Origin of the sequence: Exiguobacterium sp. s157, assembly GCF_018618205.1 — a bacterium.
Classification (GTDB): domain Bacteria; phylum Bacillota; class Bacilli; order Exiguobacteriales; family Exiguobacteriaceae; genus Exiguobacterium; species Exiguobacterium chiriqhucha.
In genome coordinates, this window is record NZ_JACSLQ010000005.1 from 170896 (window position 1) to 227519 (window position 56624).

General features: G+C 52.5%; 61 protein-coding genes, 1 pseudogene and 2 riboswitches (2 of these 64 only partly in view). Of the genes and pseudogenes, 37 read left to right on the forward strand and 25 right to left on the reverse strand.

The genetic code is table 11. The features are described from left to right. Window positions 1–2 carry a 2-nt sliver of an AI-2E family transporter gene (locus tag KNP67_RS11055; protein WP_021067485.1) on the reverse strand. The gene continues 1099 nt to the left of window position 1, outside the view, so a 2-nt sliver of its 1101-nt coding sequence is all that appears in the window; only part of the start codon is in view: it crosses the left edge, with 2 bases visible at window positions 1–2; the stop codon falls past the left edge of the window. A gap of 173 nt (window positions 3–175) precedes the next feature. Further along, a riboswitch (SAM riboswitch) is annotated at window positions 176–276 on the forward strand. A gap of 77 nt (window positions 277–353) precedes the next feature. Here KNP67_RS11055 and KNP67_RS11060 point away from each other — a divergent pair. From KNP67_RS11060 to KNP67_RS11080, 5 genes are all read left to right on the forward strand, one after another. Beyond that, window positions 354–1529 (forward strand): aminotransferase class I/II-fold pyridoxal phosphate-dependent enzyme, encoded by a 1176-nt coding sequence (locus KNP67_RS11060; RefSeq protein WP_021067484.1) that lies wholly within the window; start codon window positions 354–356, stop codon window positions 1527–1529. Continuing rightward, a complete protein-coding gene (locus KNP67_RS11065; RefSeq protein WP_214756595.1) occupies window positions 1526–2542 on the forward strand; it encodes an iron-containing alcohol dehydrogenase family protein in 1017 nt (338 codons plus the stop codon). The genes KNP67_RS11060 and KNP67_RS11065 overlap by 4 nt, the downstream gene beginning before the upstream one ends. A 40-nt stretch (window positions 2543–2582) precedes the next feature. After that, a riboswitch (SAM riboswitch) is annotated at window positions 2583–2687 on the forward strand. A 72-nt stretch (window positions 2688–2759) separates the two neighbouring features. Then, window positions 2760–3581 carry a MetQ/NlpA family ABC transporter substrate-binding protein gene (locus tag KNP67_RS11070; RefSeq protein ID WP_021067482.1) on the forward strand — a complete coding sequence of 274 codons (822 nt, stop codon included), beginning with the start codon at window positions 2760–2762 and terminating at the stop codon, window positions 3579–3581. Between the two features lie 9 nt (window positions 3582–3590). Next, on the forward strand, window positions 3591–4625 hold the full coding sequence (locus KNP67_RS11075) for a methionine ABC transporter ATP-binding protein (protein WP_131472632.1): 1035 nt from the start codon (window positions 3591–3593) through the stop codon (window positions 4623–4625). Further along, window positions 4597–5259 (forward strand): methionine ABC transporter permease, encoded by a 663-nt coding sequence (locus tag KNP67_RS11080; RefSeq protein WP_034777647.1) that lies wholly within the window; start codon window positions 4597–4599, stop codon window positions 5257–5259. Before KNP67_RS11075 ends, KNP67_RS11080 begins: the two co-directional genes overlap by 29 nt. Before the next feature lie 27 nt (window positions 5260–5286). Here the strand turns inward: KNP67_RS11080 and KNP67_RS11085 are convergent, their stop codons facing one another. After that, window positions 5287–5682 (reverse strand): Spx/MgsR family RNA polymerase-binding regulatory protein, encoded by a 396-nt coding sequence (locus KNP67_RS11085; RefSeq protein WP_131472634.1) that lies wholly within the window; start codon window positions 5680–5682, stop codon window positions 5287–5289. A gap of 172 nt (window positions 5683–5854) precedes the next feature. Between KNP67_RS11085 and KNP67_RS11090 the strand changes: the two genes are divergently transcribed. The 6 genes and pseudogenes from KNP67_RS11090 to KNP67_RS15400 all read left to right on the forward strand — a co-directional run bounded on the left by KNP67_RS11090 (window position 5855) and on the right by KNP67_RS15400 (window position 10219). Next, the gene (locus KNP67_RS11090; protein ID WP_131472636.1) at window positions 5855–6238 is read left to right on the forward strand and encodes a DUF302 domain-containing protein; all 384 of its coding nucleotides are present in this window, start codon (window positions 5855–5857) and stop codon (window positions 6236–6238) included. A gap of 104 nt (window positions 6239–6342) precedes the next feature. Beyond that, on the forward strand, window positions 6343–7635 hold the full coding sequence (locus KNP67_RS11095; RefSeq protein ID WP_131472638.1) for a hypothetical protein: 1293 nt from the start codon (window positions 6343–6345) through the stop codon (window positions 7633–7635). Window positions 7636–7646: 11 nt separating this feature from the next. Continuing rightward, window positions 7647–8903 (forward strand): hypothetical protein, encoded by a 1257-nt coding sequence (locus KNP67_RS11100; protein ID WP_131472640.1) that lies wholly within the window; start codon window positions 7647–7649, stop codon window positions 8901–8903. A 34-nt stretch (window positions 8904–8937) separates the two neighbouring features. Further along, window positions 8938–9342: a hypothetical protein gene (locus KNP67_RS11105; RefSeq protein ID WP_131472642.1), complete on the forward strand. Its 405-nt coding sequence runs from the start codon at window positions 8938–8940 to the stop codon at window positions 9340–9342. A 272-nt stretch (window positions 9343–9614) separates the two neighbouring features. Next, window positions 9615–9833: pseudogene (locus KNP67_RS15395) on the forward strand (methyl-accepting chemotaxis protein); the annotation flags it as partial. A gap of 83 nt (window positions 9834–9916) precedes the next feature. Continuing rightward, window positions 9917–10219 (forward strand): methyl-accepting chemotaxis protein, encoded by a 303-nt coding sequence (locus KNP67_RS15400; RefSeq protein ID WP_285800922.1) that lies wholly within the window; start codon window positions 9917–9919, stop codon window positions 10217–10219. 37 nt (window positions 10220–10256) lie between these two features. On the opposite strand, the gene KNP67_RS11115 is transcribed toward KNP67_RS15400, so the two are convergent. Next, window positions 10257–10913: a M48 family metallopeptidase gene (locus tag KNP67_RS11115; RefSeq protein WP_131472646.1), complete on the reverse strand. Its 657-nt coding sequence runs from the start codon at window positions 10911–10913 to the stop codon at window positions 10257–10259. Window positions 10914–11029: 116 nt separating this feature from the next. Here KNP67_RS11115 and KNP67_RS11120 point away from each other — a divergent pair, with 116 nt between their 5' ends. The 3 genes from KNP67_RS11120 (at window position 11030) to KNP67_RS11130 (ending at window position 14623) form a co-directional block, all read left to right on the forward strand. Then, the gene (locus tag KNP67_RS11120) at window positions 11030–12202 is read left to right on the forward strand and encodes a MalY/PatB family protein (RefSeq protein ID WP_131472648.1); all 1173 of its coding nucleotides are present in this window, start codon (window positions 11030–11032) and stop codon (window positions 12200–12202) included. Window positions 12203–12272: 70 nt separating this feature from the next. Continuing rightward, entirely contained in the window at window positions 12273–13484 is a 1212-nt protein-coding gene (locus KNP67_RS11125; protein ID WP_131472650.1) for a hypothetical protein, read from the forward strand. Then, window positions 13481–14623 carry a hypothetical protein gene (locus KNP67_RS11130; protein WP_131472653.1) on the forward strand — a complete coding sequence of 381 codons (1143 nt, stop codon included), beginning with the start codon at window positions 13481–13483 and terminating at the stop codon, window positions 14621–14623. Before KNP67_RS11125 ends, KNP67_RS11130 begins: the two co-directional genes overlap by 4 nt. Before the next feature lie 63 nt (window positions 14624–14686). Here KNP67_RS11130 and KNP67_RS11135 read toward each other — a convergent pair whose 3' ends face one another. Together KNP67_RS11135 and KNP67_RS15575 are read right to left on the reverse strand one after the other, a co-directional pair. Further along, window positions 14687–15697 (reverse strand): tyrosine-type recombinase/integrase, encoded by a 1011-nt coding sequence (locus KNP67_RS11135; protein WP_131472655.1) that lies wholly within the window; start codon window positions 15695–15697, stop codon window positions 14687–14689. Between the two features lie 15 nt (window positions 15698–15712). After that, complete coding sequence (locus KNP67_RS15575) at window positions 15713–16768, reverse strand: GGDEF domain-containing protein (protein WP_214756596.1); 1056 nt, start codon at window positions 16766–16768, stop codon at window positions 15713–15715. A gap of 353 nt (window positions 16769–17121) precedes the next feature. On the opposite strand from KNP67_RS15575, the gene KNP67_RS11145 reads away from it, so the two are divergent. The 3 genes from KNP67_RS11145 (at window position 17122) to parC (ending at window position 22031) form a co-directional block, all read left to right on the forward strand. Then, window positions 17122–17526: a CoA-binding protein gene (locus KNP67_RS11145; RefSeq protein ID WP_214756597.1), complete on the forward strand. Its 405-nt coding sequence runs from the start codon at window positions 17122–17124 to the stop codon at window positions 17524–17526. A 129-nt stretch (window positions 17527–17655) separates the two neighbouring features. Then, window positions 17656–19623 (forward strand): DNA topoisomerase IV subunit B, encoded by a 1968-nt coding sequence (parE, locus tag KNP67_RS11150; RefSeq protein WP_031200243.1) that lies wholly within the window; start codon window positions 17656–17658, stop codon window positions 19621–19623. 2 nt (window positions 19624–19625) lie between these two features. Next, window positions 19626–22031, forward strand: coding sequence for a DNA topoisomerase IV subunit A (gene parC, locus KNP67_RS11155; RefSeq protein ID WP_214756598.1), 2406 nt, complete (start codon window positions 19626–19628; stop codon window positions 22029–22031). A 65-nt stretch (window positions 22032–22096) separates the two neighbouring features. Here the strand turns inward: parC and KNP67_RS11160 are convergent, their stop codons facing one another. Next, complete coding sequence (locus KNP67_RS11160) at window positions 22097–22603, reverse strand: DinB family protein (protein ID WP_214756599.1); 507 nt, start codon at window positions 22601–22603, stop codon at window positions 22097–22099. A 141-nt stretch (window positions 22604–22744) separates the two neighbouring features. Here KNP67_RS11160 and KNP67_RS11165 point away from each other — a divergent pair, with 141 nt between their 5' ends. Genes KNP67_RS11165 through KNP67_RS11175 form a run of 3 tightly spaced genes read left to right on the forward strand, consistent with a single transcriptional unit; the run spans window position 22745 to window position 24554 of the window. Next, window positions 22745–23356, forward strand: a complete 612-nt coding sequence (locus tag KNP67_RS11165; RefSeq protein WP_214756600.1) for an NUDIX hydrolase — start codon at window positions 22745–22747, stop codon at window positions 23354–23356. Between the two features lie 14 nt (window positions 23357–23370). After that, a complete protein-coding gene (locus tag KNP67_RS11170; protein WP_131472667.1) occupies window positions 23371–24087 on the forward strand; it encodes an MBL fold metallo-hydrolase in 717 nt (238 codons plus the stop codon). A gap of 17 nt (window positions 24088–24104) precedes the next feature. Beyond that, window positions 24105–24554 carry a GNAT family N-acetyltransferase gene (locus tag KNP67_RS11175; RefSeq protein WP_021067461.1) on the forward strand — a complete coding sequence of 150 codons (450 nt, stop codon included), beginning with the start codon at window positions 24105–24107 and terminating at the stop codon, window positions 24552–24554. A gap of 156 nt (window positions 24555–24710) precedes the next feature. Here KNP67_RS11175 and KNP67_RS11180 read toward each other — a convergent pair whose 3' ends face one another. After that, window positions 24711–25253, reverse strand: coding sequence for a GNAT family N-acetyltransferase (locus KNP67_RS11180; RefSeq protein WP_029595446.1), 543 nt, complete (start codon window positions 25251–25253; stop codon window positions 24711–24713). Between the two features lie 81 nt (window positions 25254–25334). Next, window positions 25335–25730, reverse strand: coding sequence for a hypothetical protein (locus tag KNP67_RS11185; protein ID WP_131472671.1), 396 nt, complete (start codon window positions 25728–25730; stop codon window positions 25335–25337). A gap of 333 nt (window positions 25731–26063) precedes the next feature. Between KNP67_RS11185 and KNP67_RS11190 the strand changes: the two genes are divergently transcribed. The 6 genes from KNP67_RS11190 (at window position 26064) to KNP67_RS11215 (ending at window position 30920) form a co-directional block, all read left to right on the forward strand. After that, on the forward strand, window positions 26064–26912 hold the full coding sequence (locus KNP67_RS11190) for a transporter substrate-binding domain-containing protein (protein ID WP_214756601.1): 849 nt from the start codon (window positions 26064–26066) through the stop codon (window positions 26910–26912). 6 nt (window positions 26913–26918) lie between these two features. Continuing rightward, window positions 26919–27614, forward strand: coding sequence for an amino acid ABC transporter permease (locus KNP67_RS11195; RefSeq protein WP_021067457.1), 696 nt, complete (start codon window positions 26919–26921; stop codon window positions 27612–27614). A gap of 110 nt (window positions 27615–27724) precedes the next feature. Then, window positions 27725–27898 carry a hypothetical protein gene (locus tag KNP67_RS11200; protein WP_214719584.1) on the forward strand — a complete coding sequence of 58 codons (174 nt, stop codon included), beginning with the start codon at window positions 27725–27727 and terminating at the stop codon, window positions 27896–27898. 109 nt (window positions 27899–28007) lie between these two features. Then, window positions 28008–28916, forward strand: coding sequence for an AAA family ATPase (locus tag KNP67_RS11205; protein ID WP_029595449.1), 909 nt, complete (start codon window positions 28008–28010; stop codon window positions 28914–28916). 1 nt (window position 28917) lies between these two features. Further along, complete coding sequence (locus tag KNP67_RS11210) at window positions 28918–29946, forward strand: DUF58 domain-containing protein (RefSeq protein ID WP_021067454.1); 1029 nt, start codon at window positions 28918–28920, stop codon at window positions 29944–29946. Continuing rightward, window positions 29943–30920 carry a hypothetical protein gene (locus tag KNP67_RS11215; RefSeq protein ID WP_214756602.1) on the forward strand — a complete coding sequence of 326 codons (978 nt, stop codon included), beginning with the start codon at window positions 29943–29945 and terminating at the stop codon, window positions 30918–30920. The genes KNP67_RS11210 and KNP67_RS11215 overlap by 4 nt, the downstream gene beginning before the upstream one ends. A 49-nt stretch (window positions 30921–30969) precedes the next feature. On the opposite strand, the gene cls is transcribed toward KNP67_RS11215, so the two are convergent. Then, the gene (cls, locus tag KNP67_RS11220; protein WP_214756603.1) at window positions 30970–32436 is read right to left on the reverse strand and encodes a cardiolipin synthase; all 1467 of its coding nucleotides are present in this window, start codon (window positions 32434–32436) and stop codon (window positions 30970–30972) included. A 121-nt stretch (window positions 32437–32557) separates the two neighbouring features. Continuing rightward, window positions 32558–33340, reverse strand: a complete 783-nt coding sequence (locus tag KNP67_RS11225) for a LysM peptidoglycan-binding and 3D domain-containing protein (RefSeq protein WP_214719589.1) — start codon at window positions 33338–33340, stop codon at window positions 32558–32560. Between the two features lie 208 nt (window positions 33341–33548). Between KNP67_RS11225 and KNP67_RS11230 the strand changes: the two genes are divergently transcribed. Both KNP67_RS11230 and KNP67_RS11235 read left to right on the forward strand, forming a co-directional pair. Then, the gene (locus tag KNP67_RS11230) at window positions 33549–33809 is read left to right on the forward strand and encodes a DUF1294 domain-containing protein (RefSeq protein ID WP_251130851.1); all 261 of its coding nucleotides are present in this window, start codon (window positions 33549–33551) and stop codon (window positions 33807–33809) included. 140 nt (window positions 33810–33949) lie between these two features. Beyond that, entirely contained in the window at window positions 33950–34747 is a 798-nt protein-coding gene (locus KNP67_RS11235) for an AraC family transcriptional regulator (RefSeq protein ID WP_214716257.1), read from the forward strand. 33 nt (window positions 34748–34780) lie between these two features. Here KNP67_RS11235 and KNP67_RS11240 read toward each other — a convergent pair whose 3' ends face one another. After that, window positions 34781–35539, reverse strand: a complete 759-nt coding sequence (locus tag KNP67_RS11240) for a glucose 1-dehydrogenase (protein WP_214716255.1) — start codon at window positions 35537–35539, stop codon at window positions 34781–34783. 194 nt (window positions 35540–35733) lie between these two features. Between KNP67_RS11240 and KNP67_RS11245 the strand changes: the two genes are divergently transcribed. Together KNP67_RS11245 and KNP67_RS11250 are read left to right on the forward strand one after the other, a co-directional pair. After that, the gene (locus KNP67_RS11245) at window positions 35734–36594 is read left to right on the forward strand and encodes an alpha/beta fold hydrolase (protein ID WP_214756605.1); all 861 of its coding nucleotides are present in this window, start codon (window positions 35734–35736) and stop codon (window positions 36592–36594) included. A 161-nt stretch (window positions 36595–36755) separates the two neighbouring features. After that, entirely contained in the window at window positions 36756–37130 is a 375-nt protein-coding gene (locus KNP67_RS11250) for a hypothetical protein (RefSeq protein ID WP_214756606.1), read from the forward strand. A 33-nt stretch (window positions 37131–37163) separates the two neighbouring features. Here the strand turns inward: KNP67_RS11250 and KNP67_RS11255 are convergent, their stop codons facing one another. Continuing rightward, complete coding sequence (locus KNP67_RS11255) at window positions 37164–37427, reverse strand: excalibur calcium-binding domain-containing protein (RefSeq protein WP_029595456.1); 264 nt, start codon at window positions 37425–37427, stop codon at window positions 37164–37166. A gap of 111 nt (window positions 37428–37538) precedes the next feature. Here KNP67_RS11255 and KNP67_RS11260 point away from each other — a divergent pair, with 111 nt between their 5' ends. Both KNP67_RS11260 and KNP67_RS11265 read left to right on the forward strand, forming a co-directional pair. Then, window positions 37539–37754 carry a hypothetical protein gene (locus KNP67_RS11260; protein WP_214756607.1) on the forward strand — a complete coding sequence of 72 codons (216 nt, stop codon included), beginning with the start codon at window positions 37539–37541 and terminating at the stop codon, window positions 37752–37754. Between the two features lie 89 nt (window positions 37755–37843). Then, window positions 37844–38710, forward strand: a complete 867-nt coding sequence (locus KNP67_RS11265; protein ID WP_214756608.1) for an AraC family transcriptional regulator — start codon at window positions 37844–37846, stop codon at window positions 38708–38710. A gap of 50 nt (window positions 38711–38760) precedes the next feature. On the opposite strand, the gene bglA is transcribed toward KNP67_RS11265, so the two are convergent. Both bglA and KNP67_RS11275 read right to left on the reverse strand, forming a co-directional pair. Further along, window positions 38761–40215, reverse strand: coding sequence for a 6-phospho-beta-glucosidase (gene bglA, locus KNP67_RS11270; RefSeq protein ID WP_214756609.1), 1455 nt, complete (start codon window positions 40213–40215; stop codon window positions 38761–38763). Between the two features lie 12 nt (window positions 40216–40227). Then, a complete protein-coding gene (locus tag KNP67_RS11275; protein ID WP_131472695.1) occupies window positions 40228–42117 on the reverse strand; it encodes a beta-glucoside-specific PTS transporter subunit IIABC in 1890 nt (629 codons plus the stop codon). A 162-nt stretch (window positions 42118–42279) separates the two neighbouring features. Between KNP67_RS11275 and KNP67_RS11280 the strand changes: the two genes are divergently transcribed. Next, entirely contained in the window at window positions 42280–42990 is a 711-nt protein-coding gene (locus tag KNP67_RS11280; protein WP_034777602.1) for a GntR family transcriptional regulator, read from the forward strand. Window positions 42991–43082: 92 nt separating this feature from the next. Here KNP67_RS11280 and KNP67_RS11285 read toward each other — a convergent pair whose 3' ends face one another. The 9 genes from KNP67_RS11285 to KNP67_RS11325 form a co-directional block, all read right to left on the reverse strand. After that, window positions 43083–43784, reverse strand: coding sequence for a hypothetical protein (locus KNP67_RS11285; RefSeq protein WP_214756610.1), 702 nt, complete (start codon window positions 43782–43784; stop codon window positions 43083–43085). A 14-nt stretch (window positions 43785–43798) separates the two neighbouring features. Further along, window positions 43799–44860: a DUF58 domain-containing protein gene (locus tag KNP67_RS11290; RefSeq protein ID WP_251130852.1), complete on the reverse strand. Its 1062-nt coding sequence runs from the start codon at window positions 44858–44860 to the stop codon at window positions 43799–43801. Between the two features lie 2 nt (window positions 44861–44862). After that, window positions 44863–45786: an AAA family ATPase gene (locus KNP67_RS11295; protein WP_214756612.1), complete on the reverse strand. Its 924-nt coding sequence runs from the start codon at window positions 45784–45786 to the stop codon at window positions 44863–44865. Beyond that, the gene (locus tag KNP67_RS11300) at window positions 45783–46553 is read right to left on the reverse strand and encodes a hypothetical protein (RefSeq protein ID WP_251130853.1); all 771 of its coding nucleotides are present in this window, start codon (window positions 46551–46553) and stop codon (window positions 45783–45785) included. Before KNP67_RS11300 ends, KNP67_RS11295 begins: the two co-directional genes overlap by 4 nt. Before the next feature lie 659 nt (window positions 46554–47212). After that, window positions 47213–48184: a DUF2268 domain-containing putative Zn-dependent protease gene (locus tag KNP67_RS11305; protein ID WP_214756613.1), complete on the reverse strand. Its 972-nt coding sequence runs from the start codon at window positions 48182–48184 to the stop codon at window positions 47213–47215. 243 nt (window positions 48185–48427) lie between these two features. Further along, the gene (locus KNP67_RS11310; protein ID WP_214756614.1) at window positions 48428–48919 is read right to left on the reverse strand and encodes a DUF3916 domain-containing protein; all 492 of its coding nucleotides are present in this window, start codon (window positions 48917–48919) and stop codon (window positions 48428–48430) included. After that, a complete protein-coding gene (locus KNP67_RS11315; RefSeq protein ID WP_214756615.1) occupies window positions 48916–49404 on the reverse strand; it encodes a DinB family protein in 489 nt (162 codons plus the stop codon). Before KNP67_RS11315 ends, KNP67_RS11310 begins: the two co-directional genes overlap by 4 nt. Before the next feature lie 109 nt (window positions 49405–49513). After that, on the reverse strand, window positions 49514–50107 hold the full coding sequence (locus tag KNP67_RS11320; protein ID WP_214756616.1) for an Imm64 family immunity protein: 594 nt from the start codon (window positions 50105–50107) through the stop codon (window positions 49514–49516). 64 nt (window positions 50108–50171) lie between these two features. Beyond that, window positions 50172–51434 carry an NCS2 family permease gene (locus KNP67_RS11325; protein WP_029595471.1) on the reverse strand — a complete coding sequence of 421 codons (1263 nt, stop codon included), beginning with the start codon at window positions 51432–51434 and terminating at the stop codon, window positions 50172–50174. A gap of 286 nt (window positions 51435–51720) precedes the next feature. Here KNP67_RS11325 and KNP67_RS15495 point away from each other — a divergent pair, with 286 nt between their 5' ends. The 4 genes from KNP67_RS15495 (at window position 51721) to KNP67_RS11340 (ending at window position 54606) form a co-directional block, all read left to right on the forward strand. Next, window positions 51721–51843, forward strand: a complete 123-nt coding sequence (locus tag KNP67_RS15495; protein ID WP_255417482.1) for a hypothetical protein — start codon at window positions 51721–51723, stop codon at window positions 51841–51843. A gap of 369 nt (window positions 51844–52212) precedes the next feature. Further along, window positions 52213–52773 carry a VanZ family protein gene (locus KNP67_RS11330; protein WP_214756617.1) on the forward strand — a complete coding sequence of 187 codons (561 nt, stop codon included), beginning with the start codon at window positions 52213–52215 and terminating at the stop codon, window positions 52771–52773. Between the two features lie 20 nt (window positions 52774–52793). Beyond that, entirely contained in the window at window positions 52794–53474 is a 681-nt protein-coding gene (locus KNP67_RS11335) for a response regulator transcription factor (RefSeq protein WP_021067428.1), read from the forward strand. Next, window positions 53464–54606, forward strand: a complete 1143-nt coding sequence (locus KNP67_RS11340; RefSeq protein WP_251130854.1) for a sensor histidine kinase — start codon at window positions 53464–53466, stop codon at window positions 54604–54606. Before KNP67_RS11335 ends, KNP67_RS11340 begins: the two co-directional genes overlap by 11 nt. 142 nt (window positions 54607–54748) lie before the next feature. On the opposite strand, the gene KNP67_RS11345 is transcribed toward KNP67_RS11340, so the two are convergent. Then, window positions 54749–56254, reverse strand: a complete 1506-nt coding sequence (locus KNP67_RS11345) for a PH domain-containing protein (RefSeq protein WP_214756619.1) — start codon at window positions 56252–56254, stop codon at window positions 54749–54751. Then, window positions 56251–56624, reverse strand: the 3' portion of a protein-coding gene (locus KNP67_RS11350) for a PH domain-containing protein (RefSeq protein WP_214756621.1). 136 nt of this gene lie beyond the right edge of the window; 374 of the gene's 510 nt are visible here — the last part of the coding sequence; its start codon lies off the right edge, out of view; its stop codon occupies window positions 56251–56253. Before KNP67_RS11350 ends, KNP67_RS11345 begins: the two co-directional genes overlap by 4 nt.

Genomic DNA, 56624 nt, shown 5'->3' on the forward strand with positions numbered 1-56624 from the left:
AAAGGTCCATCCCCTCATGTTTTAAATTTTGTAGAATAACGTTCACTTTCACTATGAACGTTTTTTTATCGGGATTCAAGAGGACATGCTCATTTTCAAAAAAGGATTGACAAGATTGGTAACGTTTGGTTAACTAAGTGACATATTACAAAAAGACAAATCGCATATAAAACACTTTCTATCAAGAGAAGCGGAGGGACTGGCCCGATGAAGCTTCAGCAACAGATTGATTCAATACTGTGCTAATTCCAGCAAGGTGACCTTGAGAGATGGAAAGGTGGTTGTTTGAATACGTCCGTATCTCGACACCCCTTTCCGCGGAAAGGGGTGTTTTTTGCATAGGAGGACTATTCATGACTGACAGACGCTCACATCTACTTAAAACGTTACCACCTCAACATTTCGTCGGACTCGCGAACGAGGTGGCCGAACTCGAACAAGCCGGCCGCGACATCATCCGACTCGGACAAGGGACGCCTGACCTGCCTACGCCTGAGCCAATCTGTGACGCGCTTCAGACGGCGCTCCTCGACGCCTCGACCCATCAATACGGTCCGTTCCGCGGTCAGGCCCGCCTGAAGCAAGCAGTGGCGACGTTCTATTTGAATGAGTATGGAGTCGAACTTGATCCCGAGACAGAAGTAGCGATTCTCATCGGCTCAAAATCTGGTCTCATCACGTTGCCGCAATGCGTACTCGAACCTGGCGACGGAATTTTGCTACCGAATCCCGGCTATCCTGATTACATCTCGGGGGCACGCCTCGCCGGTGCCGTCGTCCGTGACCTCGTCCTCCGGGAAGAGAACGGCTTCTTGCCGGACTATGAGACGCTCGATACGCAAGATGCAAGACTCATGTATTTGAACTACCCGAGCAATCCGACCGGAGCCGTCGCCTCACCCGCTTTCTTTGACGATACCGTCCGTTTCGCCCGGGAGCGGGACTTGATGGTCGTCCACGATTTCGCATATGGCAGCATCGGATTCGATGGCCATGTCCCGCCTAGCTTTCTGCAGGCGGAAGGGGCGAAAGAAGTCGGCATCGAGGTATATACGATGTCGAAAGCGTTCAACATGTCCGGTTGGCGCGTCGCCTTCGCCGTCGGGAACGCGGACATCATCGAGGCGATCAACACGTATCAGGACCACGTCCACGTCAGCGTGTTCTCGGCCATCCAGGCGGCGGCTGTCGCTGCGCTCGAGGCGCCCCGTACCATTCGCGATGACTTGGCACGACTGTACGAGGCACGGCGTGATCGCCTGATCGACGGGTTGAACCGGGCCGGCTGGGCCGTCGAACCGCCGGAAGGCTCGTTCTTCGTCTGGGCGAAAGTGCCTGAGGGTGATGCCAAGTCGTTCTCGCGGAAACTGCTGCATGAAGCCGGTGTCGCCGTCACCCCGGGCTATTTCTTCGGTTCGGAAGGGAACGGATACGTCCGCTTCGGCCTCGTCTCACCGGAACCGAAGATTGACGAGGCCGTCGAACGAATCGAGCGGTTGTTTGCCGCCTATGAGGAGGTGCGCGCATGATTCGTCAGGCCGTCCTTGAATATGACCACGCCGATGACGCGCTCGACCGTCTTGATGACTTAGTCGACGGCCGCCGTGCCCACGTCCTGCACGGTCAGAAAGGGTATGACGTCGTCCGAGCCATCTTTCCGGCCATCGCGGACTATCCGGCAACAAGGTTCAGCGGGGAGTGCACGGACTCGGAAGTCAAACGGCTCAAACCGTTGGACGCCGACGTGTTAATCGCCGTCGGAGGTGGCAAGCTCGTCGATACGGCCAAACTCGTCGCCTATCAACGGAACGTCCCGCTCATCGTCGTCCCAACGCTCGCCTCGAACTGTGCGGCGTTCACACCGCTCAGCGTCGTCTATCAGGAGGACGGGAGCTACGACCGCTACGACATGTTCCGCGTCGTCATCGAACGGGTCATCGTTGACTCACGGGTCATCTCGCGCTCACCATATGAATACTTTCGGGCAGGTGTCATCGACACGGTCGCGAAGTTTTACGAGGCCCGTTATTTGAGTGGTGACAGCTCAGCTGACGCCGGCGTCAACACCGGACTCGTCTTGGCCGAGCAGTGCGGGCGTCTCGTCGAACTTGAATTGAGCGAGCACGCTTTTGAGTCGTATAGTGACGACGTCCGCTTCGCGGTCGATCACGTGCTCGCCATCGGCGGCGCCGTCGGTGGATTTGGTGACGCCGGGACACGCGTCGCCGTGGGCCATGCGGTCCATAATGCGCTCAGCCGCTTCGAGTCGACCCACTCATTCTTGCACGGAGACAAGGTCGGCTTCGGCCTGATCATCCAAGAGCGCTTGCGGCGCTCGGCCGATGCTCCGTATTTGGAAGCTTGGTTGAAACGGTTCGGTGCCCCGACGACGCTCGAGACGCTCGGGGTCGGATTTGAGCATATCCCGGTCCTCGTCGACTCCGTCATGACGGAGACCGAGCTGCAACAGTTGCCGGAACCGCTCGATAAAAATTTTCTGAAAATAATTTTTGAAAATTTACAATTATCTATTTACAATTAAAAGAATTAAAAGTAAGATGATAACAACTTAATAGACCGATTGCTTATCAAGAGTGGTGGAGGGACTGGCCCTGTGAAACCCGGCAACCAGATCGTAATGATCATGGTGCTAATTCCAACAGACGAAATCGTCTGGGAGATGAGCGTGTCCGACTTTGACTTGTCGTGCCCGCCACTCTGAATGAGTAGCGGGCTTTCATTTTGGAGGAGGAAAACAAATGAACATCAAACAGAAAACAGTACTTGCAGGAACATCACTACTCGCCGCCATCGCGCTCTCAGCATGCGGACAATCGGACGCGAGCGAGGCGCTCAGCACGGAGTCGCTCACGATCGGCGTCACGGGCGGGCCGCACCAACAGATCGCCGAGAAAGTGAAAGAACTCGCGGCCGAAGACGGCCTCGAACTCGATATCAAAGTGTTCAACGACTATAATACGCCGAACACGGCGCTCGCCGAGGGCAGCCTCGACGTGAACAGTTATCAGACGCTCTCATTCCTAGAACTGCAAAAGTCCGATAAAGGCTATAAAATCGACGACGTGTTCAAGACCGTCGCTTTCCCGATGGGTCTCTACTCAGAGAAATTGACCGACATCGAGGACTTGAAAGAAGGTGACAAGGTCGCCGTCCCGAACGACCCGGCGAACGAGCTACGCGCGCTCCGTCTCTATGAGACAGCGGGACTCATCACGCTCAAAGAAGGATTGACAGACAAGGCGACAAAACGTGACATCGCCGAGAACCCGCTCAACCTTGAATTCATCGAACTCGAGGCGTCGCAGCTCCCGACCCAGCTCCCGGAAGTCGCACTCGCTGCCATCAACACGAACTTCGCGATGGGTGCCGGCCTGTCGATCAACGAGGACGCCTTGTTCCATGAAGACACGGTCGACAACCCGTATCCGAACTACGTCGTCGTCCGTACCGACAACAAGGATGACGAAGTCGTCGCGACGCTCAAATCGTATTATCACTCGGACGAGGTCCGGACGTTCATCGAAGAGACGTTCGACGGCTCAATCGTCCCGGCGTTTTAAGGAGGGCCTATGATCGCACTTAAAGGAATCACGAAGACGTTCACGGTAAATAAAGGTGCTGTCACCGCACTCGACGACGTCTCGCTCACCATCGAGAAAGGCGAGATCTTCGGCATCATCGGCCGAAGCGGGGCAGGAAAGAGCACGCTCATCCGCATGATCAACCTGCTCGAACGCCCGACGTCGGGCCAGGTCGAAATCGAAGGACAGGACGTCACGAAGCTCGACAAACGAGGGCTCTCGAAGCTACGTCATCGCATCGGGATGATCTTCCAACATTACAACCTGCTCAAGACGGCGACCGTCGAAGAGAACGTCGCCATCCCGCTCCGTCTCGAAGGACTCGATAAGCGGATAATCCGCGAACGCGTCGACAAGTACCTCGACATCGTCGGATTGACGGATCATCGGAAACATTATCCGGAGCAACTTTCGGGCGGACAGAAGCAACGTGTCGCCATCGCCCGCGCCCTCGCACATGAGCCGGACATCCTGCTCAGCGACGAGGCGACGAGCGCGCTCGACCCGGAGACGACCGAGTCGATTCTCGACCTGCTTCTCGACATCAATCGCGAGCTCGGGCTGACGATTTTCTTGATCACCCACGAGATGGAAGTCATCGAGCGCATCTGCGACCGGGTCGCGGTCATCGAGGCCGGCCGGATCATCGAAGAAGGGGACGTGCTCGACGTGTTCTCGGACCCGCAGCATGCGACGACGCGCAAGTTCTTGAAGACGAACCTCGATGTCCCGAAAGAGGTCGTCGAAGAATTGAGCACGCACGGGACGCTCGTCAACTTGTCGTTCATCGGCCATCAAAGTGAACAGGCCGTGCTCGCCCAATTGACGAAACGGTTCGGCTTGCTGCCGAACATCATCGGGGGCGGCATCAAAAAGCTTAAAGGAGGTCTCGTCGGTAATCTACTCGTCCATTTGGACGGCGATGAGGGCCAGACCGACCAAGCCGTCCGCTTCTTAGAGGCGAGCGGTGTGAAAGTGAAGGAGGTGACGAACTATGCTTCAGTTTTGGGAAAATTGGGGTGACTTGATTTGGACGGGGACGATTCAGACGCTCACGATGACCGGCATCGCACTCGTCATCTCGACGTTGATCGGACTGCCGCTCGGGACGCTCCTCGTCTTGACGCGACCGAACGGGCGGCTCGCCAACCGTTATTTCTACGGCATCTTGTCGAGCGTCATCAACGTCGTCCGTTCAATCCCATTCATCATTCTCTTATTCTTCATCCTCCCGTTCACCCGTTTCATCATGGGAACAACAATCGGCGTCCAAGGCGTGCTGTTGCCGCTCATCGTGTTCACGGCGCCGTATATCGCGCGGCTCATGGAGTCGGCGCTGCTCGAGGTCGACCGCGGGGTCGTCGAGGCGTATGAAGCGATGGGCATCTCGACCCGGAAAATCATCTGGTACGTGTTGATCCGGGAGGCCCGCTCTTCAATCGTGCTCGGTCTGACGATTGCGACGATCGGTTTGATCGGGGCGACCGCGATGGCAGGACTCGTCGGGGCAGGCGGACTCGGCGATATCGCCTATCAATACGGGCATCTTCGATTCGAGCCGGAGGTCATGTACGTGACCATCTTCGTCTTGATTCTACTCGTCCAATCGATTCAGTCGTTCGGCAACCGCTTGGCGGCCCGACTCAAGAAGGCATAAGAAAAGAGCTCTGCTTCGGCAGGGCTCTTACTTGTTGTCGAGCAATCGTTTCAATTCGGCAATGCGGTCATGGCGCGGGATGAACGTACGAATCTCTTTCTCGCTGAACCCGATTTGAATCCGATTGTCGTCGACGACGATCGGACTCTTCAAAATCTGGGGATGCGACGCCACGAAGCTGTACAGCTCACGGAGCGACATCTCGTCAAGGTGATCCGCCGCTTGTTTGTACACGCTCTTTTGAACGGACAACAGGTCGGTCGTCCCGTTCTCGGTGAGGCGGAGCATGTCTTTGAACTCGGTGAACGACATCCCTTGGTCGGTCAATTTCTTCTCGATGAACGGGATGTTCTGCTCACGTAACCAATCGATCGTCTTACGGGAAGAACTGCAGCTTGTATGTGTGAATACGGTGACCGTCACGGCAACCACTTCTCCTTTACGTAAGTATGGACTTCTTTATTTTCTCTCATACATACGTGACGGACATCGAATATGTTTCAAATCACATATACTTTTTTCGACCGAACAGACGATTTGTCGGTCCTCACTTCGGGTACAAGACGAGAGAGACTACATCTTAGGAGGGGTTCACATGTTTGATTACACGGTCAAGACCGATCAGACGGTCGAAGCGGTCGTCGAGAAGCTGAAAACGACGCTCAAAGAGGAAGAGTTCGGGGTGCTTTGGGACTTCAATTTGAGTGAGACGCTCGAAGAGAAAGGCCAAGCGATTGATGGAGACTACCGCATCCTCGAAGTGTGCAATCCAAAAGAAGCGAAAAAAGTCATCACGGCGCACCGGGAAGGCGGTTATTTCCTCCCATGCAAGCTCGCCGTCTTCACGAAAGACGGGTCGACCCATGTCGGGATGCCAAAGCCGACGAAACTGATCGAACTGATCGAGGATGAGTCGCTCCAAGCTGTGGCACGCGATGTCGAGACGAGATTGACCCGAGCCATCGATAAAACTGTGTAACGGTCATTGAACCCGTCCAGGTCGTCGGACGGTTTTTTTCGTGTTCCCTCCTAAAGTAATATAATGGTAAAATTGGTACAAATAAATGGTGAGGGGCGGATGATTTGAAAAAGTTAGTCGGTTTATTTGTACTATCCACAGGCTTATTGGTTGGTTGCGGTGGGGAAAAGCCGGACGTCGTAAACTTGTCTTACGTCGACGCGCATTGGACCGTCAGTAAGTATGCCAAGGAGGAGTTGATTTCCCTTCATTCAGCCGACGAGACGCTTGAAGCCTGTAGCGGTAAGTTGACGACCGAGCTGGAAGGCGACTTGATTGTGTTCGATACGATCGTGGCGAACCGCTATCCGATGACGGACACGGGTGAGGAGTATGCGTTCAAGGCCGTATCATATATGAAAGGGGATGAGAATTATGTGCTTTGTCGTGACACGGTCTCGAACCGCTTCTCGGCGGAAGTGATCGAGTCGTTCCCTGACGATGTGGACGTATCAACGGGGACACCGATCGGTCGTTATCCAATCGTCGGTCCGGCCGATAAGTCCGCCAAAACCGCCTTACGGGATGCCGATGAATTGAACGAGTCAGGCAACCGGATTGAACCGTTCCTCGAAACGCTCGTCGCCTTTTCCCCGGCTCTGTACGGTGAGATTGAAGTAGAAATCGGGGGAATGCCGAGTCCATATCCGTTGTTCTCGTTCGATCCGTCGATGGCCAGCATGAAAGACATCAAAGTAGCGATCGGTTACGACACGATTACTGAGAAACCGTATTTGCTGCTCATGTTTGCGGACCTTTATTTCTCGGTGACTCCACTCGAGTCGATGATTGACCAAACCGCAGAAGGGCTTACATATGAAGCGTTGAGCGTCGAGCGCCTCCCCCTCGAGACGGAGCTCATCCCGGACCAGACTTATCCATTGTATGAGTTCACCTATACTCGTGACGGAAAAGTCGTCAATGAGACGATGACGTTCACATACCGCACCTCTGACTTATTATCGACAGCGGAACGAAAGCAGCTCGAGACACACCCCGACGAAGACTACATGCCACTTGTGGTCGGTCCACTCGTTTATCTTCATCAACAGCCGTTCAACCCGGAATCTCCGTTGTCATACCCGGTTCTTTTAAAAGCAGCGGGGAACGATATGGATGACCTCGTCCAAGCAATCGATTCCGCTGAACCGACGAAGCGTCAAGGTGATGAAGGCGACTATCCGCTTCTAACAATCGTCGATGGACACAAGGGACAAGAGTTCGAGGTGACGTATAAACAGCGCTCGAAAAAGATGGATATTTACGTGACCGACCGCTCGACCGACGAGACGTACAAACTGACGAGCGAAGGGGCCGAGACGTTCTTGTCCTACTTCCCTGACTTGAAGAAGAAATGAGTGGCTTGAACATGAAGAAACGAGCGTTGATGTCATTGTCACTGTTATGGTTGACGGCAGGCTGCTCGGAAGACGTGGACGTCGTCCGCTATGGCCATATCGAGGAGCACTGGCAAGCCGAACGGGTTACGTTGAACAGTCAAGAGCCTGTAGTGGATGCCGAAACAATTTTGAACCAATGTGAAGACAAGGAACGACTGACCGAACTAGATGGAGAGACGTTTTCAATCCTCGGGATGGCGTATGCGACCCGGGCCCCGCTTATGAATGATGACTATTATGGATATAGTTTTAATGAAGTGACCTATGTCGAGGGGGATACAATCTATGCGCTCTGTAAATCAGACCGGATGGACGGGATGGAAGGGTACGGGGCCGTCGAGCTTGCAGAAAGACCTGCCTACTTGAAAGACGAGGTCGGCACGGAGATTTCGTTCCTTCCGACCGTCCATATCGCGACCGCAAATGAACGGGCTGCGTTACATAAGCCGGACGCCTTCTATGACAATGGACAAGACATGGAACCGTATCCGGTCACACTTATGAGGATTTCGCCTGGATTTAGCGGCACGGTTGAGATTGGGATTGAAGAAGGGGGCTACTTTAACCCATTCTTCCACTTTTTGCCGAACCTTAGACCGTCCGATGTGTTTATCGCATTAGGACGAGATAAGGCCACGAACATGCCTCATCTGCTCCAGTCTTATGGTGGAGACAAGGCTCGCTATTCCTCCTCCATTTTACAAGATGCCGATTTGCTCAACGGGGCTGACAGTTTAACCTTCCGTCGAATCCATAACGGTGGCACGATGGAACCGATGACACCTTATCCGCTATATGACCTCACGATTGACGTGGACGGACAAAACGTAACAAAAACCGTGTCGATGCGCTATCGAACGAGCCCTCTCCTTACAGATCCTGCAGATCTAGACGAGATAGCGGTCGCTTACCTCCATCAGTATCCGTATCACCGCGAAGTCCCGCTCCCTTACCCTGATGCGGTGAATGTTAGAGGCGAGGCGTATGATCGATTGATCGAAGCCATCGAGACCGCGCGCCCGTCGACGAAGAGTGGTGAGACGGAAGACTATAAGTATTTGACGCTGTTGCACGGGAATCTCGGTCAACAGTTCGATGTCAGTTACCAGCAACGGTCGAAGAAAGTCGATGTCTTCGTGAAAGACGTGAAGTCCGGGGAAGTGTTCAAACTGTCGAGCGCTGGGGCGGAGACGTTCCAAGAGTTATTCCCACAGGCTTTCGAATGAACGGATTGGTTGTAAATCGAGGAGGAATGTTCTGTTGAAACGCATGTTAGTTGGATATGTCATCTGCGCGGGACTGTTGCTTGGAGGTTGTGCGAGTAGCGAGGAAGACGTGGATCCGTCTCGTATCGAGTACCATACGATACATACTGATGGGGAATACGGGCCGACACGCACCATTACCGACGCTGAGACGAATGCCGAGCTTGATCGAACGACGGAGGAAGTCGAGTGGGAAGACCAGCCCGTCCCGATCGAGCGGGAACCGGATGTGAAAGCGACGTTCGTGTTCACGCCGAACGATGCGCCAGAACGTTCACTCGACTTCGGGATTTGGTACGAAGAACAGATAATCGGCGGCATCGATCCAAAGGACAGCCGGGGTGAACTCACGGCCGACCAAGTCACGCTGTTCAAATCAATATTCGATGACCAGGAATGATAGGGGACCCGTGCATGGCACGGGTCCTTTGTTCATGGACTTAGCAGTGAACCAACTGGAAAACACTTCAAATTCAAGATATTGACTCGATTTCAAAAACCGACGCTATTCAGGAATTTTCGCACAGGGTACACTAGAATTCCGCTACATTCCAGGAATAAAGCACTAAAGGAAATCGAGAAAAGAAGGTAGGAATAATCGGAATGGAACTGACAAAGTTTGCTAGCCTCTCATCCCCTGAGGTGCTCCGTGCCCTCGAGGCCAACGTGGCGATGATCCGATTCGACCGTCAACGACGCGTCGTCGATGTGAACGACCTCTTCTCCAAGGCAATGAAATATAAACGTGACGAAATTATCGGGATGCACCATCACTTGTTCTGCACGCCAAGTTTCGTCAGCAGTCCGGACTATCAAGCGTTTTGGAACAAGCTGTTCGACGGCTTCAGTTCGGCCGACAAAATCGAGCGCATCGACGCCCGCGGTGATTCAATTTGGCTCGAAGCGACCTATATGCCAATCTATGAACAGGATGAAGTCGTCGGCGTCGTCAAAATGCCGCCCAGACGAACTTGTTGTCGCTCAACGCCGCCATCGAGGCCGCACGGGCAGGTGAGCACGGTCTCGGCTTCAACGTCGTCGCGACCGAGGTCCGGAACCTGTCACGTCTCGTCGAACGCGCCGTCATCGAAGTGCGCGCGAACACGGACGGGATGAACAAAGAGCTCGTCTCAATCGTCGACGGCGTATCCCGCTCCAGTACAGACATTCAAGAGAGTGTCCGCATCATGGAACAGACGCTTGAGCGGTTCGAGCATATCGAACAGTCGGCCGAATCGCTGAACGGCACAGCCGAGCGGTTCACTTCCGCCATTTAAAAAACCAATCGGACATGCCTCCTGACAAGGGACACGTTCAATTGGTTTTTTTGATTTGCAGCGTATGGCCATGCTGTTTCAACCAGGCCATCGCGCCGGCGACGTTTGGATACACTGACGCAAGCTTCGACCAGAACGCTTTCGAGTGGTCGAAATGAACGAGATGGACCCATTCGTGGGCGATGACATAATCCATGACGTCCTGCGGGGCGAGCATGAGCCGGACGTTGATCGAGATCGTCCCGGTCGAGCTGCATGACCCCCAGCGCGTCTTTTGGTGGCCGATGCGGATTCGTTCCGCCTTCACACCAAGTTGACGTTCATAGTGGGGGGACCTTTCCATCACATAAGCGAGGGCCCGTTCTCGTAGCCAGACCTCGTACGCTTTCCGAAGCGATGATTCGTCCCACTTCGCAGGACAGTAAAAGTTTTCGCCGTCGAAGCGGAACCTTGTCTCGGTATTGCTTTTCACGAGCGAAAACGTCTCTCCGTGCAAAAGCAGTCTGTCGGCTGGTAAGACGTCACGCTTGGGCAGTGCCGCGAGGCGATCTTCGATCCAGCCGGCATGTTCCGTCAATATTGTCTCGACGACTCGGTTCGGGAGCCTAGCTGGAATCCGCAGCTCGATGCCGTCCGGCGTCACGAAGAAAGCCGCCCGTTTCCGGCGTTTATGGCGGATGACGGTCACGGTCATCGGGTTCACCTCCTTGAAGTATCTCGGTCGATTATAGCCGACGCGTCTCGAATCCGCCATCGTTTTGCGGACTCGAACGCTCGTTTTTTGTTACAGTAGGAGTAGGAGGGATGAACATGAAATCAATCTTACATCAATCGCTTGACCGGACGGGAACGGATTCGGTGAAATGGGACGGGCTCGACCGCTGGTTCCATTTGACAGATGACGTCTTGCCGCTGTGGGTCGCAGACATCGATATCCGCACGGCACCGTCCATCTCGGAGGCGCTGACGGCACGGGCCGCGACAGGAGAGTTCGGGTACACATTGTTCTCGAGAGAGGCGCAAGCAGCCGTGAGTTCTTGGTATGACCGTCGTCACGGGCTCAAGGTCGATGCCGATCACGTCTTGTTCTCGAGTGGCGTCGTACCGGGATTGACGCATATCGTCGAGGCGTTGACGGAGGAAGGGGATGGGGTCGTCATCCAGTCGCCCGTCTATCCGCCATTTCATGAACTGGTCACCGGGTTGAAACGGGAGTTGCTCGACGCTCCGCTCCGTCAAGTCGATGGTCGCTACGAGATGGACTTTGACGCGCTCGAGACACAGATGCAGAAGGCGAAGTTGTTCTTGCTCTGCTCGCCGCACAACCCGGTCGGACGGGTATGGACCGAGTCCGAGCTGAAGCAAGTCGTCGAGCTGGCACGTCGCCATGACGTCATCCTCGTCGCCGATGAAATTCATGCCGACTTGACCTATCCGTCACAACGGCATACCGCCCTCAATCGCCTCGATGACTCGGTCATCACGGTGAGTGCACCGTCGAAGGCGTTCAATATCGCGGGGCTGTTCGCGTCGTACATCATCTGTCCGGACGATGCGATGCGAAAACGGATTATCCAAGTCCAAAACAAACACCATGTGTTACCGACACCGTTCGCGAACACGGCCATCATCGCCGCCTATTCCGACTCACGGGCCGAGCGTTGGCTCGACCAATTGACGGCCGAACTCGAGGAGCAGGCGACGTACCTCGTCGAGCGGTTCCAGGAAGAGCTGCCCCAATTGAAGACGTACATGCCTGAGGCGAGTTATCTCCTCTGGATCGACTTCAAGGCGCTCAATTTCGAAACGGAACCGCGGAAGAAGTGGTTGCACGAGGAAGTCCGTCTGTTCTTGTCGCCAGGTCACCCGTTCGGGGAGTCGGGCGAGACGTTCGAACGCCTCAATTTCGGGACGTCGCGCGCTATCGTTGATGAGGCGCTTCAGCGTCTCACCGAACATGCTGACGGAAAGGCGTTTGTATGAATCAAGAAACGGGAAAAATTTCACAATGAGCCACACGAGAACGATGGCCACGGAAAGCGAGTGAATGCGAATGGAGACGATCAATTGGAAAAAGAAGATGGAGGAACAACTGAGGCGTAGCGGATTCACGTTACAAGTCGAGAACATGGCCAACCTCGGTCTGACGGAGATTCATGCGTCATCATCCCCATTGATCTCGTATCCGCTCCGGATTCGCCTGTACGTCCGCATGGGGTGGCTCATGTGCACGGTCGATGCGACATCGGTCGACCGGAACGAGGACCATCCGCTGTTCGAACGGATGATTGCCGCCGTGTTCGAGCGCATCGTCCGACACTTGTATCACGCCTATGACTTCCATGTCTTGACGTATATCGGCAATACCGGCAACTATATCGCACCGAAAGAATCAGAGACGGGAGAAATCGTGCGCTTGCTCGCGCAACTGTGGACCGACCGCTCCTATCTGCACCTCGAGACGTATGAAGAGTATCCGGCCCTATATGTGACACCACCTTGGGCGCACCAAGCCTACGCGTTCGAAAGCACCGAGGACGAATGGATTATCTATGCGGGCCGGAGCGGCCGTCCGGCGACGGACTATCGCGCCGACGGGACGGAGCTCAAACCGCATCGACTGGCCGAAGGGGACCTGTTCTTCCCGGTGCATCGCATCAAAAAGGACCGCGGCACCCTCGCGCTCGCCGAATGGATACGGCTTGAGCGTCGCGAGGTCGAGGATTTCATGCTCGCCTTCATGAACACGATTCAGAAATTCGATCCCGCCTTCGGCTTTTCCTGGGGTGGGACCGATACGTTCTTTCATGGGGTGCCGGTCGAACCCTATGCGCAAGTGCTTCGGCTCGAGAGCGGGAAACGACGTTACCGGGTCATGAACAACTCGGCTAAGCGACTGTTTGCCGTCGCGGACGACCCGCTCGAATGTTTGAAGGAAGTGGAACAAACGCTCCGGACGGTCCGTTTGCCTGAGCGGCGGGTCTCCTCGCTCGGACAGCTCGTGATGGGCATTTGGCAACAGTTCGAGCTTGATGAATCGACCTATATCCAAGAAGTCGCCTATCGTGGCATTTCCCAGTTCCAAATTGAAGAAAAGATTGGCCACGCCTTGGCGAACCGCCAACGCGTCCGTTGGGTCGAGAAGACCGATCCTCACCAATCCATCATTGAGTTCGCCCATTTGCGGATTTCATTCCCGAAACGACCACCCGGCATCGTCACCGTCGAGCCGGTTGAATCTTCCTATGAGAGAGGTGCCCTATGAGAATCGTTGACGCACGTGCCATGCCAATCAGCCATGAGGATTTGATTGCCGTCACCGAAACGTCCATCTACTATCGAGAGAAGACCGGCGAGACGAGTTTCTCGATCTATCGCTATGATGAAGCGGACGGTACCGTCACGCCGATCAGTCATCGCGCCTATGAAGACTATGGGATCTCGAAGCTGTTCGTCAGTGACGCCCGCGTCTATTTCTTGAATGAGATACCAGACCGGACGGGTGTCGTCCGCACGGAGTTGATTGCGTTCGACTATCGCTCTGGACGAGAAGATGTGCTCGCGACGTTCGAGAAACGTGGTAACAGCACGCTCTATTGGGTTCTCGCGGACCGTTACTTCCTCTTCCTGACGAGTTTCGGAGATACCGATGAGGCATGGCTGTATGATGCGGAGACGTCGTTCCAAGAGCGAATCCGTGACGAGCGACTCGTCGGACATGCCGGTAAGTTCCGTGAGCTCTATCTGTTCTCGACCGAGCTCGATGGCATTCCATATATCGTCTGCAACGCCCGCTTGGACGAGTTTGCCTATTACGAGGCACTCGAGGACGGTCGGGTCTTCCCGGACGATTCGATCGACCATTCGGAGGCGATTCTGATTTGTTCGCTCGACGAGGCGGTCGAGGCAGTTAGGTCCCGTCAAGATGAGATTCCGTTCGAGGACTTAATTCGTCTGCACGGGGAAGGGGACACGGTCCAATACTTGGGTGAACGGAACAAGCGACTTCGGTTCTCGACTTTCGTCGACGAGGCGAACGAGGAGACGATTTATGAGTTGACAGCACCGGACGTGCTCCGCGAGGTGGCGGTGGTCGACTGGGGCGCCTACGAGCCGATTGACTTCACGTATGACGATGTCAGTTCCACTATTTTCATTAAAGTGGAAGAGTCAACGGACCATACCGAATTGATTGACGCGACGACCGGGGCCCGCTTCCTCGACACGGCTCCTTTCGAGCGCGTGCTCGCCTCGAACTATTTCATCCATGAGTCGGCGGCAGATGGAACAGGTGGGGGCGTGACCGTGTTCAATCTCGAAACAAATGAGCGGCAAACGTTCGAAGACGCCTATTACACGGTGCTCGATGAGACGATTGTCATCCTATCGACGAAGCAGTTATAACGAAAACACCTGAACCAATCCATGTGATTGATTCAGGTGTTTTATAATGGTTTACATAATAAGTTATCGTAAACCTATCATAGCTTGTTTTTTCTTCTCGTCGCCGATATGGGCATAGACTTGCGTCGTCGCCACCGATTCGTGACCGAGCAACTGTTGAATCGTCAACACATCGATGCCGCTCATGGCGAGCCGTGAGGCGAATGTATGACGTAGTTTGTGTGGTGTCACCTGTTTATGCGTCAAGAACGGCAAATACGGTTTCAAGCGGTCGATGTGGCCTTTTAACGTGTGTTGCACCGTCCGCACCGAGATGCGCTTGCCTCGCTCCGATTGGAATAGCGGGCCTGACCCGTCACGTCGATAGGCGTCGAGGAGCGGCTCGAGCGGGGAGGCGATCGGAATGACCCGTTCTTTATTGCCTTTCCCGATGACGCGAATCGTCCCGCTCTCGCGGTCGATATCGTTCCAATCGAGGCCGACGAGTTCCGAGACGCGCATCCCGGTCAACCCAAGCAGTTGAATCATCAAAAAATCGCGGTCCCGGTTGCGCTCGTACCAACTCGCCTCGCGGTCGGACATGCCGACGTTGCTGCGGACGAGCGTCGAGAAGTCGAGCCACTCCTGCTCCGTCAAATAGACCGGGTTGCGTTTGGCACGCTTCGGCCGCTCGACCGCCTGGAACGGGTTGTGGGCCGTCACGCCCGTCTCAATCAAATGGTTGAACAGCGATTGCATCGTGGACAATTTACGGTTGATGACGCTCGGCGCGTTATCGAGCTCGAGTGCGAGATACGTCGCGTACGCCTCGGCCCCCGCGTGATCGAACTCGACGAACGAGTCAATCTCGACCGTCGAAGGGTCGACCTCAGATGCGCTGGCGGCCTCGACCCAGCGGAAAAAATCTAGAAAGTCATACAGATAGCGCTGCGCGGTCTGTTCCGAATAATGTTTGGCTGCCAGGTGATTCAAAAAACGCTGGATGAAGCTCGGCATGCGCTCGTAGCCGCTCAAATTGAAACGTTTCGTCGCGACCTTGGTCGGTGCTTGTCCGAGCTGGCGGAATATACTCAAAAGATCTCTCCTTGCTTACTGATGGATTGACGTGACGATTCGGTCTTTGCCTTCTTGTTTACCGGCCCGGAGCCGGTCGTCCGCCTCTTTGACGAGCGTTTCGACGGCCTCGAATCCAGTTCGCGTCGTGACACCGAACGTCATCGTGACGCTGAGACGACGGCCGTCATAAATTGTCTCGAGTGATTTGATGCGTTGCCGCAAGCGGTCAATCGTCTCCGTGGCCTCTGCAGTGGACTGGTCCGCCAAGAAGATGAGGAACTCCTCGCCACCCCAACGGACGGCTATCCCGTCGGTTCGGGCAAGCGCGGAGGCGACTTGCTTGAGTACGAGATCGCCGCAGTCATGACCGTGTTGCTCATTGAACGCCTTGAAATGGTCGATGTCCCCTAGAGCGACGGCGTATGGCCGTCCATTGATGACGGCTTCGCGAATCTCATCTTCGACCAATCGGTAACCGGTCGTCCGATTATACAACCCGGTCAGCCCGTCCCGTGAGGCGAGCGTGTGCAACCGTTCATTCGTCCGTTCGAGCTCGGACGTCACTTCGACGACGGACCCTTCGAAGACAAAAGACAGACCGGCAATCAAGGCGATCGTCGACAAGAGACAAAAGAGGCCCAATATTTGCTCGAAGGACGGCGTGAGCGGTTGCGTCCCTGTCGTCACATTCATATATAGGAAACCGTAGATGGTCATGGCGAGTATCGTCGAGGCGACCCGGATGGACCGACGGACATTCGGCATGAAGAACACGCCATAGGCGACCATGATGATGAAGTAGTGGACGTTCGCACCCCAACCGAGCACGACCGTCGAGATGATCGCGTTATAGACGACCTCAATGAACAGACCGACGAAGAACGCTCGATAATATCGTTTATGTACAAAATAAAAGGATAGCGTGTAATACAGAATGCTGAGTAGATTCGACCAGGCGAGTATCGTGACGCCGAGTTGCCAAAACGTGATCAAGAACACGACGTGGATGAGCCAAGCGAGCGCGTTCCCGTAAAAAGTGATGCGGTAATTATATAGTGTACCGCGACGTTCCTCATAGGCAGTTCCCACGCGAACACCTCCTGAACCTTAGTATACCGAACTGCCATCGATTTGCCCATGGGCGTTCGAGAAACGAGTCAATTTTACTATCTGAAACGCTTTAAATCGGTCCTTATGATTGCGTGAAATAGATATTTCACGCAACGTTCGTTTACACGTCATTTCCACCCGAGACACACATCGACCTACGAACCCGAGAAATAACGTCATATAACCCGGTTTACATAATTAGTTATGGTGAACCAATTGATTTGTTTTAAAAATTTGAAAGAGTTACAGTTGTATGTTAAAAGAAAATAAAGCTTGAAACGGTGATTCAGGTAAAGGTACACTGAGAACGTAAACAAAAGGGGGATTTCAGGATGGACGATCAACGTTTGAAACAATGGCTCACCGAGGCGAAGACGATCGCTGTCGTCGGCGTGTCAACGAACCCGAACAAGACCGCGAACCAAATCGCAGACTATTTGATCTTGCAAGGTTACACAGTCATCCCTGTCAATCCGACGCTCGAGACGTGGAACGGACGCAAAGTCTATCCGACGGTCGAGAGCATCCCGGGGCGCGTCGATATCGTCGACGTCTTCCGACGCAATGAGTATTTGGCCGGCGTGGCCGAAGATGCCGTCCGACATGGGGATGTCGGTCTCGTCTTCAACCAGCTCGGGCTCACCAGCCCGGACGCCGAGCGGATCGCTCGCGATGCCGGACTCGACTACATCGAAAATCGATGCATCTATGTCGAGCACGCCCGCCTTCTCGGTTAAGACCTACCTCCTTGGTAGGTCTCCTTTTTTTCACGAGCCCCGCTCGCGGAGGGAGGCTTGCCAGAATCCAAAAACAGCTATACAATAGGATAGAAAAACGAACGTGTGTTCGAAATTGAGGTGACGAAGATGTCAACAGACTTATTTAATTACAATGAAGACGCCATCCAGGTGCTCGAAGGACTGACTGCTGTCCGGAAACGTCCGGGGATGTATATCGGTTCGACCGACCATCGCGGCTTGCACCATCTCGTCTATGAGATCGTCGATAACGCGATCGATGAGGCGCTCGCCGGATTCGGTGGCCAAATCGACGTGACCATCCATAAAGATGACGCCATCACGGTACGCGATCACGGGCGCGGTATGCCGACGGGGATGCACGCCTCCGGGAAACCGACGCCAGAGGTCATCTTCACGGTCCTCCACGCCGGCGGTAAGTTCGGCCAAGGCGGCTACAAGACGTCAGGTGGACTCCACGGGGTCGGCGCCTCGGTCGTGAACGCACTCTCGAGCAAGGTCCTCGTCACGATTTATCGCGACGGCAAAGTGTTCGAGCAGACGTTTGCCGACGGCGGGATCCCGCAGACGACGCTCCTCGAGACCGGAAAGACGCGTCAGACGGGGACGAGCGTCTACTTCAAACCGGACGCCTCGATCTTCTCGACGACGACATATAACTACGACACGCTCGCTGAACGGCTCCGTGAATCGGCATTCTTGTTAAAAGGATTGACGATCACGTTGACGGACGAGCGTTCGGATAAAGAAGAGACGTTCCATTATGAGGAAGGGATCGCCGAGTTCGTCCAATATTTGAACGACGATAAGGCGACGCTTCATCCGATCGTCTATTTCGAAGGGACAGAGAACGATATCGAGCTAGAGCTCGCCTTCCAGTTCACGGACGCCTATTCTGAGAACGTCCTCTCGTTCGTCAACAACGTCCGGACTCGTGACGGCGGCACGCACGAGGTCGGCGCCAAGACGGCGATGACCCGCATCGTGAACGAGTATGCCCGTAAGAACGGATTGTTGAAAGAAAAAGATAAGAACCTTGACGGCGGTGACGTCCGCGAAGGCTTGACACTCATCGTCTCGGTACGCATCCCGGAAGAGTTCCTCCAGTTCGAGGGGCAGACGAAATCGAAACTCGGTTCGCCCGAGGCCCGTACGAGCGCTGATGGTGTCATGGCCAAACAACTGACGATCTTCCTCGAGGAGAATCCGCAGATGGCGACGATGCTCATCAAGAAGGCGATCCGCGCCGCCCAGGCCCGCGAAGCCGCTCGGAAAGCCCGGGAAGAGGCGCGCAACGGCAAGAAGAAGAAACGTTCGAGCATCTTGAACGGAAAACTGACGCCGGCGACGTCGAAGAACGCCGCCAAGAACGAACTGTTCCTCGTCGAGGGTGACTCGGCCGGCGGTTCGGCTAAACAGGGCCGTGACCGGACGTTCCAGGCCATCCTGCCGCTACGCGGGAAGGTCATCAACTCGGAGAAGTCGAAACTTCAGGACATCATGAAGAATGAGGAAATCAATACGATCATCCACGCGATTGGGGCCGGGGTCGGCCACGACTTCGACCTTGAGGACTGCAATTTCGACAAAATCATCATCATGACCGACGCCGATACGGACGGGGCTCACATCCAAGTGCTCCTGTTGACGTTCTTCTTCCGTTATATGCGCCCACTCGTCGAGGCCGGCAAAGTGTTCGTCGCCTTGCCACCGCTCTATCGGATTTCGAAAGGGAAAGGCAAGTCGGAACAGTTCGAGTACGCTTGGGACGAAGAGGCGCTCGAGAAGCTCGTCAAAGTGTATAAGAAGGGTTATATCCTCCAGCGCTACAAAGGTCTCGGTGAGATGAACGCCGACCAGCTATGGGAGACGACGATGAACCCCGACACACGGACGCTCATCCGCGTCACGGTCGACGACGCTGCCGTCGCCGACAAGCGTGTCTCGGTGCTCATGGGAGACAATGTTGCCCATCGCCGGGAATGGATCGAGGAGAACGTCGCCTTCGGCCTCCAGGAAGATGATTCGATCATCGCCAATGAACACGTGACTAAAGCGATTGAGGAAGTGATGTAACGATGTCGACGATTCAACATATTTTAAACTTGTCGCTCGAACAGGTCGTTGGTGACCGCTTCGGGCGTTACTCGAAATATATCATCCAGGACCGGGCCCTCCCGGACGCGCGCGACGGCCTCAAACCCGTTCAGCGCCGCATCCTGTATGCGATGCACCATGAAGGCAACACGAACGAGAAACCGTACCGCAAATCGGCCAAGACGGTCGGGAACGTCATCGGTAACTATCACCCGCACGGTGACAGTTCCGTCTATGAGGCGATGGTACGCCTATCGCAGGACTGGAAGTTGCGTTACCCGCTCATCGACATGCACGGGAACAACGGCTCGATGGACGGCGACTCGGCCGCCGCGATGCGGTATACCGAGGCCCGTCTGTCGAAGATTGCCGGCGTCATGCTGACGTCGATCTCGAAGAACACGGTCGACTATACGCCGAACTTCGACGATTCGACCGAAGAGCCGCTCGTTTTGCCGTCACTCCTCCCGAACTTGCTCATGAACGGGACGACGGGAATCTCTGCCGGTTACGCGACCGAGATTCCGCCGCACAACTTGACCGAGGTGCTCAACCTCGCCATCGCCCGTCTGAAAGGTGAGGTCGAGACGACGAATGACGCGTTCCGTTATATGCAAGGACCTGACTTCCCGTCTGGCGGGATCGTCATGGGCAAAGACGGCATCTTGAAGGCGTTCGAGACCGGAAAAGGCAAGGTCATCATCCGTGCCAAATCGGTCATCGAGCCACTTAAGGGAGGTCGTGAACAGATTACCATCACCGAGCTCCCGTATGAGGTGAACAAGGCGAACCTCGTCAAGAAGATGGAAGAGCTCCGTCTCGACCGCAAAGTCGAAGGCGTCGCCGAAGTCCGTGACGAGACCGACCGGACCGGTGTCCGCGTCGTCATCGAGTTGAAGAAGGAAGCCGATGCGGAAGGTGTGCTCCATTTCTTCTTGAAGCATACCGATCTGCAGCTCGCCTATAACTACAACATGGTCGCCATCGTCAACCGGACACCGAAACAGATGGGACTCTTGTCGATTATCGACGCATACTTGAAGCACGTCGAAGAGGTCGTCACTCGACGCACGACGTTCGAGCTCGACCAGGCGAAGAAACGCGCCGAGATCGTCGATGCGCTCGAACAGGCCATCTCGGTCCTTGACGAGACGCTCGAACTCATCCGTTCGGCCAAAGACAAGTCCGAGGCGAAGCAGAAGCTCATGGAGCGGTTCTCGTTCTCAGACCGTCAAGCCGAAGCGGTTGTCATGCTCCAATTGTATCGTTTGACGAACACGGATATCGTCGAACTGCAAAAAGAGGCGAAGGCGCTCCAAAAAGAGATCGCTCGCCTCGCTAACATCTTGAACGTCGACGCGACGAAACGGAAGCTCATCTCGAAAGAGTTGACCGCACTCCGTGACGAGTACGGCGACGCACGACGCTCGGTCATCGAGTCCGAGGTCGAAGAGTTGAAACTGAAGACAGAGGTCATGATCGCCGTCGAAGAGACGATGGTGTTCGTCAGCCGCGACGGGTACGTCAAACGTTCATCGATGCGCTCATATGGCGCCTCGAGCGACGAGATGCCGGAGATGAAGCAGAAAGACCGTCCCGTCCTCGTCACCCAGGCGATGACGACGGACCACTTGCTCGTATGGACGAACAAGGGCAGTTACTTGCTCATCCCGGTCCATCAGATTCCAGAGTCGAAATGGAAAGACGCCGGTCAGCATGTCGCCAACCTCGTGCCGATCGAAGGCGAACAAGTCGTTTCGGCCGATGTCGTCTCGACGTTCGACACCGACGCGCACTGTCTGTTCGTGACGCGTGAAGGCATGGTCAAACGGACACCGCTCCGTGACTATGACGCCCAACGCAAGTCGAAGGCGCTCATGGCGCTCAAACTGAAAGGCGACGACGAGGTCGTCTTCGCCGGCATCAGTGACGGGCCTGGCCAACTGTTCCTCGTCTCTGAGCGCGGTTACGGCCTCTGGTTCAAAGAAGATGACGTGCCGGTCGTCGGTCAGCGCGCTGCTGGCGTCAAAGCGATGAACTTGAAGGATGGGGACATGGTCGCCGATGCTTTCGCCTTCTTCACACCGCCACTGTTCGTCCTCGTGACGCAACGTGGAGCGGTCAAGAAGATGAAGCTCGAGGATCAGTTCGACTGCACGAACCGCAACTTGCGCGGGACGATGCTCATCCGCGAAGTCAAATCGAAACCGCACCAGATTCGTCGCGTGCTCCCGGTGCATGACGATGAAACGCTCCACATCATCGGGAAAGAGAAAGCGAAGACGGTCAAAACGAAGCAGTTGACGCTCTTGGACCGCTACGCCAACGGCTCGTTCGTGTTTGATGAAGAGACATTCGGAGAGATTGAGGACGTGTATCTCGATTGAGATCGAACTAAAGAAAACCCTGTACCAGAGACCATTGTCTTTGATACAGGGTTTTTCTTATGGATTCAAAGCTCGGCCTCTATCAGATAGCGCTCCAAATCGGCCTGTTGGCGCAAGTGATGACGGGTATGCATCTCGATGAGGTCGTACCACTCCTGTGCGTTCAGCCAGCCAAAACCACCATGCCGGGCTTTGACGTCACGGTTCGCCGAGCGGACGAGCGGTTCAAGTCGCTTCAAACGCGCAGACAACTCGTCGAGTCGTCGCTCGAGCGTCTCCCGCTTGTCCGTGTTGTTCGGAGGTTGGTTCATCTCATCAGGTAAACGGATTTTAATCGGAGGGAACCCACCGGCTTGAAACAATCGTTCACCGAATTCGGTCTTTCCAAGCGGTTGCTCTTCGCGTGAAGCGAGACACCGTTCAATCTCGTCTGCATATTCCTCGGCCACCACGATGATATGGTCGTACATCTGCCCGATTGACCAGACGTCTGCTGCTGCCTGGTAGCGCAACTGCCGTTCGGTATAGCCGTCCAAGTCTGCTTTGAACTGGGATAACACTGCGATCGACATATCGTTCCTCCTTTGCCACCGTTCTCATTTCAGTATATCACGGGGAGGATAGGTACTTTCTTATGGGAGCGGGTATTGCTAAAAGGAACAAGTCCATCGTTTGGCGAATGGGGTAAGAGGAAAAATCATGGGGGGATCACTATGTCTCAATGGCTCGACTGGGCCAAACGGCTCCAGGCGCTGGCACAGGCTGGCTTGACGTTTACGAAAGACGAGTTCGATCGAGAACGTTACGTCGAACTTCAACGAATCGCGACCGAGATGTTCGAACGACAGTCAGACCTCGCCTTGGAGGAGGTCACGAAACTGACGCACGTCGATGGATACCCGACACCGAAACTCGACGTACGCGGTGTCGTCTTCCGGGACGATGCGCTCTTGCTCGTCAAAGAGCGGTCGGACGGGCTTTGGACGTTACCAGGTGGTTTTTGTGAGGTCGGGTTCTCCCCGGCCCAAAATATCATTAAGGAGATTGAGGAAGAGGCCGGGTTTGATGTCGTACCGGTACGGCTACTCGCGTTGTTCGATATGCATCATCACGACCATCCACCGCTGTCGCAGCATTACTATAAACTGTTCATCGAATGCGAGCTGATTGGTGGAGTGGCGCAGGTGAGCCATGAGACGAGCGAGGTCGCCTTCTTCACGCGGGGCAACTTACCACCTTTATCCACCGCGCGGAACACACAGGAACAGCTTTATATGTGTTTTGAGGCTAGATGGCAAGAAGATTGGATCACGTTGTTTGATTAAGGGGAGGGGATATCATGAAAGTCACACGGATTGACCACGTCCATCAACTGACATTCTATGCGCCTGTATTACCGATTAACGTCCAGTTGATTGAGCGGGAGCTCGGACTCGTCTTGATTGACACCGCCCTCGCGCGGAATGCTGAAGCGATTTTAGCGTATATCGAGGCACAGGAGCGTCCGCTGCTCGCCATCTTGCTAACGCACGCCCATGGCGATCACGTCGGTGGTGTCGATGCCATCTTGAAGGCGCACCCGCACGCCGAGCTGTACGTCTCACGTCGGGATGCCCGTCTCCTCGAAGGGGACAAGACGACCGACCCGGATGAGCGGCCACTCAAATTAAAAGGATCACTCCCAACCATCCACTCCTTGCCGGATAAATTGCTCGACCCAGGTGAGCGCTTGTTCGGTCTGAGGGTCTATCCGGCAGCGGGTCATACGCCAGGCTCCATCGCCTATTTCGATGAAAAGGAGCGGAACTTGTTTGCTGGTGACGCGTTCCAGACACGTGGGGGAGTCGCCGTGGCAGGGGATGTACGCCCGTTGTTCCCGCTTCCGGGCGTCGCGACATGGGACAAACGGGCAGCGGTCGAGCATGCAGAGAAGTTGATCGACTTGGCACCGCGCCACACGTTCGTCGGACACGGACAGCCTGTCGCTGGGACACACCGGCTCTATTTGGCGCTGAAACGGGCCAAACGCAAGCAAGCACGTCTATTTTCACGATAAACCGGAGGTGCTGATAGATGGAGTTACGCGAGATTCAGACGACAGATTATCAACTGGCCGAGCAGATGCTCGAGATTCAACGGAACGCTTATGCGGTCGAGGCCGAGCTGATCGGATTCGATGAGATTCCAGCGCGTTATGAGACGGTCGAAGTGATTCAAAATCTGCCTGGGACGAGCTATGGCTTATATAACGATGAGCGGTTGATCGGATTCATCACGGTCGAAGCGGCTGAGAACACGGTCGAGGTCACGAAATTATGTATCGATCCGACGTATTTCAGGGCGAGGCTCGCGACGACGTTGCTCGAACACGTGCTCAGCTTGCATGAGGACAAGCTTGTCTATGTGCACACCGGCAAACATAACGGTCCGGCCAAGAAGCTGTATACGAAGCTCGGGTTCGAACCGAGTGCCGAGTTTGAACCGGAACCAGGTGTCACTTTGATTCGATTTACGCGATCTTGAATCCCTTATCTCAAATTTTAGATTCCGTCTCACTTCCTTAAGTATACTAAAGGATTGAGACGGAGTTTTATTTTTACTGATAATATATGTTATGTTAACTAAAAGGAAAATAAAGAAAATTGATGTCAGATATGACATCTCTCCTCTCGAAAAAAATCAGAAAATCTTGTACCAATACAACGTCATGTCGATGTTCGGATTGCCGGTCTGTTTGAGCGTATCGACACCGCCGAGCGCGAACCCTTCTTTTGCATAAAAGCGACACGCGATCACGTTATCGTTCTGCGCTTCGAGTGACAATCCAAGCAACGATTGCTTTTTTGCCCACGCCTCCGCAACTTCTATCAGCAAATGCCCAAGCCCGCTGTTGCGATAGCTTCCACGGACCGCGATGTTCTCGATATACGCAAAACGGTTCCAGTCTTTCACCACACGGATTTGTCCAATACATGTTGTCTCGTCGAATGCCAAGAATATTTGTTTGTCCTCACTGTTGATGTATTCAGACCAATCCAGCAAATCGTCTGGAAAGCTTGTCACACGGGCTTTCTCATATAACTGTTCCTCATACGTCCAAACCCCGTCAGAAAAGCTCGGAATGATTTTCCCTATGACTGGAAACGGATTATTGGCTTCGTTCACGACGCTGATGGAATACTCATCTAACGCTTTGATCGAGATGTTCGGGGCTTCTTCCATTGCATTATTCTCCCTTCTATATGTAATGACCGCTCCATCCTATAACTACATGATCTCACCAGACTAGCCATAAAGTGGCGGTCATGAAATCAAAGTCGGTGGTACTGTCGACAACACTTCAATTACATCATGTGATGTCAGGAACACGTAATGCTGAATATTATAAACCGTTTCGTAAATGTTTGTTGATTCTTCAGCTAACCATTTTAAATAGCTGGAATCGGTCACTTGAAAGAGTGTCCAGTCGCCAAAAAAATCAGGGTCATGATGTTTGTATAAATGTTCTAGCGTTCTAATAAGCGTTCCTTCGTCTGTATGTCGATACGACAATACAAGTCCGTCAAACAAGAATGTATGTGTGTTCTCATGCGCATCAATAAACACGAGTCTTAATCCGTCTTTATCATCAATTAGCGCCTGCAGATATAGTTTATCTGGTATCTCTGGATTGACGGTCCATCTTTCCCATTTCTCCATGTGGGCCCTCCTCTCCTCATTTTAATATGTTACGAATATGCCTTTACTATCTATCATACATGAATTATTAAAGTTCACGTGGGTTGGAGTCGGCTGATCAACACGATGACATTTTCGCTTAAACCGTATTGTTCAAACCGACATCCATTGATCTGTTTCATCATAATTACTAAACTGTGTCATTCGATTGAATCCTTCATTCATCAACATGTTAGCGCTTTATGGATTTATGTTTCAAAAATAACTTTAACACTGTTCATCCGCTCTTAGGAGTTGCCTGTAAGCGTATGTCATGCTATTTTTAGACAGATGATAACTTAAGGAGGAACTTGAATGAAACGTATGACAAAAGGTTTGGCAGCATCCCTATTACTGGCTGTCCCGCTCGCGGCGTGTGGTGATTCTAGCACCGATCAGGCCGAAACTTCACGCTGGGACGAAATCAAAGAAGACGGTACACTCACGGTCGGTACAGCGGGGACACTCTATCCGGCCTCATTCCGGGAAGAGGATAGCGATACGTTGACGGGGTTTGACGTCGAGCTCATGAAAGAGGTCGGGAAACGTCTCGACCTCGAGGTCCAATTCAAAGAGATGGCGTTCGACAACATGTTGACGAGCGTTCAAAACGGACAAGTCGACGTCGCCGCAAACGATATCTCGGTCACAGACGACCGGAAAGAGAAGTTTGCCTTCTCGACGCCATACAAGTACACGTATGGGACGGCCATCGTTCGCAAGAGCGATCTATCAGGTATCGAGTCACTTGAGGACTTGAAAGGCAAAAAGGCCGCTGGAGAAGCGACGACCGTCTTCATGGACGTAGCACGTCAATACGGGGCGGAGGAAGTCATCTATGACAACGCGACGAACGACCAGTACCTCCGTGACGTCTCGACAGGACGGACCGACGTCATCTTGAACGACTACTATCTCCAGACGCTCGCCCTCGCCTTCTTCCCGGAGTTCGACATCACGATTCACCCGGATATCGCCTATAACCCACAGGAAGTTGCGTTCTTGATGGATAAGGAAAACGCAGAGCTTCAAGAGAACATCGACCGCGTCCTTGGCGAGATGCTTGAAGACGGCACGGTGAAAGAGTTGTCGGAAACGTTCTATAACGGTGCCGATGTCTCGGTCGAACCAGACGTCGACGCGACGATCGTCGAATTGGACTAAGCCATCATGTTCGAAGGTGTGAAATGGGAAGCGATTTTTGACGTCGACCTGGCTGTGCGCTCGTTCCCTTATCTGCTAGGCGGTTTGCCGAACACGCTTTGGATCTCATTCGTCAGCATGTTCTTCGGCTTATTGCTTGGTCTCGTGCTCGCCCTTGGGAAACTGTCACCGTCGAGGTTGCTGCGGTTCCCGTCGACGTTCTATATCTCGTTCATGCGGGGTGTACCGATTTTAATTATCCTGTTCATCTTATATTCAGGGTTTCCATTCATCGGTATCGAGTTCGCAGCGCTGACGGCGGCAATCATCGGGTTCAGTCTGAACTCGGCGGCCTATATCGCGGAGATCGTCCGGGCTGCGATCCGTGCCGTCGATCCAGGACAAGTCGAGGCGGCCCGCTCGCTCGGGATGAACAAGTGGTTGACGCTGAAAGGGGTCATCTTACCTCAGGCGACGCGGATTGCCCTCCCCCCGCTTTCGAACGTGTTCCTCGATTTGATTAAAGCGAGTTCGCTCGCCGCCATGATCACGGTTCCGGAGATTTTCAATAAGGCGAAAATCGTCGGGGGTCGGGAATTCGATTATATGACCGTCTATTTGGTTGTCGCCTTGATCTATTGGGGCATCTGTACGTTCATGTCGTTCTTCCAGGACTGGCTGGAGCGGCATTTCGAACGCTATTTGGATACACCGAAACGATGACTGACTTGCCTCATACAGGCAGGTCAGTTTTTTTGTCGGGCGGTTATTGCGAAAGTGACATGATATAGTCAACCTATTCCATATTGCGATTCAAAGGAGAGACATCGCCTATGTTCTCAAAGTTATTATTCGGATCATCCGTCCTCATCACACTTACGTATATTTTATTTGATGGACCAGCATGGGTCAGTGCCTTGAATCCATTCACGAGTATGATCGTCTTGTATTACTTGATTTTCGAGTTCCCGAGCCGTAAGAAAACGAAAACGTCTTCTTCGGATTGAACATGGTGACCTACATATTTGGCAGCACCGTTCTTTAGCGTTCCATCTCGGTCCGCGAGTGTGCTATGATTTTTATAAATATTCAGAAAATAGACGGGGGACTTACATTATGGTGCAACAATGGACGACACATTTAAACGATCAAGTGATTGGGCAGTCGAAGGCGATTAAGCTGTCGACGATCGCGCTTCTCTCCGGGGGCCACGTTCTGCTCGAGGACCGGCCTGGGACCGGCAAGACGACTCTCGCGCGAAGCTTGGCGACGTCGGTCTCGGCCGCGTTCCAACGCGTGCAATGTACACCGGACACGCTACCGAGTGACATTTTAGGGATGGAGCTGTTCAATCCGACGACGGGCACGTTCGAGCGCCGGACTGGACCGATTTTCACGTCAATCTTACTCGTCGATGAGATTAACCGGACGACACCACGGACGCAGTCGGCCCTGTTGGAGGCGATGCAGGAGCGACAAGTGACGCTCGGTGAGGTGTCGCTTCGTCTACCGGACCCGTTCTTCGTCATCGCGACGCAAAACCCGTTCGATGGGCAAGGGACGTTCCCGTTGCCACAGGCTCAACTCGACCGCTTCTTGTTCAAACTGTCGCTCGCCCCGTTGTCTCGGGAGTCGGAACGCCGGTTGCTTCGGAACGAGCATTTGAGTGCGGCTCCTTTCACGTTGCAACAGACCGAACTTGCCGAGATGCAGCAAGCTGTCCGTGACGTCTTGTTCCACGAGGCGATGGAGGATTATCTCCTTGATTTCGTAGAGGCGCTCCGTCATCACCGGGATATCGAGGTCGGACCGAGCCCACGGGCGACGCTCGCCTACACGATGGCGGCTCGGGCGCATGCCTATATGGACGGACGGGATTACGTATCACCGGAAGACATCCGCGCGCTCGCCTTGCCGATTCTCGGACACCGCATCGTCTTGACGGTCGAGGCGTCGCTCAAGACGAAGCCGTCTAAATTGATCAAGTCCGTTTTGGAGACCATCCCGGTCCCGTCAGAGGTGTGATATGCAACTCGTCAGCCCTCGCTACCTCGAGTCCGGGTATATGTGGCTCTTGTTCGTCGTCGGGGTGTTCACCGCCCTATACGGCAACGTCTTCCTCGCGAGTGTGATTATCGGTTTCAGCCTGTATGCGCTCATCATGCCGGAGTTGTTGTTCCGGCTCGCTGAATACGTACATGTCGAAGTGACCGACGAGCTGAAGCTGTTCCCGAACGATGAAGAGACGTATACAATCAAATTGGTTTCAACGGCGCCTGTCCCGCTCGGTGTCGTCCGTCTGTCAGGATATCTCCATCCTACCGTCGAGTCGGAGGAACACGCCTTCTGGCGCCAAGAGAACTATGTCGGACGCGAGGCGGCCGTCGCCTATACGCTCCCGCTCAAGGCGATTCGACGCGGACCGATCCGCATGGAGGCGATCGGTATGGAGATTCGTGACCCGCTCCGTATGTTCTCGCTCTATAAGGAAGACCCGCTCGACCGCATCGGCTATGTCTTCCCTGAATTCCTGCCTTATCCGATTCCGAAGCGCCCTCCGACGTTACCTGGGGAGGAGATGGTCCGTCATAGCGCCTACCGTGACCCGGAGACGTTCCAGTCAGTGGCGCCGTATCACGGCCAGCCGATGCGGCAACTGTATTGGTCGGCCTATGCGAAGACCGGCGAGCTACTTGCCCGGACCGAGCAACCCGTCCAAGCGAACGAATATGTCGTCGTGCTCGACTTGCTGACGAAAGACGGACGCGCCCTCACCCATCAGATGGAGCGGTTGATTTCGCAGGCGGCGGCGCTATGCCGCGACTTCGAGAAAGAGAACGCGAGCTATGGGCTGATTGTGCCGACATTGACGAAGGAAGGGATCACCTATGACCTCGCACCGGGGAGCGGTGAGACGCATTTCCGCAAGGTCATGACGACGCTCGCTTGTCTATCGGAGCGTGACTTCCCGCTCGCCCGGTCGCTGTTCGAACGGAAAGTCGCCAAATACGGCGGCAGCCAATCGATTCTACGGCTCGGAGGTGACGGCCGATGAGACTACTTTGGTGGGTATTTGCCGCTTTCTATGTCGGTCACGCGTTTCCGCTCGTCTTTCTCTTGACGCTCCGCTTGCCGCGCAACTGGCAACTCGGTGTCCAGACGGCACTCAGCATCGCCGCCCTTTGGTTTTCTTATGAGATGAGCGTGACGTTGCTCTTGTTCACGTACGTCCATGCCTTTATCCGGACGCTCGACTGGACGGACCGTTACGCGATCGCCAGCGTGCTCTTCCTGATCGTCGATTGGTTGTCTCCGCCGGCGTCGCAGCCGCTCGCGATGATCGTCTTCCCGTTCTTGTTCTTGTTTTGGCAGCGGAGCCTATATTACCGCCGTGACTATAAACGGATGCTGTCGACGCTCGTCGTCGCCCTCGCCGTCGGTCTCGGACTGGCTGTGATCATCCGGACAATCAAAGAGTTATTGTTCGGTAACCTCGTCGCCTGGATTCGCCCCATCTTCGTGTGGATCGGGGGTTGGTTCGATGGGTTCAACTTGGATCCGACCGACCGCGTCAACCGGATTCTCGTGCCGGACAATCCGAACATTGATGCCGAGACGATTTCGAATGAGACGTTGCTCGAATCGGCGACGAATCAATCGCTGTTCTTGATTTTGGCTTTTCTCGTCCTTCTGGTCGGGTTGGTCGCCTTGTTCATCTATTTGCAACGCCGTAAAGAGATTCAAGAGGCTGTGACGGTACCGAAACAGCGCCATCAAGCAGCGGATGCCGGGCGTCGCGTCACACGGGCCCCACGGCACGTCCGCTTGCTCGATGCCGGGCGCCGGCTCGAACAGGCCCATCCTCGCCATCGTGAGGAGACGGTCATGGAATGGTTCGACCGCATCGGATTCAGCGAAGGGAACCGCTTCGCCGTCTGGCTCGAGGCCGCCGAGTACGGGGAGAAAGAAGCCCCGGTACCCATCGTCGAGGCGTTCGAACGACATGTCACCCAGACGCTCAAAAAATAAGAGACCAGTCAGTTCGCCGGGCACTGCCGGACGGTCTGACTGGTCTTTTTTAAAGGATTGGGCTGAGCAAGCGTGACACGCTCTCTTTGAAACGGATCCATTTCGTTCGTGTCTCATAACGCTCAATCGTTAACCTGTCGGCACATGCGAGGTCTCGATTGAATGCATCGATGACAGACTGGGCAACGACTTCGTCATAAACGAGCGCTGAGATCTCGAAATTGAGACGGAAACTGCGCGCGTCGATGTTCGTCGTGCCGATCGAGGCGACCTCGCCATCGATGACGAGCGTCTTCGCATGGAGGAACCCACCTTCATACGTATATACTTCGGCACCGTAGCGGACGAGCTCGGCCGCATTCGTATACGTCGCCCAATAGACAAACATGTGATCCGGCTTGTTCGGAATCATCAGGCGGATCTTCGTCCCAGACATGAGCGCGTTGCGGCAGGCGTCAAGGAAGCTAGCGTCAGGGATGAAATATGGGGTTTGGATGTAAATCGTCTCTTTCGCCTCGGTGATCATCTTGACGAGCATGTTTTTCAAATGCTCGGTCGACGAGTTCGGGCCAGATGTGACGATTTGTACCGGTGACCGAGACGTCTCGAGTAAAGAAGTCGGCCAACGGAAGTCCTCTTTCTCGGCCCGGTGTTTCGTCGGTACGGCACGGTTCCAATCGAGGAGGAAACGCTCGAGCAGTTCACGAACCGCCTCCCCTCTCATCCGCAGATGCACGTCGCGCCAATAGCCGAACTGACGGTTCGTCCCGAGGTATTCATTCCCGACGTTGAAACCGCCGATATAGCCGATCTCCCCATCGATGATACATAGCTTTCGGTGATTCCGGTTGTTGACGCGGAAGTTGATACCGAGGCGTGACGGGAAGAACGACTTCACCTCGCCGCCGTGCGCGAGGAGCTGTTTGAAATGGGAGCGTCGCAATCCCCGTGAGCCGACGGCGTCATAGAGCAGACGTACTTTGACGCCTTCTTTGGCCCGGCGCGTGAGTGCCTCGATGAGCGCTTGGCCGAGCGAGTCATTTTGAATGATATAGTACTGGATGTTGATTTCCTGCGTCGCTATCTCGATGTCATGGAATAACGCTTCGAACTTCTGCTCGCCATCATGGATGACCTGAATCGCATTATGATACGTCACGAGCGCATTTGTGGAGGATAAGTTCAAGCGGGCGAGCCTTCGATATTTTGACAAGAGCGGGTCATGGGCGAAAAGTCCTTCATGCGCATCAAGCTCGGTCAATTGGTCGTCGACGTGTTTGGCGTACTCGTGACGACGCTCCTCGTCGACCTGATAAAAGTTGTTCGATTTGATTAACCGTCCGAAGAAGATGTAGATGAAGAAACCGAGCAGTGGGATGAAAAACAGCACGAGCAACCAAGCCCACGTCGAACCGATGTCACGCCGCTCGAAAAAGATGATGGTGACGGCGAACGTGACGTTCAAGACAATCAGCACGATACCGAGAATACTGATGATGATTTCAGTTGGGACCATCTCGACGTCTCCTTTATCCTCTAGTTTACCCGATGATGGGCAAAACGAAATGCTCGTTTACAGATACCGCGTCTACAACACAAAAAAACACCGCGCTTGCGGTGTTTTTGGGGTAAACCGATTAGTTTAAGATTGTGATTTGGACTGATTTACGACCGAAGTTGAGCGCTTGCTCTTGTGTCGGCATCAAGAGGTCAATCTTGTTACCTTTGATGGCGCCACCAGTATCTCCAGCGATTGCTTCGCCGTAGCCTTCGACATAAACTTTAGAGCCGAGTGGGATGACTGAAGGGTCAACCGCGATGACTTTTTGGTTCGGGTTCGAACGAACGTCGATTCCTGTTGCCGTGATTCCTGAGCATCCTGCACAGTATGGCGTGTAAGCCGTTGCTTCCACAGTCATCGTCTTACCTGAAGCCGGAGCTTGGGTTTGCGTTGTCGACGTAGACTGTTTCGTCACTGGTGCAGATGTTGATGCTTTTGGTTTAGCGGCTGGTGCACTGTTTGCAACCGATGCTGCGTTGGCACCTTTTACAGAGAATTGTTGACCAGGGAAAATGAGATCTGATTTAAGACCGTTCCATGTCATCAATTGGTTGACAGATACGCCGTTGTTTGTCGCGATGCGATACAACGTGTCGCCTGCTTTAACTGTATACGTTTTTGAAGCACTTGAAGCTTTAGCTTCTGACTTCGCAAGCTTCAATACTTGATTCGGATAAATCATATTAGAGTTTAAGCCGTTCGCTTGTTTGATGTCATTTACTGATACATTGTTGTTCACGGCGATACGGTAAAGTGTATCTCCAGACTGAACTGTGTGTGTTGATGCTGCCGAAGCTGGAGCAGCGACTCCTAAACTAAGGCCAGCGAGTGCCGTTAGTGTCAATAGTGGTTTTTTCATAAGAATATTCCTCCCTTTTCTAACGCCCCCTTACTGTAACACCTGTATATTTCACTGCCGTTACAGCCTGATATGAGAGTGATATCAGTTCAGTTACAGAAGCTTTCAAAGGGATGAGAGGAATCTGAATTTTTACAATCTAGATACAAATGGCTTTGTTGAGCCATTTTCGTCTATACTAAAGAGAAGAGAAAGGAGGTTTTAGTCTTTGGAACTATTACTGCTATATTACATTGTGACTAATTTACTAGCGTTTTTGTCATTTTTCCTCGATAAACGCCGTGCGAAATCAGGGGAATGGCGAATTTCAGAACGAACGTTACTCATTCTTGTTTGGATTGGAGGAGCATTTGGGGCTTATATTGCGATGCGCCTCTTCCGGCATAAGACGTTGAAGCCGATGTTTCGGATCGGTGTCCCGATTGCCATCTTGGTGCACGCCGGTATCACGGGCTGGTTCATCTTCTGACGCCATTATATAGAAGGAACTTGTTAGCACTGTCCAACGGAGATGGAGTCGAAATGTCTGGATTGACGCTTGATAACGAGAAAACGAAGTCTCCACCCGGTGCAAAACCGAAATAAATGTTTGATTGTTGAGGTGAAGAGATGAAAGTTGAAGCAGACATGATTGATGTCCAGTCGTGGACCGAACGGACGATGGAGATCGGGTTCACGACCAATGAGCAGTTTCAAATCTGGCTGGTCACCCAAGGTCAAGTCGAGGTCCGGATCAACGGTACCCGTTTAAGGCTTCGGGCCGGGATGGCATTGATGCTCGACCGCGGACAGGTCACAAAAGTCGAACGGACAGATGACTCGTTTCAAATGACGATGCTTCATGTCGACCCGTTCGACTTGATGGCACCGCCGCTCGCGGAGCAATATGTCACACCGTTCATCGAGACGATTGGCCATCACATGCTGCATCCGGCTGAACCGGGTGACAAGGCCATCCTCGAGACGCTTCATAAAGTAATCAGGAGTTTAAAGAAAGACTCGGCTTTCGCGTTGCTCGATGCGACACTGCAGCTTGTCGTCGTCTGGCGCTATTGGATTCAACGGCCGCCCGTGACGAGGCGGCATGGACAGGAGCGCATGCAACGCATGATTTCCTATATACACGACCATGACACGATGAAGCTGTCGCTCGAAGACATCGCTGCTGCCGGTGGACTGAGCCGGGCCGAGTGTTGCCGTTACTTTTCAAAATGGGGGGACACATCGCCGCTCGCCTACGTCCAAGACGTCCGGATGCAGCGGGCCGCACGTCTGTTATGTGAGACGGACAGTCCAGTCGCTGAAGTAGCGAACCGGCTTGGCTTTACGAGCGTGAGCCATTTCGTGCAGACGTTTAAGAAAGTACATAACCGAACGCCGCTCGCGTTTCGCAAGCAGAAGACATAACAAAAGCCGACACGCGCGTGTCGGCTTTTCTCGTTAACGGGCGGTCCAACCGCCGTCTGCTTTCAAGACGTCGCCATTGACGAAACTCGAATCGTCGGAGGCGAGGAACAACGCGACCTTGGCGATCTGCTCCGGTTCACCCATCGGTGCCTCCCCTGCCCCTTGGATGGCCCGCATCCCGAGCTCGCTCGGCGCGGTGATGGTGGCGCCGATATTCGTATTGACCCCGCCCGGTGCGATGGCGTTGGCCCGAATCTTGTTGAACGTACCGTACGTGGCGGCAATGTTTTTCGTCAGGCCGATAAGTGCGTGCTTCGAGGCGACGTACGAGGCGCCGCCCCGTGTCCCGAACAGGCCACCGACCGAGGCGTTATTGATGATGACGCCGCCCGTTTCTTGCTTGTCCATGATGTTGATCGCGGCCCGGGCCAGTTTCATCGGTCCGGTCAAATTGACGGCGATGACGCGGTCCCACACCTCGTCGGTCACTTCGCCGACGGTCAAAAAGTTGTCCATGATGCCGGCATTGTTGACCAAGATGTCGAGCGAACCGAACGTGCTCGTCGCCGTCTCGACCATCTTGTCGATATCTTCCTGCTTTGTGACATTCCCGGCGACGCCGACGGCTTCCCCACCGCTCGCTTTAATCTCTGACGCGACTGCTTCGACCGTATCCCCGTTCATGTCGACGGCGACGACGCGTGCCCCTTCCTCGGCAAACAGTTTGGCGATGGCCCGTCCCATGCCTGACCCTGCCCCGGTGACAATTGCCGTTCTACCCGATAATTTCACACCGCATTCCTCCTTGTTGAGACAACTCAAGAACGACAGAGAAAACGACAAGTGCAATTTACTCACGTGTCATTAGTCTTTACCCGGATTTGGAGGAAAACGTATCTCTGTTTGGAAGAATCTGCTTCTGTTAAAGTTGTCAGTCACGTACAATGAAAAGATACAGATATTGGAATTTGAGAGGCGGGGTTCGATTGAGTCGTTATCATGCGGAAGTGATTGGAAGCGGGACACCTGTTTTATTTTTACCGGCTGGAGGATTCACTGGTGAAGAAGGCCGTTCGCTCGCCGAGGCGTTGCGCAACGACTTCGAGGTTCATTTGTTAGATTTGCCAGGGTTCGGGAGAAGTGAAGGAATCGAGCAGATCGTGTCGTCCGAACAATTGGCGGATTGGGTCAACGACTATGTCGTCACACATCGACTCGGACCTGTACACGTGATGGCGCATTCGCTAGGAGGTACGGTCGGTCTCGCTTTCGCCGCTCACTATCCCGAGCAAGTGGAGCGGCTCGTCTTGCTCGACCAAGGCCATAAGACGTTCCCGCGCGTTCCGTTGAGAGAATATGGGGTGTTCGGCCTTGCCGTCCCGCTCCTGAGCGGACTTTATCGTCTGTTCGGACCTCGACTCGTCCGGAAAATCGAGACAAAAATCATTTCAGACAACGTGTCAGCTCCGATGCCAGAGGAACAGGTTAAGGCTTTCTGCGCACAGACAGGTCTCACTGAACGAGATGAGATTCGACGTGCGTTGAACGACCCGGCTAAGCTCGGACGAGGCGGATTGAATCTGTTGTTCACCTTCTATCACCTTGACGTGCCGCAGCTCATCCGTTCACTTCAAGTCCCGACGTTGCTTATTTACGGCGATTTTGTCGGACTGGACGACAAAGAAGCCCGATTGACGAAGTCAGCCATGATGGACCTGCAACGGCATGAGCTGCCGATCACTTACATACGAATGACAGGCGGCCACTTCGTCCATTGGAACCCTGCGTTCCCGATTGAACAGGTACGACAGTTTTTACAAGTTGAGAAAGTGAGCAGTCTGTCATGAACCGTCAGCAAAAGATTGTCCTCATTCTTGTGTGCTTATTGTTGGTATCAGCCGGAGTGGCCTGGGCATTTGATTCGACGAAGTAGCCACAATTGCCCGAAGGAGCGGAACCGATTCTCACCTACCCTGTTGATGACCGTAATATGAGTCTTCGCTTTTTCATGAACAGTTACACCGTCGAGGAATGGAGTGACGAGCCGGTTGCGCAAAGCATAGGTCTTGAACTTACTGTCGACAATCAGGTTCGGTCGATTACATCTGAATCGCTGTCCGAAGCAGGCATCACGTGGGCCACTTTCGGCCAATCGTGCGGAGATCCGTCAGCATGTTCCCCGTACGATATCCTTTACGGGATGAACCACGGCGAGACGACAAGAGTCGTCGTCGAGTTGAACGGGGAACGGTTCGAACCGGAACTGTTGAAGACGAAGGCCGGGAATGATGTCTGGTTCGTGCTCGTCGACCAAATCGAGTCGATTGAGTCGATCACCGGTTACGATGCTGCGGGAGACGTATCCTACCGCTTCAACAACTAAAAAAGAGACGGAGGACGGCTGTCCTCTCATCTCTTAGCGTTCACAAGCGATGCCGTCCTTATCACGGTCTTTTGATTTGTTCGCTTCGTATAACGAACTGTTGGCGTAAGGCTTGTACTTCGTCTTCCCACCTTTGTTTTTCGTCGTCTTCGTTTTGGCGACACCGCCCTTGTACGTCTTATTCAGTTCGGTGCAGTTCTTAAATTTTTTCGGTGCAGCGTCCGCGGTTTCTGACGGCGCGATGCTCAGCGTGAACAACGCGATGCCGGCGATGGTCGCACGAAGTAGCTTCTTCATAGTTGTTTCCTCCTTGGTAACAAACGATATGCGTATTAATTCTTGTTTATTATAAGGGCAGTTATGATAAATACCCTGATTTTAAAAAAAGTTAAAGGAAGGTAACCATCTATGGACTTACTTATTCTAATGCAGGACCGGGCCCTCCCGTTACTGCTACTCACACTGTTTCTCATTCTGAACGTGGTGTTCGTCATCGGGATTTGGAAACGACGACGTCACTTCTCCAAAGGTTTTCTCGTGTTCGCGAGCTCGATTGCGTTTCTACTCATGACGTCATCGGTCATCCTCATCATGTTCACGATGTTCATCGGCTACAACCAGTGATGCCTTCTATCCGATGATATCCGTATCAAAATCATCGAGTGCCCCTACGATGTTCGAGGTATGATGAATGCAGAAAGGAGGGAATGCTGATGCTTGAATCACTGAACCGATTGATGGACCACATCGATCAACATTTAACAGAAGACATCACGAGTGAGGATATCACCCGCATCGTCGGGGTGTCCGACTATCATTTTCGACGCATGTTTTCCTATATGGCCGGGATGACGCTCAATGAATACATCCGAAATCGTCGGCTGTCAGAAGCAAATAAGGACTTGATTCATGGGAAATCGGTCACGGACGTGGCCTATACGTATGGCTACCAATCCGTCGACGGGTTCTCTCGATCGTTTCGAGACTGGTGTGGCTTTTTACCGTCTGAAGTGATCAAGAACAAGATTCAAAAGTCATTCCCGAAATTCACTTTCTACATCGACATCAAAGGAGGAATTTCAATGGAATTCAAATTAGAACATAAACCTTCATTCAACGTCGTCGGCGTGTCCAAACGCGTCCCGATTCAGTTCGAAGGCGTGAATCATGACATCGTCGAGTTGGCGCAGTCAATCACGGAGCAACAGCGAAGCGAGATGCATCAATTGGCGGACCTTTATCCAAATCAAGTGCTCAACGTGTCGTACGACTTCGATGAAGGCTATTTGGACGAAATGGGTTCACTCACGCACATGATCGGCTTCGCGACGACGCAAGATAATCCGTATGAGGATCTTGAACAGATTACGATCGAGTCGAACCTGTGGGCCGTCTTCCCGAATACCGGCCCGTTCCCGGAGACGCTCCAGGAGACGATGGCCAAGACGTATGCCGAATGGCTGCCGACGTCGGGATACGAACTGGCCGACTTGCCAAGCATCTCGTTCACGAAGCATGACGGACCGTCGGACAACGTCTATAGCGAAGTCTGGGTGGCGGTCAAACCGAAAACGACGTAAGCACAGAAAAATACCCCTTGAAGACAATTGTCTTCAGGGGGTATTGTCGTTTACTTCGAAGGCTCGTACGCGAGCGCTTCCCCGTTCGTTTCAATCACATGCTTATACCAATCGAACGAGTCTTTCTTCATCCGCTCCATCGAGCCGTTGCCTTCATTGTCACGGTCGACATAAATCATACCGTACCGTTTCTTCATCTCGCCCGTCGTGAACGAGACGATGTCGATGATGCCCCATGGCGTGTACCCAATCAAGTCGACGCCATCATAGACGACCGCTTGTTTCAACTGCTCGATATGCGCCTTCAAGTAGTCGATGCGGGCCGCATCATGAATTTTCCCGTCGACGATCTCATCGACAGCACCGAATCCATTCTCAACGATGAAGAGCGGGATTTGATAGCGGTCGTACAATCGGTTGAGCACATAACGGAGACCGACGGGGTCGATCGACCAGCCCCAGTCGCTCGACTTGATGTACGGGTTCTCGACGCCGTTCGGCAGACCACCGTTGACGATGTCGCCGCTATTATCGGCGACGACGTCACTCTTCACGGTCGTCGACATATAGTAACTGAAACCGAGGTAATCAACGGTCCCATTCTTCAAAATCTCTTCGTCCCCATCGAGGAACGGGATTGAATAGCCTTCACGTTCAAATTCGTTCAAGGCGTAGCTCGGATAGACTCCGCGCACTTGCACGTCCGGGAAGAAGTAACGCTGACGCATCATCTCTTCGGCGAGCATGACATCGTCCGGGTTTGACGAGAACGGATAAATCGGAACGTGTGATACCATCGCCCCAATCTCGAAGTCTGGGTTGATGGCTTTCCCTTTCGAAACAGCGAGGGCGCTCGCGATCAACTCATGGTGCCCCGTCTGATACATCACTTCACGGGCGTTCTCCCCGTCTTCGACGATGACGCCTGAGTTCGTCCATAAGAATAGCGGGTTGTTGACGTCCATCTTGTTGTTGATCTCGTTGAACGTCATCCAATATTTGACCTTGTCTTTATAGCGGTCGAAACACACCTCGGCGAAGCGGACGAAATGGTCGACGACGGCACGGTTGCGGAACCCGCCGTACTCACGTGCGAGATGAAGCGGCATCTCGAAGTGAGATAGTGTGATGATCGGCTCGATGTCGTGCTTTAACAGCTCGTCGAACAAGTCGTCATAAAATTGGAGTCCTGCCTCGTTCGGTTCCGCATCGTCCCCGTTCGGGAAGATCCGGCTCCAACCGATCGACGTGCGGAGACACTTCAAGCCCATCTCGGCAAAGAGCGCGACGTCCTCTTTATAACGGTGATAGAAGTCGATCGCCTCATGGTTCGGATAAAATTCGTCCGGCTCGACCTTGTCCGTGATGCGACGCGCGACGCCGTGAGCGCCGGCCGTCAACACGTCGACGACGCTCGGCCCTTTGCCGTCGGCGTCCCAGCCGCCTTCAAATTGATGCGCGGCGAGGGCGCCGCCCCATAGAAAGTCTTTTGGTAATGTCTTCATCGTAGTTCCTCCTTATTGATTAACAATCGTGAGCATTGGTGTCGTCGTGTCTGTCTGATTACTTGCTTGGACGAGTACGTCAGCGTATGTCGCGCTGTTCGTCACGATGACAGGCGTGATACTTGAAATATTATGTGCAGCGATCATGTCACGGTCGAACGTCGTCAACACATCGCCCGCTTTAAAGCTATCCCCGTCTTTGACGTGTACGGTGAACGGTTTCCCATCGAGCGTCACCGTATCGAGACCGACGTGGATCAACAACTCGATTCCCGTGTTCGAACGGAGACCGATCGCATGTTTCGTCGGTGCGACCATGACGACCGTCCCGTCAAACGGTGCAATGACCTTATTCCCGTCTGGATCGACGGCATAACCTTTCCCCATCGCCCCGGAGGCGAATACATCGTCCGGAACATCGCTCAAGGCGATGACTTTTCCTGAGAGCGGTGAAGCAATCGTCTCTTCCTGGACGAGCGTCGCACTCGCTTCTGCCGTCGCAGGTGTTTCCGTCACTTCTGTCACTTGTTTGGCCGTGTCTTCTCCGAAACCGAAGATTTGAATCAAGACGACCGGAAGGATAATGGCGATCGCTGTCCCGATCAACAGTCCCCAAATCGAGGTCGGCACGTCTTCACTGATTCCGTTCACAAGGGTGAGCGGACCCGGGAGACCGGCGTAAGCGAAATAATACGGGTTGAAGAAACTGGCCACGATGGCTCCGACGGCCCCCGAGATACATCCAAAGATGAACGGTTTCTTGAAGCGGAGTGTCACCCCGTAGATGGCAGGCTCCGTGATTCCGAATAGTCCAGTAATCCCAGCCGAGACACCGACTTTTTTGATTTCTTGGCTCTTCGCTTTCAAGATGACACCGAGAACGGCGCCGACTTGGGCGATGACGGCAATCGTCTGATATGCCTGGAATGAGTCACGGCCATACAAGTCGAAGTTTGCGAGCACCATCGGCGTCACGCCCCAATGGACCCCGAAGATGACGATGACTTGCCAGAGACCACCGATAATTGCGCCAGCGAGCATCGGGGCGTTCTCCGCTAAGAAGTTGTAGCCGTTGGCAATCCCGACCGCACCCATCGTCGTGATTGGTCCGATGACGAGAATCGTGAGCGGCACCATGAGCACCAAACTGAAGAACGGTACGAACAAAGGACGAATGACCTCGTTCATGTGTCGGTTCAAGAACCGCTCGACGTAGGATAAGATCCAGACGAGGAAGAGCGGTGGTAATACCGATGACGTATACGTCGTACCTGACAAGGCGAGACCAAGGAAACTGATCGTCTCCCCTGACGTGATGCGAGCCGCCATCTCGGCCCATGTCGGACTGACCAACGCCGCACTGGCTGCGACGGAGATGAACGTGTTCGTCTTAAAGTGTTTCGATGCCGTGATGGCGATGAAAATCGGTAAGAACGTGAACGGTGCCCATGAGATGAAGCTGAACACTTCGTACGTCCCCGTCTCGGCGAAACCGTCGAACAACAATGTCGTGATGATGAGTACCCCTTGCAAAATCCCGGCTGCGGCCAAGATATAGATGAACGGTGCGAATACGGCGGACATCGTAGCGATGATGCGGTTCAGGACGGTCCCCTTGTTTCCGTCTTCGACCTCAGTCCCTTCGATTTGCACCAGTTTCGTGAACTCATCGAACACTTCCCCGACATGCTGCCCGATGACGACCTGGAACTGGCCACCCGTTTCGACGACCGTGATGACCCCCGGCATCGCCATGACTTGTTCTTTCGCCTGCGGATTCGACCGCTTCAAGACGAGACGGAGTCGCGTCGCACAGCGCGCCGCATTGATGACGTTGTCTTCCCCTCCGACGGCCTCTAAAATATCCCGAGCCAACTTTGAATAATCCCGAACTTTACTCAACTGAAAACCCTCCTTTGATGTAACGCTTACATTTTGTACACTCTTACTATAATTGTACCGGTACAATTAATCAATAGCGATACAATAAATAGTTTGTGAACGTTTCGTAGACATATGTGTGGTATAATGAAGGCAACATTTTCAAGTAGATGAGGGATGAGCGTGCTTAAATATCAACAAGTGGCAGCAGAGATTGAACAGTACATCAATCAACATGATTTGAAGCAAGGAGATAAACTTCCCGTCCTCGAGCAGTTGATGAGCCAATATGCCGTTAGCAAGAGCACGATCACGAAAGCACTCGAGTTGTTGGAGCGGAAAGGGGTCATCTTTCAATTGCGGGGGAGCGGCATCTTCGTCCGGCGCCACAACCGTCCGGGCTATATGAGTCTGTTCTCGACGCAAGGGTTTAAGAGCAACCTCGGTGACCGAGTGTTGACGTCGGACGTGCTCGACGTCTCGGTCACGAAACCGGACGCGACGGTCGCACAGAACCTTGGGATTGACGTGACAGATGACGTCTATCGCGTCGAACGGGTCCGCTTCGTCGACGGCGAGGTGTTCTGTTACGAGGAGTCGTACTATGTGAAGGCGATCGTCCCGTATTTGAACCGAGAGATCGTCGCCGACTCGATCTTCGATTACGTACAGGGCGCACTCGGCGTCACGATCGGCTTTTCGGACATGTATATGCAGGTCGGTCGACTGACTGAGACGGAAGCCGGCTATCTAGGTTTACAGACGGAGGACCCGACGCTCCGCATTGAGACGATTTTCCATCTTTCGAACGGGAAGCCGTTCGATTATTCACGCATCACGTATCATTACGAACACTCACAGTTCGTCGTCCAGGCGAACGGACCATACATGTGAAAACACCGCTCTACGCGATTTGCGTGGAGCGGTGTTTTTGTATGGCTCAGACGAGCGGTTTTCGCTTTAAATCAATCACTGACGTTTACATTTCACTTTCTCCATCGCCTTCGGTAAAAAAGATAAGCGAGCGGGAGCACCGCCAACAACGCGAGTCCGAGCATCCGATATGATGTTGGTTCTGTTGTCTGAACGTCACCTGAACCACCAGTAAGCGCATCCCCTGGTTGCGCTTCGGTGTTGGATTGTGTCTCGACCAAGCGTTTCTGATACATCTCGAGCGTGATCCTGTCTCCTTCGATGAACCGTTTCGCATCGGTCGTCAAGGCGGTCAACTTCTTTCCATCATAGTCAAACCAGGCATTCTCTCGCGAGGAATGGACCAATGTACCGGACACATCAGCTAAGGCAATGGCCAACTCGTCACCATACCCGAACGTGGAGAAGGCGAAGAGGCCCGGTTCCTGCTCGTACGTGCCGATGACATTTCTCGGCTCTCCATCTTGTAGGACGGCTGATACGTACTCCTTGCTCGAGACAAACGTACACATTTCGTCCGACGAATAACAGGATTGCGCGGCAATCATCACTTCATGGAGCGAACCGAACGAGATGGCGCGACTTTCCGTCAAATGATAGTTACTCGGGTCGTCACCTTCGATATGGTCGAGGACGATTGACTCGAAATGTTTTTCAGCAAAACGCTCCGCGGATCGTTCAGTCGGCGCGGCAGCTGCTGACGTAGCAACGAGCGTAAAGGCCCCAGCTAGGGCGAATGTTGTGAGGTGGCGCAACATGTTTTCTCCTTTCAACTGATAGACATCTGTTTGAGCAGTGACGCGTCAATCCGAATCACTTCCGCATGCGGATGATTCTGTCGCTCGATGATTTGATTGAACCGTTTCGAAGCGACGAATCGATCGGATTCATGGACCCACGCCAGACGTACGAGGGCGAGGCGCAATTGCTTGCGACCGTCACTCATTCGCAGGTGGTCGATATGATTCTCAGCATCGAGCCGATTGATGAACAGCTCGACTTTACAATCTTCCTTCACTAAATAGGATACCAGATAAGCGGCCTGTTGAATCAACTCTTCATAGCGCGCATGAAGGCCATTCCCTAGCGGACCGCTCAAGTCGAGCACGAGCGTGAATGTATCGAGGTTTTGGCGTTGATACACTTTCGCCTGAAGTTTTCCTGTCTTGGCTGTCGCGATCCAGTCAATCTGTTTGACCGGCTCTTGCTCATACCGTTTTGTGCTTTGAATCATCAACGGGTCGTTGAGCGGTGAATGTTTGACGAGTCGGTCCCCCATCCGTACCAGGCGTGAGTCAAATCTGTTCTGTCTCGTGATGGATGGGAGTATGATCCAGGATGGAAGCGTATGATCTGTGACGAAGATGGTGCCAAGCCAAAATGGGAGTCTGAACTGAAGTGTACATTCATTGACTTGGACGGGCCCGCGCTGTTTCGCATGAATTGGAAGCGAATAGGTCGATTCCTCACGAAGTTGAATGACATGTACGCGCTGATCTTTGTCAAACGTCAAGCCGTGTCCCGTGACCAGGCGGACCGATGTCGGGATTCCGAGTTCTTGGAGACGTTCTACACCTGTCACCTCCATTCTTAGCGAGACACGATCATTTACGAACAACAACTGCTCTTTCTGGTGGAACGATAAACGTGTCCCTTCGACAATTTTCTGCGTCAGCCATTTCCGAATCAGCATCAATCCTAGTATTGCGCCAGACAGATAAGCGAGCGGCCACACATATGGGAACCATATGAACAGAAGTAGGATTCCGGTATAGGCCGGCCATAGCTTGTCGTCTAAAAGTGACGGTGTGCTCACTTCGACTTGTCGCATCTTCACACCTTCTCGACCGGTACATCGACTCGCTCCAAAATATCAGCGAGAACTTCCCGTTTCGTCGATTTCACGTCCCCTTCGAGCGTGAGCGTCAAGCGGTGTGCCAGAACATGCGTCGCGACGGCTTGGACATCTTCCGGGGTCACGAATTGACGGTCTTCGATATAAGCGTAAGCTTGAGACGCCTTGACGAGGGCGAGCGTCGCGCGAGGACTGGCTCCGACTTCGACGAGCGGATGAAGTCGTGTCTCTTGGATGAGGGCGAGCAGATAGGTGACGACGTCGTCATGGATACGGACCTCCTCAACTGCTCGCTGCGCTGCTAAAAACGTTTCGGACGACATGAGGGCATGAACGATGTGGCGTGTCTTAGAAACAGTCTGAAGAATCAACTGTCGCTCCTCCCCTGCTTCAGGATATCCGACTTGAAGGGACATCAAGAAACGGTCGAGTTGAGCGTCGGGCAAGGCGAACGTCCCTGCCGATTCGATCGGGTTTTGCGTCGCGATGACGAAGAACGGTTCTGGCAGTTGATACGTGACTCCGCCGATCGAGACTTGCCGCTCTTCCATCGCCTCGAGCAAGGCGGATTGTGTCCGGGGGACGGCTCGGTTCACTTCATCAATCAATAAGATGTTGGTAAAGATCGGTCCTGTCCGATTTTCGAACGTCTGTGTCTGCATGTTGAAGAAGTCAGAACCAATGATATCGGTCGGAAGCAAATCGGCCGTGAATTGGATGCGCGTGAAATCAGCTTCAAAACTCTTGGCAATACTTTTGGCAAGTAACGTTTTCCCGGTACCCGGGACGTCCTCTAACAAGATGTGCCCGTTCGCGAGTAGCGCCGTGCAGCAGAGGCGCGTGATTTCAGGTTTTCCGAGATAGATTTGGTCCAATTGTTCTAATACGCGTTTGATGGTCATAAGGGTGGCTCCTTTTCTAAACGAAGTAAATAGTCATCAAGCTGTTGTTTGAACGCTTCTTCACGTTGTGGCGTGATCTCGACTTTGTCATAACGGGTCTCTAAATAGCTCCGAAGCGAGGCGTCGAGTTGAATGCGGCTCGCCCAGGCGGATAACGTCTCGAACGTCCGTCTTCGTTGTTGTGGCGGTAGCGCTTGTTCGAATTGAATCAAATGTTGCCGCAACGGGGAATCTGGTAGCGGATGAGCGGAGCGTTTTGCCTCTTCGAACGTTTCGTCTGTCTCTTGCTTTGAGTGGATCCTCTCGTCTATCGGAACGGCTTCCCTCCCCTTTTTGTGGAAGGGTCTACGCCACATCCATACACCAATCAAGAGAAGGATTGCGCTGAAGATGTAAGGTAACAGGGAAAGGCGATCGGATTCACTTGTGGATGGTTTGCCGTATGACGGAGACGAGTCATTCTCATCTTCCCTTGGTGTGCCGCCTTCATCATCTGATGGCCCAACAACCGCCCCTGCTTCAGAAATACCGGGCCCGGAATCTACGTCACTACCATCTCCACACCAAAAATCCGTATCGACGACCTCAATGATTCCAAACAACTTTCGCTTGTCATGACAGTCCGTGACCCAACTCGTGATGGGGCTTCCAGAGATGTCCAACCCTTTGAAGTAGGTATAAGCAAGTTGACCTGAAAATGAAATAAGTGCGACAACCAGTAAAGAAATCAAGACTGCTGATACAAACAGAACTTTGGCTTTTCTCATGTAACGACCCGTATGTGAATATGTAGATTCGACTGCATCCCGTTCAACGGCTCCTTTCATTCATCGATTCCATTTAATCCTTTTTTTGGAAAAAGTGTTTGGGAGGATTATAGCATATCGGAAATGCAAGTCAAACAAGGTTTTACGTCAGGTAATATTCATTGCAGGAAAAACATATTGCCCAAAGACGTCACGTTGCACTTTCATGAGACCAGACTCGATATCCATTCCGTTAGTCGTGTAATGAAAAGAGACACTCACGGAGCTTGGGATTTGATTGAAAACATAGGCGAAGACAAGAAACGACTATTTCTCTATTTCATGGGTGCGAAGGAAGAGGTCGTTATTCCGCTAAGCAGCCCTATCTTAAAGGAGTCCGAGCAATAAACGCTTCGAGACTTGCCAAAACAGCACCTGAATCCTGAATTGGTAAATATGAACAGTGGAGCTCGGCAGCTCTTAAGTTGATCATGCTTTCACTTCAAGCGCAATTGAATTCGGATTCATAAGAAGCCAATCTCTGCTCCCTTCCTCTCATCCCTCTTCATAAGCACACCTCAGTTATCCTTACTTCAAACAAAAGCCCCAACCAATAAAACGAATTGATTGGGGACCAGGTATCACAACTGCGATGCTCGAAAAGTATGTAACTTGTTTCGTCATTGTTGAAGAATCTCTTGATATTTGTAGCCTTCTAAGATTTCATGATCTTCTTTGAATGTCCAATCTTGAATCGAAAGCTCTGGATTTGATTCTAAGTAATGGTTGAGGATGTCTTTTCCTAAGATATAGTTACTCCAGCGAGGAAGATTCTTTTGCTCATTACCGACAATAAAATCGTTAAATGTTGTTTCATAATTATTAACAAGACTCGCTACATGTTCCTTTGTCTTCTCATCTATTGGTTCATGCCAAGGAGGTGATACGCCTTTGACAATTCGATCTGCAAAAGCATCTGCCTTCCCTTCTAATATGACAGAATTTAAAACCGAACTAATCATAAAGTTTGGTGTGTCCCGAAGAATCAAGTGATGATATTCATGTGCAGTCGCATAAGCAAGAATATTTTTATCGAAGTCTTCATTCAGATAAAAGACAAAAGAGTCTTTATATGCATTTCCACTAACCCCACCCAGTGACTCACCGATAAAGGCAAATTCTGAATTGATTGGTACGAGGAAAATCGTACTTTTCTTTTTAGGAAGTACCTTATGTGAAGCGAGGTAGGTTTTTATAATCGTTTCTTCAATTTCATCATGTTTGCCCATCAATATATCGATTCGATTTAGGAGTTCTTGCTCATAGGATGTCGATTTCATCAAAAAGTTACCTTTCAAATCCGCTGTTCCGAACTTCTCCTTTTCTCCAATCTCCTCTATGTAATCAAGAACGAATTCTCTAAAAAATTTTCTTTTCTGTTCTGGATCATTCGTCTCAAGTGATGCTTCCAAATATTTTTGATATTGTGTGTAAAGTGGCACAATTTTCAATTCACTATCCTGGTTGATTTTCATGGTCTCAGGTTGCATATCAATACGTTCTTTATCAATTTCTATATTTTCTTCATCACCCACACATGCTGATAACAGAATTAAAGGAATACAAAGTAAAATGATAGTCAATTTTTTCAATTGAACGGCCTCCGTCTCTTTTTAAACCATCAAGTTTTTATCATGTTGATGCTTTTTGCTCTCCGTAAGAAGTAGTTTTGTTATATAAATAACTCTTCTCATATATGTTAAATTGTACCATATTTTCTATCGATTCACCTTCTGAATGCTTATATGGTAACTCGAGACTGCCATAATCGTTTTTTTCGTTTACCTTGAGTGTCGTACTCATTTTTAATAATTAATCACAAAAAAATTCCCCGTTCATTGAACGAGCAACCAGACTCCTCCACTATGCATATAATCTTCATCTTGAATCAGTTCGTGGAACCGATGCACCTCGACGTCCGCTGACAGGTCGAGTCTTTGTAGGAATACGCAATCGTTAGGCAACCGCGTCCACGTCTGCTCTGACGTATCCCGATCCATAAACGCCTTCAGTCGTGCATCGCTTTCAAACACGAGCAGTTCGGACTGCCAAAGCGTCGGCAAATCGAGTAAGACGACGACCTGGTACCGCTCCTCTTCTCGGTTATGCACGAGACGTGAGGCCCCTTCCATCATCACCTCGATAATCGCACGTTGAATCCGGCTGTTCTCCTGTACAGACGATAAGAACGATTGATCAATCGGGATTTTGTTATGCCAATACCCGTCATGAAACGTCGTCGGGAACGATTGGGTCTGTTCGTTGACATGCAGGCGCACCCGTTTCAGTCTTCGTCTGACACCGCGTACTTTTGCCCGTCTCTTCAAGAGGTTTGCCCCAAGATGGCGTCGACTTGCTGCTGGTGGTGCCGGTCATGTTCGATGAACTCGGTGACGATATAGGCGAGCGTATACGGGACACCGTGATGCGGGCAATGGGTTACCCCGTTCGCCATCGTGTGCGAAGTCAGCGTCTCTTGACTTAATGACTGAAGCGTTTCTATAAGCGAGCTCCGACTCGTTTTGGCTAACTGGAACACGTTTTCTCCCGAAAGACGTTTCGCTTTTTGGGTCGCTCGCGCGTTAAATGAGTCGAATTCAGGGAAAATCATGGCTTCCCCGGTCTTGACGGCCGGGACGATGACGTTCAACAGATGATTGTCCCAATGGGCGATGTGAAGGACGATTGCTTTGATTGACCATTTGTCGGTTGCAATCGATTTTTCCCACATCGATTCATCCAATCCCGACAATGTGTTTAACCAGTCTATATAGGATGCAAACTCGTCGATGACATCTGAGGTTTTCGTCATAAAAGTATCCTCCTTCGGTTATAAGCTAAGAAAATTGTATCATGTTCCGGCCGCTTAGCACTGAGCTTCGTCAATCAAGGAATGCTTGATTGAGGTGATTGAGCCTCACTTATGCATATAACGGGATAGACCTCTTCATATTGGTTTGAGGAGTCATCCCGTCGATTGAAATTGAACCGTAAGTTACCATCACGCCTTGTGGTGACGGGACCATAAAAAGAGGGAACGTATCCAACCAGTCCGCTGATGTCGGAAACGCATCAGGTGCCCAGTCGAGCTCAAGTTCGTGCCCGGCAAGCGCGTACGAGAATGGCATATGACGATACACGTCAACGAGCAGTCGTTCGATTTTCTGTGTGAACACGGGTCTCGATGCAGGGTGTGAGACGACATTATCCCACTTTATATCGATGAGAATCCCGACATAGGTGTACATCTCTTGAAGGGACACGGTCATCGTCATGTCCACGTCTCCAAAATAGTTGCTTCGTAAATGGATAGATCCGTAATGTCCGATCTGAGCAAAGTCGGTACCTGTCGTTGTCGTCCAACTAGTGCCCGCCTCATCCTGACTGTATGTCACGTTTATGATTTCGCCACCGCTACTCAACAATTCCGCACATACATTTTGAGCAAGTTCAGGTAACGGATAATGGCTCGGATAAGCCATCCCGATGGAAATGAATCCGCCTGCTTGATCCATTCAAACACCTCCTTTGTTTCATCATACAAAAAAAGCGGCACCGTATACACGGCACCGCCCTATCTTATAGCCAGACTGGTAAAGAAAAGAAAACCAAGAACAATACGGTCAAGACACCGACGACCGGACTGAGCGATCGATAGCCCTTCTTGAACAAGACAATCATCGTGTAGGCGATGAATCCGAGCCCGATGCCATCGACGATGGAATACGTGAACGGAATCATGATGATGACGAGAATCGCCGGGAAGGCATGCTCCCAATTGTCGAGCGGGAGATGCTTCACGTTTTGGAACATCATCATGCCGATGATAATCAACACCGGCGCAATCGCCGTCACCGGAATGATCGCGAACAGCGGCAACAACAAGAGCGAGACGACGTAAAGGCCTGATGTGACGAACGAGGCGATGCCGCCCCGAGCGCCGACCGAGATGCCGGCCGCGACTTCGACCGTCGAGACGGTCGGGCTCGAGCCGAACATGGCACCAGCCATCGTCGATAACCCTTGGGCGACGAGCCCTTTCGGTGCGTCCGCATCCTTGCCGATGGCGCGCGTCTGATTCTGGATCAGGCTGATGTTCTCAATCAGCAAGACGAGCGTCAATACGCCGACGGCGACAAGGAAGATTGGTGACGCCGACTCGGCGAATGAGACGTTGCCGAACACGGTGCCGAACGACTCGAAGAACGGCATGAGCGCGAACTCACCGGTCCAGTCGAGCGTGCCCATGACGGCGCTCAAGCCGACTCCGAACGCGATCGTCCATAAGAAACTGCTCGGTCCCATCTTCAAAAAGAGAAGGATGGCCACGAAGAGCGACAGGAACGCGACCTGTACCGGCCGTTCCCCGAGGTCTCCGATATGAAGCAGTGCCCCGCCACCGCCCGAGACGATCCCCGCCGCCTCGAGTCCGATCAAGATAAGGAACAGGCCGAGTCCGACCGTCAATCCGTCATGAATGATCGGTGGGAACGCGTTCGCGAGTTTCCTCGCCACTTTCGTTACTGTCAACAGGACGACGAGCGCCCCTGAGACGAACGAGACAGCGAGCGCGCCTTGCCAGCTCAGCCCCATCTGCAGGACGAGCGTGTACGTGAACAGCGCGTTGATGCCCATCCCTGGTAACAGGAGCAGCGGCAAGTTGAACAGCCCTGCGATGAACGTTCCGATGATGCTTGTCAAAATCGCTCCGACGAGCGCTCCCTCGAACGGGAGTCCGGCTTGTGTCAAGATTGCCGCGTGAACGGCCGGGATGTATGCTGTCGCCAGAAAGTTCAGCACGCCCCCGTATGTTTCTGTTTTCCATTCTGTTTGTTTTGCCATAGGAATCAATCCTTTATTGGCACCCTCACCCACCCATGTGGTTATACACACGAGATTGATTATATCCTGTCTGACCTCTGACATACAAGCTATTATTGGTTCAAATCCATCTTTGGACCTAGTCATGAGACCCATTCGGACGAAAGGTTCAATTTCTAAAATAAGAACAAACGTTCCTGTTTTTAGCATCTTTTCTGACAAGAATCTGCTATAATGAAGAGGCAGGTTAACGCAGCAATAGTGGGGTCAGCCGCCAAGTCCACAATGGAGGAAGGCGGTGGTGCGGATGGAACAACTATGGACCTGGGTCGGCGATTATGTGATCGTCCCGATCCTCGCTCCGATCATCGTTCACTTGGTGTTACACCAAACATCCGATCGTGCAACGTCTGAACGCACAAAAAAATGACCCCCTCGGCGCAATGAGATGGGTCACTTTCTGATTCACTAACCATTGTGGCGGCTGGGCCACTCTTAAAGTGGTAACCTGTACGCCAGAGGCCGGTGTGTCCAGCACCGGTCTCTTTCTACTTGCATCATACCATACTTGTTCCCATTTTTCAGTAACAGAAACACGAAAACGGTGAAGTTGACGTGACGAATGATATCGGGAAGTCTGGCATCATTCCAAGAGCAAGCTCCTTGATTGATTGTTCAACAGTTCGAGGCAGAGCAAAGCGCTTTGCCTTTTTTAGATTTCATTTATGACTCCTTTAAGAATTCTTTAAATCTGCCATCTACACTGAAGACAGTTCAAATTCTTAGGAGGTTTATTCCCATGTATAATCAGAATTATTCAGTTATGTTCACAATCGAATCAGGGGTCGTTCTCATCCCACTCGCCATCCTCGGACTCATCACGTTACTCGTCTGGTTGTTTCGCAAGAAACATGTAAGAGCCGCACAAACTATTTTGCTTCTATCATTCGGGATATACTTATTAGGCGTCCTTCACTTCGTGTTTTTCCCGATTGACGTCAATTTAGGAAAGTATGCGAATCAAGTTCCGTGGTGGAGAACGATTAATTTTATTCCGATTTTGACCATCGATGTGTATTCATTTGTGCTGAATGTCGTGATGTTCCTCCCGTTCGGCTGTTATCTTCCATTTTTGAAACCGTCGATCACGAAAAAAGAAGTACTTAAATTAGGATTTCAGTTTAGTCTGATCCTTGAACTGATTCAATTATTGGTGCGCACGACACTAGGCAGTGGACGAAGCACGGATGTGAATGATTTATTGGCAAATGCGTTCGGGGCGCTCTTAGGGTTCTTACTCGTTCGCTTCGTCGTCCAATACGCCCCGTTCCGACGTTTGTATCAGAATTTCCAACTTTAATTCGCGAGGGAGTTTCAAGCATGACAAAAATCTTGTTAGTGGATGATGATGTCCAAATCGCAGAACTGATTGATGTGTATGTAAAAAATGACGGGTATCACACGACGATGGCAACCGACGGGGAAATGGCGCTTGACTTGTTCAACCAAGAATCGTTTGACTTAATCATTTTAGATTGGATGATGCCTCGGATGGATGGGCTTGAATTTTGTAAGCGGGTGCGCCAGACGAGCCAAATTCCGATCTTAATGGTCAGTGCCAAAGTGGGTGATATGGATAAGATATTGGGATTGACGACGGGAGTCGATGACTACATCATCAAACCGTTCAATCCGCTCGAGTTGATGGCACGTATTAAAGCATTGCTGCGCCGTTCAAACTATAACCGACCAAGCGAGTCCTCAAGTGTACAAGCTGGCCCTTTCCTCATCGATCGAGCCAGCCACACCGTCATGATGCAAGAGCAGACGATTCGATTGACTGCACGTGAATTTGAGATTTTGTATTTACTGGCGAAACATAAAGGCCGGGTGTATAGCTCTGAAGAAATATTTGAGGCTGTCTGGCAAGAGCATGGCGTCGGGTCGAACCAGACGGTGATGGTTCATATCAGTAACATCCGCGAGAAATTACATGCCGTTGTGCCACATGAGGTCATCATTCATACGGTGTGGGGAGTGGGATATAAAATTGAGACATAATATATGGCGCGTCATAACGTTCATCCCGATGTGGAAACGTCTGCTGTATGTGGTGATTGCGTTTGGAGTCGCCACCCTGAGCGGTGTTCTGTTACTGCCTGCCGTCTGGTACTTTGAGGAGTCTTCACGATTTGTGGAGAGTCTGATCATCGTATTGTCGTATTTCCGGGAAGGTGTCATCGTCATGTTTTACAGTCTGATGGTCATCGTTTGTCTCGTGTTGATCTATCAATATGAGCGTAAACGGTATTTACAGGTTCACATTGAGCGGATGACTTCACTTGTCGAAGAACTCCATGCCAATCGTGATTTGGTTGAACCATCGGTCCCGCCAGAGCTAGAGCGGTTGATGGCGACCGTTCGCGCCATCTCGGACAGTGCGGCAAAAGCGGAGCAGGAATTGGTTCAAGCTGATCGTTTGAAGCACGAGCTCGTGACGAACGTCGCGCACGACTTACGCTCCCCGCTCACGTCAATCACGGGTTATCTTGACTTGATTCACAGCGACCGTTACCGGGACGAGGTGGAATTGCGTCATTACATCCAAGTCATTCATGAGAATGCGATCCATCTGAAAGGATTGATTAACGATATCTTTGACTATACATTTCTACAAAACGACCGAATCGCGCTGCAAACAAGTGAGATCCGTCTCGATGAATTGCTCAATCAGCTCATCATGCAGTCGACGTTACGTCTCTCGGAAGTTGAAATGGAAGCTCGATTCAGTTCCTCAGCCAAGCGACCCATCGTTGAAGGTGATGCGTTGAAGCTCGTCCGTGTGTTTGAAAATATACTCGAGAATGCGATTCGTTACGGTCGTGACGGAACGTATATCGATACGTTCATTGAAGATACGGATGAAACGGTTCTTATCAACATGACGAATTACGGCGAGGAGGCCATCCCATCACGTGACATCCCATACGTGTTTGAACGATTTTTTAGAGTGGAAAAGTCACGCGCACATTACACCGGCGGATCAGGTCTCGGTCTCGCCATCGCCAAGTCCATCATCGATTTACATGAGGGCGAGATTCACGTGACGAGTCAGCCAAGAGAAACGACGTTCACAATCATTCTCCCAAAAGTCTCTTCCAATGCTGTTCATGAAAAATCATGGCCCGTGTGACCTACACGCGCCATGATTTTTGCATTCACACCAAACAGGATCAACTTCAATCTTATGTCGGAGCGAGCCCTCAAGCCGATTAAAAAAGACGAGCCACTCGCAACACGCGAGTGGCTCGTCGATCACCTGACCGGGCTATCCGTTAGCCCGGTGTTTTCATATCTTCCTGTACCGTATAGCGGGAGAACCAGTTCAGCATGGCTTCTGCCTCTTGTTTCGGGATGTCCTCGATCATCTCATTCGATAGCAAGCCACCCCGTGTCGAGAACAGGACGTTACATACATCGAAACGGCGTTGGAGTGGCGTCTGTGTCACTTGGACCTGTTCGATCCGCGGCTTGTCCGTCAAGAATGAACTGACGTTGAAGGCCCCTGTCCGCAGCTCGATGAACTGACCGTTGCGAGCGTAGCGCGTCGTCATATAGCTCAATAGGCGACCGCCGATAATGATGGCCCACAGTAGGACGAGCCACCAGGCGTAATCGCGGAAGAAATACAAAACGACACCCGAGACGATGAGTCCGACCCAGCTGATGCGTAGCAGTTTGACCCAGAGCGAACGTTTTGGCAAGCGATGAAGCGTGTCAGACCAGACGAACTGGTCGAAGTGCTCGTTCAACACGGTCATCGCCCGCTCCCGTTTCACGAACGGGAGGATGGTTGACGATTCGTCTTTCAACTCGTCCATCGTCCCGGCCGCGACGAGTTCGACACCGACGATGTTGAACCAGCGCCGAATGAACGTCTCTTTGACCCGGACCGCTTGAATCTTCTCGTATGGGATCTCTTTAGCGGAACGGTTGAGCAGTCCTTTCTCAACGCGGATGCGGTCCCCGCGTCGTTCGAGCCGGAAGTTCCCGTATTTCAAGAAGTTGATGACCATGCCGATGACGACCGACAATATCAGGACCGTCAGGACGAGCAGGCCAATCGCGATAATCGACGCGTGGACGACCCAATCGCCGATTGTATCGAACGTCCCGTCGAGATTGATGAAGTCATCGATGGACGAGATGATTGTCGAAGCGACAGGGAAAATCGCGAAGACCGATAGTGATGTCAACGAGGCGATAATGATTTCTCGTGTCGATAGTGCATATAACAACCGACTTGCCGGCTTTTCGATTGATAGCGGTTCTGACGTTGCTTCAGCCTCTCCTTCTATCGGTGAGGCAGTTTCTGTTTTCCGATGACGGACGTGGTCGAGAATGTCCTCGAGCCGCTTCGCCTCGTTCGGGAAGACACCGGCCAGCTTGAACGAGGCATCGTCACTGTTCGCGTTCGTGTCGAACGTCAATTCGACGACGCCGAGCAAACGGTACAAAAATGGGCTGTTCGAGTGGACGCTCTGAATCTTATAGAGCGGAAGCGACTTCTCTTTCTTGATCCAATTACCGTCGATGATGTATACCGTCTTCTCATCGAGCGCATACCGGAAGTTGAGCCAGCCAAAGAACTTCTGCAGGACATCGAGCCCGAGAAAGAGCAGAATCCCGACCCGCAAGATGATGCCGAACGTCGACTCCCAGTCATTGTTCAAGACGAACAAGATAATGAGTGGGATGGCGAACGACTTGATGACCTCTAATACCCGTAACAGTAAAACGCGGCTCGGCAGCCGATGCCACGTGAGGGCGGCTTCCGTCATACGACATCCTCCTCCTCGATGCGGGCGTAGACGGCGATCTGTTCACGAAGCGTCTTCGCGAACGACTCCTCGATTGCATAAATGTCGTGCGACCCGGCCGCCGTTCCAATCGTGATCGTCTGCAAGCCGTACTTTCGTAGCAGCGGGCCTTGCTGGGCGTGGACGTATTGTACTTTCGTCATCGGGATCAACACATCGTGCGTCGTGATGATGCCGTGATGCAAGCGAATCTCGAGTGGTTTCACATCATACGTGAACCGCTCTTGCTTCCATTTTTGGAAGACGACAATATCAATCACACTATAGATGAGGTCGATGGCGAGTAAGACGTACATCGTATATTGCAGCCATGTCGGCCAGTCAAAATAAA

Excerpts from the sequence above, each read along its gene's own strand:
- KNP67_RS11315 (WP_214756615.1), bottom strand. The coding sequence starts at position 49,404 with ATGACGAAAACCTCAGATGTCATCGACGAGTTTGCATCCTATATAGAC.
- KNP67_RS11090 (WP_131472636.1), top strand. The coding sequence starts at position 5,855 with ATGTTTGATTACACGGTCAAGACCGATCAGACGGTCGAAGCGGTCGTC.
- KNP67_RS11195 (WP_021067457.1), top strand. The coding sequence starts at position 26,919 with ATGTTCGAAGGTGTGAAATGGGAAGCGATTTTTGACGTCGACCTGGCT.
- KNP67_RS11320 (WP_214756616.1), bottom strand. The coding sequence starts at position 50,107 with ATGGATCAAGCAGGCGGATTCATTTCCATCGGGATGGCTTATCCGAGC.
- KNP67_RS11335 (WP_021067428.1), top strand. The coding sequence starts at position 52,794 with ATGACAAAAATCTTGTTAGTGGATGATGATGTCCAAATCGCAGAACTG.
- KNP67_RS11075 (WP_131472632.1), top strand. The coding sequence starts at position 3,591 with ATGATCGCACTTAAAGGAATCACGAAGACGTTCACGGTAAATAAAGGT.
- KNP67_RS11115 (WP_131472646.1), bottom strand. The coding sequence starts at position 10,913 with ATGACCGTGACCGTCATCCGCCATAAACGCCGGAAACGGGCGGCTTTC.
- KNP67_RS11065 (WP_214756595.1), top strand. The coding sequence starts at position 1,526 with ATGATTCGTCAGGCCGTCCTTGAATATGACCACGCCGATGACGCGCTC.
- KNP67_RS11210 (WP_021067454.1), top strand. The coding sequence starts at position 28,918 with ATGCAACTCGTCAGCCCTCGCTACCTCGAGTCCGGGTATATGTGGCTC.
- KNP67_RS11235 (WP_214716257.1), top strand. The coding sequence starts at position 33,950 with ATGAAAGTTGAAGCAGACATGATTGATGTCCAGTCGTGGACCGAACGG.
- cls (WP_214756603.1), bottom strand. The coding sequence starts at position 32,436 with ATGGTCCCAACTGAAATCATCATCAGTATTCTCGGTATCGTGCTGATT.
- KNP67_RS11120 (WP_131472648.1), top strand. The coding sequence starts at position 11,030 with ATGAAATCAATCTTACATCAATCGCTTGACCGGACGGGAACGGATTCG.
- KNP67_RS11145 (WP_214756597.1), top strand. The coding sequence starts at position 17,122 with ATGGACGATCAACGTTTGAAACAATGGCTCACCGAGGCGAAGACGATC.
- KNP67_RS11130 (WP_131472653.1), top strand. The coding sequence starts at position 13,481 with ATGAGAATCGTTGACGCACGTGCCATGCCAATCAGCCATGAGGATTTG.
- KNP67_RS11255 (WP_029595456.1), bottom strand. The coding sequence starts at position 37,427 with ATGAAGAAGCTACTTCGTGCGACCATCGCCGGCATCGCGTTGTTCACG.
- KNP67_RS11100 (WP_131472640.1), top strand. The coding sequence starts at position 7,647 with ATGAAGAAACGAGCGTTGATGTCATTGTCACTGTTATGGTTGACGGCA.
- KNP67_RS11215 (WP_214756602.1), top strand. The coding sequence starts at position 29,943 with ATGAGACTACTTTGGTGGGTATTTGCCGCTTTCTATGTCGGTCACGCG.
- KNP67_RS15495 (WP_255417482.1), top strand. The coding sequence starts at position 51,721 with ATGGAACAACTATGGACCTGGGTCGGCGATTATGTGATCGTCCCGATC.
- KNP67_RS11180 (WP_029595446.1), bottom strand. The coding sequence starts at position 25,253 with ATGGAAGAAGCCCCGAACATCTCGATCAAAGCGTTAGATGAGTATTCC.
- KNP67_RS11225 (WP_214719589.1), bottom strand. The coding sequence starts at position 33,340 with ATGAAAAAACCACTATTGACACTAACGGCACTCGCTGGCCTTAGTTTA.
- KNP67_RS11070 (WP_021067482.1), top strand. The coding sequence starts at position 2,760 with ATGAACATCAAACAGAAAACAGTACTTGCAGGAACATCACTACTCGCC.
- KNP67_RS11265 (WP_214756608.1), top strand. The coding sequence starts at position 37,844 with ATGCTTGAATCACTGAACCGATTGATGGACCACATCGATCAACATTTA.
- KNP67_RS11165 (WP_214756600.1), top strand. The coding sequence starts at position 22,745 with ATGTCTCAATGGCTCGACTGGGCCAAACGGCTCCAGGCGCTGGCACAG.
- KNP67_RS11125 (WP_131472650.1), top strand. The coding sequence starts at position 12,273 with ATGGAGACGATCAATTGGAAAAAGAAGATGGAGGAACAACTGAGGCGT.
- KNP67_RS11170 (WP_131472667.1), top strand. The coding sequence starts at position 23,371 with ATGAAAGTCACACGGATTGACCACGTCCATCAACTGACATTCTATGCG.
- KNP67_RS11345 (WP_214756619.1), bottom strand. The coding sequence starts at position 56,254 with ATGACGGAAGCCGCCCTCACGTGGCATCGGCTGCCGAGCCGCGTTTTA.
- KNP67_RS11175 (WP_021067461.1), top strand. The coding sequence starts at position 24,105 with ATGGAGTTACGCGAGATTCAGACGACAGATTATCAACTGGCCGAGCAG.
- KNP67_RS11330 (WP_214756617.1), top strand. The coding sequence starts at position 52,213 with ATGTATAATCAGAATTATTCAGTTATGTTCACAATCGAATCAGGGGTC.
- KNP67_RS11160 (WP_214756599.1), bottom strand. The coding sequence starts at position 22,603 with ATGTCGATCGCAGTGTTATCCCAGTTCAAAGCAGACTTGGACGGCTAT.
- parE (WP_031200243.1), top strand. The coding sequence starts at position 17,656 with ATGTCAACAGACTTATTTAATTACAATGAAGACGCCATCCAGGTGCTC.
- KNP67_RS11200 (WP_214719584.1), top strand. The coding sequence starts at position 27,725 with ATGTTCTCAAAGTTATTATTCGGATCATCCGTCCTCATCACACTTACG.
- KNP67_RS11250 (WP_214756606.1), top strand. The coding sequence starts at position 36,756 with ATGAACAGTTACACCGTCGAGGAATGGAGTGACGAGCCGGTTGCGCAA.
- KNP67_RS11325 (WP_029595471.1), bottom strand. The coding sequence starts at position 51,434 with ATGGCAAAACAAACAGAATGGAAAACAGAAACATACGGGGGCGTGCTG.
- parC (WP_214756598.1), top strand. The coding sequence starts at position 19,626 with ATGTCGACGATTCAACATATTTTAAACTTGTCGCTCGAACAGGTCGTT.
- KNP67_RS11290 (WP_251130852.1), bottom strand. The coding sequence starts at position 44,860 with ATGCGACAAGTCGAAGTGAGCACACCGTCACTTTTAGACGACAAGCTA.
- bglA (WP_214756609.1), bottom strand. The coding sequence starts at position 40,215 with ATGAAGACATTACCAAAAGACTTTCTATGGGGCGGCGCCCTCGCCGCG.
- KNP67_RS11185 (WP_131472671.1), bottom strand. The coding sequence starts at position 25,730 with ATGGAGAAATGGGAAAGATGGACCGTCAATCCAGAGATACCAGATAAA.
- KNP67_RS11190 (WP_214756601.1), top strand. The coding sequence starts at position 26,064 with ATGAAACGTATGACAAAAGGTTTGGCAGCATCCCTATTACTGGCTGTC.
- KNP67_RS11205 (WP_029595449.1), top strand. The coding sequence starts at position 28,008 with ATGGTGCAACAATGGACGACACATTTAAACGATCAAGTGATTGGGCAG.
- KNP67_RS11260 (WP_214756607.1), top strand. The coding sequence starts at position 37,539 with ATGGACTTACTTATTCTAATGCAGGACCGGGCCCTCCCGTTACTGCTA.
- KNP67_RS11060 (WP_021067484.1), top strand. The coding sequence starts at position 354 with ATGACTGACAGACGCTCACATCTACTTAAAACGTTACCACCTCAACAT.
- KNP67_RS11295 (WP_214756612.1), bottom strand. The coding sequence starts at position 45,786 with ATGACCATCAAACGCGTATTAGAACAATTGGACCAAATCTATCTCGGA.
- KNP67_RS11080 (WP_034777647.1), top strand. The coding sequence starts at position 4,597 with ATGCTTCAGTTTTGGGAAAATTGGGGTGACTTGATTTGGACGGGGACG.
- KNP67_RS11300 (WP_251130853.1), bottom strand. The coding sequence starts at position 46,553 with ATGAGAAAAGCCAAAGTTCTGTTTGTATCAGCAGTCTTGATTTCTTTA.